A 55,803-nucleotide genomic window follows, 5' to 3' on the forward strand; every position below is an offset into this window, starting at 1 on the left:
CAGCAGGAGGCGGAGAACACGGTCCATCGCCGGGCCCGAGCCCGTGTGGAACACGCCCTGTCCAGGCTGAAGAACTGGAAGATCCTGCGGGACTGTCGGCTCAAGGGCAACGGCGTTCACCAGGCCATGCTCGGCATCGCCCGGCTACACAACCTGGCCCTCACCCGATAACTCACGCCCCATACGGGACAACCTCTAGTCGGCGAGCAAGGTGAACGGGCCATATCGCGAATTCGCACGAAGGCGCTGCGAGCAGAGCCAGATGGAGCACTCAGCAGTAGACGCGAGACCCCATCCACCAAATCGGGCGTTTCTGACGGTAGATGCGGCTTTCGAGCCCGAACATGCGCCTGGACGACCGGGGTCGCCACCCCCGGGCTGACAGAGTCATAGAAGGCCCCTGACCAGGCGCTTTGCCGCCTGGCGGAATGGGCTCGTCTGCCGTCTAGACCAGTCTCTTTCTGTGTGTTTCTGAGTGTTCCCGGGTGCTGTTGGCCATGCGTTGGCCACGCGGCCAACCGCGGAGGTCTTTGGGCCTTCGCCCTCAGGGATGGATCCTCGTTGACGGGTCTGCCCGCGTGAGCGGAGCAGCGCTACGGCATATGGAAGGGGTCCGGCTCTTTGGAGTCGGGCCCCTTATTCGTTCCCGGTGAGAGAGCTGACTGGTGGGTTCCGCCGTGTGCAGGCAGCCGCCGCGAAGCCGGCGAGCGGCGGATCGAAGCGTGGCCCGTCGTAAGCCAGGCCGCCGATGTCGGATGTGCACGAGAGGACCGGACCCCTGGCCGCAGACGTAAGGAAAGCTGCACGGCCGCAGTGCCGGTCGGGGCCGGTCGTGATCTCGGCGACGACACCATCACGACGGCGAATACTGAGAGTCATCGCGGCGCTCTCTCCATGGCGTCCCTCAACGCGGGCCGGATGCGGACCGACCCTCCTGCCAGGAGGCTGGCCATACGAGCGTCTGCGGAGCGGACTGCCAGCACCGCGAACCGTAACGTCATCGCGCCCGGCTGTCCGTCGCCAGGTCACCTCGGTGAACCGGTCGGTACCGGTCGACGCGGCGAGGACCGAGACGGCTCGCGGTGGGGTGCGGCAGTGGGGCAGCGTCGGGGGACCGAGCCCGCCACGAGCGGGCTGGTGCGGCCAGGCGTTCTCCGGGTGATACGCGCAGATGCCTGAAGCGAGCGTCACCAGCGCAGCATCGAGGCGCATGGTGCGGAGCAAAGCAACCAAAAGCGATCTCGTAGCACATGTGAGGGTGGAACGCACTGCAAGGCGACGGTCAGTTACGGTCCCTCGCCAATCGCCCCGAGCCCGACGAGCCTGGCAGGCAGTACTCAGGGGGCGATGGGAAGAATCGAGGTACTGCCATGGATATCGCGCTCACCGGAGGGTCCAGTTTTCTGGGTCTTCGGCTGGCTGCGGAGTTCCTGAAAAGGGGCCACCGACTGACGCTCCTCGCGACCGACGATCCCGCGACGGTCAGGGCACGCCTGCTGCGGCGTCTGAAGCTGCTCGGATATCCGGTGGAGACCGTCGCGGAGGACGGGGCCGACCTGGACGCGACGTACGTCGATCCGGAGGCGCCTCACCTGGGCCTCGGCCGCATCGGCTGGGAGGCTCTCGCCGAGCGCTTCGACGTGCTGTGGCATTGCCCGGCGGGCCTGGACATTTCGGGGGCCCCTGACTTTGCCGGGGGAGTTCCCGCCAAGGGCGCCAGGGCGCTGCTTCCGCTCGCCGCCCGCGGAAGCCGAACGACGGCCTTTCACCAGGTGAGTACGGTACTCGCGCACGGCGCGCAGGAGCCCGGCACGGTGCGCGAGCACTGTGATGTCCTCAAGCAGGGAGCCCCTCGCAACCCCTACGAGAAGGCGTACGCCGACGCCGACCAGTACGTCGACATCGTCGCCGCGCAGTACTCGGTACCGGCCGTCGTGCACCGCACCGGAATCCTGATCACGGACCTGGCCCCCCACCCGGAACTTCCCCAGCACTCCTTGGCCCAGGCGGCCGCCATTGCCGGACGGCTCTTCGCGACCGCCGAACAGGGCTACCACCTCACCCTGGCCCTGCCCGGCGACCCTGAGGGGAGCCTCAACCTGCTGCCGGTCGTCAGCGCCGCACAGGCCATGGCCGACATCGGCGAGTGCGCCCAGGAGCCGGGAGCCCGTCTGGTGCACGTAGTCAACGGACGCAACACGCCGGTGTCGCGGGCGCTGAACGCCTTCGAGCAGCTCTTTCCCGTACGGCTCAAGCTGCGTCCTCCCGGGGCCGCCTACTTCCCGTTCGAGGTCAGAGGGCTGCCCGGTGGCCTGAACGGAGTCCTGCCGTACCTGCGCCAGCACCATTCGTACGAGACCAACGCCCTGCGCGATTTCGGTGTGCCCGTCACGTCGCCCGCCGTGACGCTGAACTACCTCGTTCGCGGGTTGAGGGGTGCGGGCACGGAAGCTGCGCGGTTCCCCGAGGCACCACGTGCCCGAGCAACCGCCGCTCCTCTGACTCTGGCCCCCTGAACTCGTGCGACTCGTCCTCGAATCCTGGAGGTCTCATGGCCACGCACGCCGTACGCGGCACCGTCCGAAGACGCGAGGGAATGCGCAAGACGTTCAAGAAGGTGTACGCGAGCGCGGTTCTCGCCCGCTCATTTCCCTCCGGCAGAACGCACATCCCACCGTGCGAGCGGAGGTACGGGAAGGAGAGCGGCGTGCCGGTGCCGCTCGCCCTGCTCGGCGACTCGCTCTCGCTGTCGGTGGGTACTACAGCGGTCAGCAGGCCGTTGGCGCCACCTTGCCGGGCAACTGGCGGCCGAGGCAGACGTTTCCGTGGAACTGACGGTGGTGGCACGGTTCGGCGCGACGCCCTATCAATGTCACGGAGCGTGAGCCGGAGTTGCGACGTCCTGGCGGCTGTCGGGCCCTGGCCAACCGACCCGCCGGCTCTGACCCGAGCTGCGCCTCTGACGTGCTTCGGACGGGTTGGCCAGAAGTGTGTGGGAAATGGATACGAGGCAGGGTGTGGAGCATGACATCAAATAGCTTGAGTACTAGCGAAGTTGGCCCTCACGTGTGGGAACAGCAGGTGTCTCTCTCGGACCTCGATTGGCACGGCCATGTGAACAACGCGCGGATGATCGCCTGGATTCAGGACTCCTGGAACGATCTGCTTTCGCCGGGCGAGGGTGTGGCGCCGTCCTTCGCCGCGGTCAGCCACGAGGCCCGCTATTCCGTGCCCTTGCCCTACTGCGCGTCGGTAGGGATCCACACCGTGGTGACCGAGATCCGCCGTTCCAGGGTCACCGGAACCGCCAAGATCACAGACGGTGGCGTGGTTCATGCGCAGATCACCACGTCCTGGGTCGCATTCGACGTCGAAGCGCGATGTGCCCGTGCCGTCACCGAGGCCGAGCGGGAGAATCTCGGCCGCCACTACGTTCCCGCCGAGGAAGCGGAAGCAACCTGATCACGGTGGAATTGCCCTTGAGCGGCCCCCGTGCCGCTCGGGCAGGGCCCGGGGCTAGGGATGCAACGGAGAACGCCGACCCGCTGCCTCCGGGCGATACGGCTGCGGGTCGGCCGCACTGCCGCTCGTGGAGCCCCGCGGAGCCCGGTGGGGCGATCGTTTGAGGCGCGGAACGGTGTGTTCTCGCAGACGCTCCAGTTCCTGCTCCGACAGCGCACGCGGTTTGAGGGAATGGGCATCGCGCGCCCCGAATACGGTGTGGACGCCGAACAGCGCCTTGCCCCTGGCCCTCGCCCGGCTCTGCATGCTGAAGACGACATCGCCGATCTCGTCCACCCACACCTCGATGGGCAGCGGCTCGTGCCGGTACTTCACCTCGCGGTAGAGAATCACCTCATGCCGGAGGGCGATGACCCCGTGCGGGAAGAGCGGCCCGGAAGGGTGCGGCTCGTTGTGGGGGATGCCGAGGAGGGCCAACATGGCCTCGCGCGCCAGGGAGAGTTGGGCGATGTCGTCGACAACACCCCTATCTCCTTGGTCAGTTGCTCGGATGGATACTCGGCGGACGAAGATCCGTTGTGGCATGTATGGGGACTCGATTCTCGTCTGTTGACGGGCGCGCATCGGTGATGACGCTCCCGTTGGGTACGGGGGTCTGCGGTGCGGGCCGGGCGCCGCAGGAGGGGGAGGTAACGGTGTGCGGGGCTAGCACGATGCGCTCGGCACCATCGAGCCGAGCAATACGTTCGGACTGCGCGGATCGGCCTTGACCGGCGACATGTGGGCCGCGGCGACCACTTCTGTGTCCTTCTTGTTCAGGGATGTCGTCGCACTGCCGGGCGGCAGGACCGCTGCCGCGAGCCCCACGAGTATCGCGACGAGTGGCATTGCCTTCTTGGTCATGTTCATCAACTCCAAGTCCTGGTAGCTGCGTTGGACCGCATGGTGGGCGGCACCAGTTCCTCGAGCACCCGGGCAACGCCATGTTCGGCGTTGCTCGTGGTCCGCCAGGGGGTGGCTTCCAGGACCGACCCGTGAGCGTTGGCCATCGCGTATCCGCGGGCGGCCCAGCCGAGCATGGCCAGGTCATGGGTGCCGTCACCGAACGCCACCACGCGATCTCGTTCGATCCCCCAGGCTTCGCAGAGCCGGATCAGCGTCGTGGCTCTGGTGACGCCACGAGCAGTCATCTCGATGAGACGAGGAGCATTCGAGCGGGTGGTGGATACCAGTTCCCCGGCCACCCGTTGTGCCTCGGCGAGCAGGTCGTCGGCGTGGATGCGCGGGTGTCTGGCCAAGAGCTTGGCTACGGGAAGCGCGGCAAGGGCGGATACGTCCGCCAGCGGTCGAGCGATCCGCTCGGGGGGCCGGTCGCCGAGCTCATAGGCGGTCTCGTAGATCATGCCCGAGGCGCACTCCGCGGCGAACCCGATGCCGGGCAGCACGGCGCTGAGCCGATCGATGGTCTGTCGCAGGCTGTTGTGCGGAATGAGGCGGTCCTGGACGATGCTCCGGTTCGCCACGTCGTAGACGAAGGCACCGGCGGAGCAGATGGCGTACCCGTCATGAGCCATGGGCACGGCTGTCCGGAGCATCCAGTCCGGGGACCGGCCGGTGACGAGTACGAGGGGAATGCCCTGCTCACGGGCTCGGTCGATCGCCCGGAAGGTCCGGTCCGACACTGCTCCGTCCGGGCCGACGAGGGTGCCGTCGATGGCGGTGGCGATGAGTTCCGGAAGGAAAGACATGCTGCCTGCTTCCTTGGTTCCTGGGGGAGTCCGGAGAGGATCAGGGGCAGCACTCACTGCCCCTCGGAAGGGCTCGGTGGCTCCTGTCGCCAAGTCCGGCGGGCGGGTACGAGTCCCGTGAGGAGTTCGGGCTCTCTCGGCTTCCGCTGCTCAGAGGTGCCGTGCCATGCTCCGCAACAGGGTGGAGATGATGTCGTCGGGCTTGCCGCCCCACCGGCAGATGAGCTCCACGTGCTCGGTGACCGGGAGGTGCGCGCCGTGTGCCCGGGCCAGTTCGCCGAGCGCCTGACTGCTGCGTACGCCCTCGGCGGTTTGGCGCAGAACTGCTTGGGCCTCCTTCACGGAACCGCTGCGGGCCAGCACCTCACCGAAGTAGCGGTTGCAGGAGAGCGGCGAGGAGCAGGTCGCGATCAGGTCGCCCATGCCCGCGGGGCCGAGGAAGGTGGTGGGCTCCGCGCCCAGGCAGCGGCCGAGGAGATGCATCTCCGTCAGCCCTGCGCTCAGGATTATCGCCTTGCTGTTGTCGCCTAGCCCCATGCCGGTGACGACCCCCAGTGCCAGCGCGATGACACTCTTCATGGCGCCGCCGAGTTCGCAGCCCACTACGTCCGTGCTCAGTTGAGGCTGAAGATACGGAGTGGTGACTCCGGCGCAGACAGCGGCTGCTCGTTCCGGGTACAGACCGGCCACTGTGGTGGTGGCGGGCTGCTCGGCGGCGAGTTCGACGGCGTGGTTGGGGCCTGAGATGACCACGACGCGGTCCTCGGAAACCTTGAGCTCGTCCGTCACGACTTCGCTCATGCGTGCCTTCGTGGGGACTTCAAGTCCCTTGATCAGACTGACGATGGTCACGTCCGCCGGAATGTGCCGCCCCCAGGCAAGGAGGTTGTCCCGCAAAGCGTAGCTGGGCACCGCCAGCACGACACCGTCCGCGCTCGCGAGGACCTCGGCGGCGTCGACGTCGGCCGTGACGGTGGGGGGCAGTGATGTCGTGGGCAAGTAGGCCGTATTGCGGTGTCGTTCGCGGATGTCCAGGGCGACGTCCTCGCGGCGCGCCCACATCGTGACGGAATTCCCCGCGTCAGCAAGCACTTTGGCGAAGGCGGTGCCGAAAGTGCCTGACCCCATGACGGCTACGCGCTGGGTAGTCATGAGACTTCGACCTCCTGAGAGCCGGTCAGGATCCTTCGAATCTGCTGAAGATTCTTCACATCAGATGGGAGACGGAATCCCGAGATGCCTAGTTCGAGCATTCCCGCAAACCACGATCCTATGAGTCATCATCAACAATCCGTGTAACCGGTCACATGGAGTGGTGGCAGGTTGACTTCGGCTCTGCCCTGGGTTGCAATCACGCCGGTGTGCTCGTTCGTGTGCTCTGGCGGGGTAAGGGTTGCGGATACCGGGCTGTTGCCTTCGTGAATTGGGCAGTATTCCCTGAAATTACTTCCGAGTCATGCCAAGGTCATGAGCGAGGCGTGGGCTCTCAAGGTTGCATAGCGTGCACTAGCCCCCTCTTCCGGGGGATACCGGCGGGCGTATCTCAGGTGCGCAAGGTATGGCTCGGCAGGGTGCTATAAGCCTCGCGGTAGTAGGCCGTGAAGCGGCCGGGTTTGGCGAAGCCCCAGCGCGCGGCGATCGCGGCGACGGTGCACCCCTGCGACGCGTCGGCGGCCTGAAGTTCGCGATGGGCGCGCTCCAGGCGCAGACGCCGCAGGTACATCCCTGGGCTGACGTCGAAGTGCCGGGAGAAGGCGAGTTGTAGTGCGCGCGGACTGACGCCGGCCGCCGCTGCGATCTGAGACACCGTCACGGGATGCTGTGCCTGCTCCTCCATGTAGGCGACAGCTCGTCGTAGCACGGCGGGCGCAACCCTTCCGTCGCGTCTCCGGTTCGGGTGGGCGAGGCCGGAGTGGGCGAACGTCGACAGGAGTTTGACCGCGAGCATGCGGGCGGTCTCTGCCTTGACCAGCGGTTGGCCGAACGTGGTCGCTGACTGTCGGCTCTCCGCGTCGAGGAAGGCCATGAACGCGTTCCAGGAGCGCGCCGCGTGCGGGTCGCGCGGCGTCATGGAGTCGAATCGGAGGTCCTCGGGTTCGATTCCGAAGATCTCCGAAGCGGTGCGGGCCGCCAGATCGTAGGGAATGTTGATCACCGCGGAATGAAGGCCCTGCCACTCGACTCTGGCCGCCGCGGCGGGCGGGAAGAGCGCGAGCTGCCCGTCGGCCAGCCGAGTCTCGTGCCGTCCGCTGGCGATGCCGACCTGGCCGTCCCGTACGGCGACCACGGCAAGGGAGTTCATCGGTTCGGTGTGGCAGACCGTGTGCAAGTTGTGGTGGAGGGTGTCCAGCCGAAAGACGCCGAAGTCAGCCGTACGCAGGATGAACTGCAGCCGCTCCGCGTCACGGGGCACGGAGACGTCATGCCGCACGTAGGCGCGCTCCAGCTGCTCGTGAGCCTCGTCGACGCTATGTGTCGCGAAGCGGGACACAGGAACCGGGGCGGGCTGATCGAGCACATTTTCCTCCTGGGCGAAACGAACCGGAGCCAACCCCTGCAGATTTCCCCGGAATCCCGACCAGAACGACATGTAAGCGTCAGGTACGTGCGCTCCCCGGCTCCCGTTCCCCGTCGGCGGGGACACCGGGACGACCCGACGACCTCACCGACGCGCTTCGAGCAGAGGGGACCGCGTGGTGGGCAGCACTCCACGGGGCGGTGAGCGAAGGGCGCCATCGAACTGACTCAGGGAGGAGCGGGCGCTCGGCTCCGCACGTACGGGCAGGGGGACGTGCGGGTCCGGGCCAACCTCACCACTGGACGAGCCAGGAAGGCCCATGCATACGTGGTCTTCGCGCCCGGAGTTGGGGACGCAGGCCGGGCGCCGAGCCGTCAGGTTCGACACTTCTTGCCTCTCACCGTATAGCGATTACACGCCAGATTTCCTGAAACAGTTGGAGATACCCAAAAGGCGCATGAATGAGTGCGTGCCATGGGCAGAGGGGACCACCTAGATCGATGAATGCCCGTGCCGGCCGCGGTGCACGGCGTGTGTCGCCGCGGCTGTCCCAGGGGGATGACCCTCCGCAACGAGGTGCACACCTGGGCGGCGCCCGCGTCGGCCATGTCGGAAGGCGGCAGAGGCGCACACCCGAGTGGAGTAGGGAGATGGGCCACTGCTGAGGGTGCCAAGTAAGGGTGAAGGTATGCCTTCACATCAGATGGCCCCCAAGGCCCACTCCCTAGCTCGGCTGATCTCGGATCTCTGCTCTGAAGTCGATTCGCTGCCAGCGCCGGACCGTCTGCCCATCCTGGAAGTGCTCTGTACGGCCGTCCGTCGAGATCTGGAGCCCGCAGTGCTGCATGCTGCGTCAGGAACGGCTGAAGAGAGTCATTTCAATCCTTCCGAAAGCGACTGCGGAAGGGTCCTTCGTGCCGCGTTGGGGCTGCGCTGAGGAACGGGAATGAGACTTCACGGCCTCTTGTGTCGGTTGACCCCTCGCTACTCCGACCTCGATCTCTTCGGGCACGTAAACAACATTCGACTGCTCGAACTCGTACAGGACGCCCTCTTTTCCCTCGCCTGGCCAGACGAAGTGGACGGCCTGTTCTCCGATGGGTTCTTCATCGCCCGTCACGAAATCGACTACCACGCACGCATGAAGCGGGGATTCCAGCCCGTACCCGTCGAGGTGTGGGTCGAGGCGGTGGGGAACAGCTCCTTCACCGTACGGTGTGCCTGTCGCCAGGAGGGGCAACGCGTTTTCACCACACGTTCCGTAGTCGTGGCCCGCGCCCGACGCGAGGAACGAGCGCGCCCACTCACCCCACGCGAGCGCGCATACCTCACCAACCACATGTGCCCGTCCCTCGGGTAAGAGGCGCCGTCGACGGCCGTTCAACACTTTCACGCTGCCACGTCCGGGATTCCCGTTCGGTAGAGCGCTGCTCGGGGATCCGCATGGAAACAGGACCCCTCGACTGCGGAAGGTGGCATGGGACGTGCCAGGAGAGAACCCGGCAGGGAAGCAGCTCGGGCGGAGCGCTGCCTCATGACCGCCTCCGCCGCCACACGAGATGGCAGGACAACGACCGGTTCCCTCAACCCCTGCGGGCGGCTGGAGCGGGCCCTCGCAGTCGCGCGTGAGCGCGATCGTGCCGCGGTGATCGGCTATCTGCCCGTGGGCTATCCGAGCGTGCCCGGCTCCCTCGCGGCGATGCGCGCCATGGCGGAGGCGGGAGCGGACGTCGTGGAGGTGGGCCTGCCCACGCAAGAGGCCTTGCTGGACGGTCCCGTGATCCGCGACGCACTCACTCGGGCGCTGAGCGGAGGAGCTGGGCCGGAGCAGCGAGCGTCGGCGGGACGGTGCCGCGGCTCAGCTGACGCCGATGCCTTCGAACGAGGAGTCGGCTCCCGCGACCGAGGGAACCCTGCGGGACGTCGAGATCTTCACCGTGCTCGCCAAAGTGCTTCCCGAGAACGGGATCGTGGTCAACGAGGCGGCACAACAGCTGCCCGCCTACTGGCAGTTCGCGGCCGTCTCGTGGCCCGGGAGCTTCTACTTCACGGGCGCGGGCGGTCTCGGCTTCGGCCTCGCGGGCGGCGTCGGCATCCAACTCGCCAGGCCCGAGCGGCCGGTGGTCGCGGTGATCGGCGACGGTTCCATTCAGTACACGCTGCAGGCGCTGTGGACCGCCGCGCGGTACCGGGTTCCGCTGACGGTCGTCGTCCTGGACAACAGTGAGTATGGGATTCTCAAGAACTGGGGCCGCACCCTGGGCGCCGGGTCCGTGCCGGGCCTGGATCTCCCCGGCATCGACATCATGGGCCTGGCCACCGCCTACGGCGTCACCGCCTGCCGGAACAGAGGGATTTCAACACGTTCAACAGGCCAAGGGACGGATCGGTGTCTCCCTGGCCGCTGGACTGATCGATATAGGCGAAGACGGAGCCAACCTGACGGACTCTCGTGAACCGCCACCTGGCCCGATGTGCGAAGAAGGCGCACCGCGGTCGACAGGACGGGCGGAGAGCACCGCAAGAGCAAGAGGGAGAGAGGGCTGACGAACATGGACATCGCACTCGCTGGGGGCTCCAGCTTCCTCGGGCCTCGGCTCGCCGCGGAGTTCCTGGCAAGAACACATCGGCTCACGCTGCTCGCCACCTGCGACCCCGCAGTGGCACGCAGGCGCCTGCTCGACCGGCTCGCGCTCCTCGGCTATCCGAGGGAATCGGTTCTGGAGATGAGCCGGTGCCTGACCGCGGTGTTCGTCGACCCGCAGGCGCCACACCTCGGGGTCGGCCGCGAAACGCACCACCGGCTCGCGGAGCGCTTCGACGCGTTGTGGCACTGCCCGGCGAGCCCGGAGAGGCACCGCGGATGCGACTTCGCGGGCGGAGTCCCCGCGCTGGGGGCCCGCGCGCTGCTGCCGCTCGCAGCCCTGGGGGAACGCCCGACCGTGTTTCACCAGGTGAGTACCGTCCTCGCGCACGGGGCGCAGCCGCCGGGTACGGTCACGGAAACGGGCTCCGCACTGGATCCGGGGACCTGCCGCAACCCGCACGAGCGGGCGCACGCCGACGCCGATCGGTACGTGCACAGCTACGCGGCCGACACGAGTACCCGGGCGGTCGTGCACCGTACCGGTCTCCTGGTCACCGACATGGCCGACCACCCCGAGCTCCCGCGGCACGGACTCGCTCAGCTCGCCGCGGTGGCCGGGCAGCTGCTCGCGACGGAACGAGGCAGGGAACGCCTCGCCCTCACCCTCGCGGTGCCCGGCGATCCCGAGGCGCGATTGAACCTCCTGCCCGTGGCGGCGGCCGCGCGCACCATGGCGGAAGTGACCGAGCGAGCGCATCCCCAAGGGCCCCGGCTGCTGCACGTGGTGCACCCCAGGGATACGCCGATCACCCGCGTAGTCGACGCTTTCGAGCATCTCTTCCCCCTGCGGGTCTCGCTCAGGCCGCCCGGGAGCGCACACCTCCCCATAGACGTGCGCGGCCTTCCGCAGGGCCTCGACGCGGTCCTGCCGTACCTGAGGCAGCGGCTCTCCTTCGACACCGGCGTCCTCGACTCGCTCGGAGTGAGCGTGCGGGCTCCCCGGGTCACCACCGACTACCTGGTGCGTGGCATGAAGGGGGCAGCCACGACATCGGTGGCGCCCGATGGCGGACCGCACGTCGGTGTGCTCCCCGTTTCTGTGTGACCGGGACGCGGCCTCGTCCGTACGAGGGAGACGCCACCTCAACTCTCTGCAAGTACCACGGGACATCTGTCTCTCCAGTCCGATGTCCCTCCAGTCCGAGGAGGCACACATGAACAAGGCTTCGGCCCCAGGGGCCGATTCGGCACTGCTCTCGGGAGCCCGCAGGCTCTTGACCCGTTGTTACGCGGCTTGTCTGGCGGGCGCGCCGTACCGCACCGCGAGGCTGCCGGAGTTCACGGCCGACGGCCGGTACGGCGAAGGAGGGAGAACAGCGCTCAGCCTGATGCTGCTCGGCGACTCGGCCAGCCTTGGCTGTGGAGCTGACCGCCCTGACCAGGTCCCCGCCGCGATGCTGGCCTCGGCTCTCGCCGACGAGCTCGCCCGACCCGTCGACGTACGGGTCGAGGCGGTGCGTGGAGGCACGGCCACGTCGATGCAGAGTCAGGCGGAAGCGGCGGTCTGGGCCGAGCCGGACGTCGTCGTGGTCATGACCGGAGGGGACGACATCCTGCACCCCGTCCGCCTCCGCCGCCGGGCGAGGCAGCTCGCCTGCCAGATCCGGTTGATGCGCACAGAGAACTGTGCGGTCGTGGTGGCGCCCCGCCCCGACGTGGGATGGGGGGACGGGCTACGACGCCCGGTGCGCTCCCTGGTGCGCCGACGGGCCCGACGCCTGGCCCGACTGCAGACCACGGTCGCGCTCGCCGAAGGCGCCCGGGTCACGTCCCTCGCGGAACCGCTGTGCCGAGAGGACCCCGTAGGCACGCACGCTGCCGATGGGCTCCACCCCTCGCCCGCTGCCTATGCAAGGGCCGTGGACCGCCTGCTGCCCGCTGTGCTGGCCGCGGCCGGAGGCGCGGCACCGGAGAGGGGGCACCCGGGGCCGGGCGAGTTCGACTTCCCGGCCGCCGCCACCGCCGCGTACGCGAACACCCCCGACGCCCATTTCGCCTCGCTGGGAGGCGATCGGGTCGCGCTGCGGCTCCACCGAGCGATGAGGACATCCCATGACTCGATCTGAACGCGCGACGTTCCGCACCACCCGCGCGACACCAGGCGTCGCGATCACCGGCCTGGGCGCGCTCACACCGATCGGACGCGGTGTTTCCACGACGTGGGCCGCCGCGCTGCGCGGCGTCAGCGGGGTCGGCGAGCTCCCGGAGGACTGGGCCGATGAACTGCCGGTGCACATCGCCGCTCGCGTACCCGCAGACTTCGGGGAGGCGCTTTCCCGCCCGGAACATCGACACCTCGACCGCAGTGGCCAGTTGGCGCTGATCGCCGGTCGAGAAGCCTGGGCGGATGCCGGATACCAGGGCGCGGCCGGCGGCGACTGCGCACTCGACCCACGCCGTGTCGCTACCGTCTTCGGCTGCGGCATGGGCGGCCTCGGCACCACACTCGACCAATTCGAGGCCCTTGGCGCGAAGGGCGCGCGCTCCGTCAACCCCTACTCCGTGACCATGCTGATGCCCAATGCCCCGGCCGCGGTCCTGGGCATCGAGACGGGCGCGAGGGCCGGCGTGCACGCGGTGGTCAGCGCTTGCGCGTCCGGTGCCGAGTCGGTGTCCCGCGCCGCCGAACTCATCCGTCTCGGGCACGCCGACGTCGTCCTCGCGGGAGGCAGCGAAGCGATCGTCAGGCCCCTGGCCATCGCTGGATTCGCCGCCATGCGCGCCCTGTCGACCAGGAACGGTGAACCGGAGCGGGCCTCCCGGCCCTTCGACAGGGACCGGGACGGATTCGTGATGGGGGAGGGAGCGGCGGCTCTCGTCCTTGAATCCACCGAGCACGCCCGTGCCCGAGGGGCCCGCGTCTACTGCGAGCTCGCCGGCTCCGCGACCACGGCCGACAGCCACCACATCGCACAACCGCACCCGGACGGCGGCGAGTTGTCCCAGGCGATCGACCTGTCACTGGAACGGTCCGGCCTCGCTCCGGCGGACGTGGTGCACATCAACGCCCATGCCACCTCGACGCCGACGGGCGACCTCGCCGAATCCCGGGCCCTCAGAAGGGGGTTGGGGTCGGCGCTCGACGGCGCCGCGGTCTCCGCCACCAAGTCGATGACCGGGCACCTGATCGCGGCAGCGGGCGCCGTGGAAGCGGCGTTCGCCGCCCTCGCGCTGCACCACAGGACGGCTCCGCCGAGCATCAACCTCGACAACCAGGACCCGGCCATCGAGTTGGACGTGGTCCGGGACGAGCCGCGCCCCCTGCCCGATGGGCCCATCGCCGCGTTGAGCACCTCACTCGGATTCGGCGGGCACAACGTCGCGCTGGCATTCCGTTCGGTGTGACGCGTCAGCACCTCCGAAGGGTTCTGCCCTTACCTCTCACCCTCCAAGGAGGAAGTCCGCATGTCGATCGATCTGCTTGTCGAGCTCGAACCCGTCGTCGAGGAGAACCTCAACCGGCATCTGAGCATCGCCAAGGAATGGATGCCCCACCGATACGTGCCCTGGGGACGCGGCCAGGACTTCGCCGAGACCGAGGAGGCGGAGCTCGAAGCCTGGGATCCGGACAAGTCACCGCTCTCCGCCGAGGTGCGGGCCGCGCTCGAAGTCAATCTGCTCACCGAGGACAACCTGCCGAGCTACCACCACGAAATCGCCACGCGCTTCGGACGCGAAGGCCCGTGGGGCACCTGGGTGCATCGCTGGACGGCGGAGGAAGGCCGCCACGCGACCGCCATCCGGGACTATCTGGTCGTCACCCGCAGCGTGGACCCGGACGAGCTGGAACGCCGGCGCATCGCCGTCATGGAAGCGGGTTACGACGGCGGCGACCGCACCATTCACGAAACGATCGCCTACGTCGCCCTGCAGGAACTCGCGACGCGGGTCGCCCACCGCAACACCGGACGACGAACCGGCGACCCGGTCGCCGACCGGCTCCTGTCCAGGGTCGCGGCCGACGAGAACCTGCACATGGTGTTCTACCGCTCGCTGGTGGACGCGGCGCTCGCCATCGATCCGTCTGCCATGGTCCGGGCGATCTGTCGGGAAGTCATGGCCTTCGAGATGCCCGGAGCCCAGATCCCGGGCTTCCGGCGCAAGGCCATCGCCATCGCCCGCGCCGACATCTACAACCTCGGCGTGCACGGGAACGACATCCTCGGGCCGTTGCTACGGCATTGGCGGATCTTCGATCTGCCCGGACTCGACGCTTCAGCGGAAGCCCTGCGCAGCGAACTCGCCGTGTTTACCGCGCAGTTGCAAGTCGATGCGGAACGCCAGGCCGAGCGCTTCGCGAAGGCGGCCCATCGATGAGCGGGCAGCACGGCGACCTCGGTCGTCGCCTCAAGAAGACCTTGCTCCGGTACTACTCCCGGGCCGTACTCGCCACCCCGGTCCGTCTCGACCGCGCGGAGATCCCTCCATGTTCGGGGCGCTACGGCTCGGGGGCCGGTGAACCCCTGCGGCTGGCTCTCCTAGGTGACTCGCTGGCCCTCTCCGTTGGCGCGGGGCATTCCTCGCGGGCCGTGGGCGAGGTGCTGGCCGCCGAGCTCGCGGCCACGGCCCACCGCCCCGTCGACCTCAAGGTGCTCGCCCGCTTCGGTACCACCGCGACCTTCCTCGGACGACAGGTCGAGCGCCTCGGCCGACTCGACGGCGCCCCCGGCACCGCCGTGGTGATCGTGGGCGGCAACGACGTGCTGGCGCCCGTGCGGATCGCTGCCTCGGCCAAGCGGCTGGCGGAGCACCTCGGCAGGCTGCGGGACATGGGCTGGTCCGTCGTGCTGGCCAGCTGCCCCCAGATCCGCCACCAGCCGTCGCTGCGCCGTTGGGTCCGTCGCCTCGCCGGGCGCCGCAGCCGCCGTCTCGCGATGCTCCAGACCCGTGAGGCGTTGCGGGCCGGAGCACGGGTGGTGTCCCTCTACGACAGCCGACTCCTCCTGCGAAGCACGGACACGCTGCTCGCCGGGGACGCCTTCCACCCGTCGGCAGAGGGATACGCCGTTCACCTGGAGCGCATGCTGCCGGCGCTGTTGGCGGCGTCCGACGTCAGCACTGACCACGGCGGGCGCGAGATGCTTCTCGACGAGGCTCTGCAGGCCGCGGTCATGGTGCCGGGACTGCACTGCGCACCGGGTACAGGGCAGGGGCTGGCGGTGGTGGGCCTCGGCCATCACCCCCTGTCCGAGGCGATGAGCTGGTCCAAGGAGTGAAGGAGTCGTACCGTGCCGCCTGCCCGAGACGTGCTCGCCGTCCTGTCGGCCGGGGGACGACGAATACCGACGTCCTCGATCGACGCGCTCCTGAGCCCCCCTGCTCCTCGGAGCAGGAACAGCGCCTCACTGGGGAGATGTTCCGAGTGCTGAGCGGTGACATTCGGCTGCTGTGTCGCTCGGTGAGGTCAGCTGCTATCCGGGTGGCCTCGGGGGTTCGTTCAGCAGGGCCCGCACGGCGGGCTGCGAACGGTAGGGGAGGAAAGCGCGCCGCATCGACTGTCGAAGCGCTGCGCTCGGAGATCGACGAGACCTGGGAGCGCCGTGACGAACTGCCGCGCCACAGCACAGAGGTACGCGCCCGGCTGGATGCCGCCCTCGACTTGATGGAAAGCGGTCTGGAGCGCTTGGCGTGTGTGAGTCAGGGCGAACGTCTTCGTCGACGAGGACAGCCCGGTGGACACCTGGGGGCGTTCCGCGGCACGTTGACGGTGCTCCACCATCGCGCATTTCGCATCTACACCAGCGGCCAGCTCGCCGCCTTCACGGGTACGTGGATGATCCGCATCGGCCAGGACTGGCTGGTCCTCCGGCTGACAGGGTCATCGACAGCCGTCGGGGTCACCATCGCTCTGCAGTTCATGCCACTGCTGCTGTTCGGCCTGCCGGGCGGAGTGCTCGCCGACCGTTTCCCCGAACGGCTGCTGCTCCTCACCACCCAGGCGTCCTCCGGCCTGGCCGGGCTGACCCTGGCAGTGCTGGCATTCACCGAGACGATCACCGCCTGGCACATCTACGCGACGGCTCCGCTGGTCGGCTTGGCCGCGGCCGTCGACAACCCGACCCGGCAGTCCTACGTAGGGGAACTGGTCGATGCCCGCGACATGCGCAACGCCGTGGCACTGAGCATCGCCGTCTTCCAGCTCTCCCGCGTCCTGGGGCCTGCCGCGGCCGGCGCCCTGCTCACCACGGCTGACTCCGGCTGGGCCTTCCTCGCGGGCGCGTTGGCGCTGCTGGGCCCGATGAGGAGCCTCACCGCACTCAGGCCCTGCGACCCTCCACAGTCCGTGCGGACCGAACGTTCCACGGGCCGGTTGAAGGAAGCCCTTCGCTACCTATCGAGCCAGCCACAACTGGCCACCGTTGTCGCTCTCTCGGCTCTCACCGGCACGTTCGGCTACACCTACCCCGTCTGGCTGACCGCCTCGCCGACCGTACCTTCCCCGCAGGTGTCGGCCTGTACGCCCTGTTCAACACGATCATGGCCCTGGGCGCTGACCGGAGCCCTCCTCCCCGGCCGTCGCGGTCCCATCGGTATGAGGGAACTGATCAGTTACGGCTTGGTGCTGGGCCTCTTGGAAGCAGCAGCAGCGGCGGCGGCACCCACTGTCTCGACCTTCACCGCGCTGATCATTCTCGTCGGGGTGTTCAGCATGGTCTTCAGCACCCGCACCAACGCCCACATCCAACTCGCCACCCCGCCGCACCTCCGCGGCCGGGTCCTGGGCCTGTACGTCGCGGGGTTCGTCGGCGGAACGTCGGTGGGCAGCCCGGTCATCGGCCGGATCGCCGACCTCTACGGCTCCCGGGCGGGTCTGCTGGCCAGCGGCAGCATCTGCGTCCTCACGATCAGTGCAACCGCGCTCACCGGGGTGCCTTCGCCGGACCGGAGGGCGCGGTGTGAGACGTCTGCGCGGAGGAAGCAGGGGCCTGCCACGGCCCGGGCGAGGAGTCCGCCGGGAGTGTGGGCGGGACGGGTGTGAGGGCTCGCAGCCGCGTGCCGAGGTGCTCGGCGATGCTGAGCATCAGGTCGGCCGTGGAGTCGCTGTCCATCTGGGGGTCGTAGAAGGGCATGGCGGATTACCTCTCGGATGGTGGGCGATTGAGTGTCGGAGGGGGGCGGGGAGGCGGCGGGTGGACGGCAACGCCTCGGGAAGGCGGTCGGCGACAGCACCCCGTGAAAGGAGTCAGGGCAGTTTGACGACTTGGGCGGCATAGGTGACGCCCGCTCCGAAGCCGACGAGGAGCGCCAGGGCGCCGGACAGACGCGGCTGTTCGGCCAGCAGCGCGTCGACGGCCATCGGGACGGAGGCCGCCGAGGTGTTGCCGGACGAGACGACGTCGTGGGCGACCACGACGTGCGAGGGCAGGCCGAGCGCGCCGACGAGGGCCGTGGTCATGCGGTCGTTGGCCTGGTGCGGGACGAACGCACCGAGCTCGTGCGCTTGTACGCCGGCCTTGTCCAACGCCTCACGCGCGGCGCTCGGCACCTGCTCGGTGACCCAGCGATACAGCTCAGGTCCGCGCATCGCCAGGTAGGCGGGCGGCCCGTCGGGAGCCACCCTGACCGGCGCCATGGGGGAGCGGCGCAGAAGGTGTCCCTCACGGCCGTGGGTGCCCCAGGCGACCGGGCCGATCTCGGGCTCGGGGGAGGCACAGACGAGTCCCGCGCCCGCGCCGTCGGCGAAGATGACGCTGGTCGTGCGGTCGTGCGGGTCGACGACGTCGGACATGCGCTCGGCGGCGACGACCAGGACACGCCGGAAGGCGTGGGTGGCGACCAGGCATCGGGCCAGTTCTAGGCCCACGCAGAAGCCGGCACAGGCGGCGGATACGTCGAAGGCGCCCTGGACGCCGCCGAGTTCCTTGCCGATGCCGCGGGCCAGTGACTGGTCGCTGTCGAGGTGACTCATGGATGCGGCCACGACGCAGTCGGGTGCTTCGGCTCCGTGGCGCGTGAACCCGGCTCTGTCCAGGGCGACTTCAGCTGCCCGTGCGCCCATGAACTCGAGCGATTCACGCGGTTGTGCGATCCGTCGTGCGGCGATGCCGGTGCGTCGGCGGATCCAGGTGTCCGAGGTGTCCAGGCCGTGTTCCCGGGCGAGCTCGTCATTGCCGAGCCGGGCGCGTGGGCGGTAGGCGGCGACCGAGAGGAGCCGGGCCGATGTTGTATCGCGTACGGGGGGATTCAGCATGGAGAAACTCCTGGTCCCTGGTGCTTAACGGACGTCTTTTTGTATTCTCTCCTCGCCTTGTCGGCCGGTGGTGATGCCTGGTCCGAGCCCGCTGCCGCATAGCCGAATATGCCTGACCAAATTGCTGGCAGGGGTCTCACATCATGCAGTTCCCGGGAATTTCAGAAGGATTCCTCGGCGCGCTATTCCACACTCGTACATCTTCGGTATGCGCTGCACGCGCCGTTGTGTGCGCCGGTGGCGCCGGGGCGACTGGCGTTCTTAGGGCAGAGGCGCAGGTAGGTTAATCCTATTGGTGGGGTGAATTGCATTGAGCGTCTCTGGGGATCCTTCGCCCTCCTTCACTCGTAAGTGCAACGTGATCCCGGAGGGGTTGACTTCCTGAGGCGGGAGGGCGTCTGGTGGTAATTGCCTTCGTTAAGTAGCGGGCTTCCCTCTGGCGAATCGTCGAGAGGTCACCTATGAATGGCGACTGGGATGTGGATGCGTTCTCTCTGGCATGCAGGAAAAACTCTCCGCCGTAATCAGCCGCGCCTGATCCTCCTTTGCGCGTCCCTGTGTGCCGTGGTCTGTCTGCCGCTGGCCCAGGGGGTGGAGCGCGACATGCGCAGCGGCGGCACCGCCGCACCGGACGTGGAAGCGACGCGCGCGGACGCGGAGTTGACGGACCGGTTCGACGCCGGGGTCCCCAACCTCGTGCTCCTCGCCCGGGTGCGTCCGATGCCCGACCCGCCCCGGCGCAGTGCGGTCGACTCCCCGGCCGTCCGCGCCGCGGGACAACGCCTGACCGACCGCCTGGCCGCACTTCCCGGCGTGCTCTCCGTCCGCTCCTACTGGGACCGTGCCACCCGCCCCGACCCCACGTTGCGCGCCCACGACGGCACTACCGCCCTGGTGACAGCCAAACTCTCCGGCGAGGAGAGCGAATGGAGGCACGCCGCGGCACGTATCGTCCCCCAACTCGACGGCGAACAGGGGCCGTTCGAAGTGTCGGCCACCGGCCCCGCGCAAGTCGGCGTAGAAATCGACCGGCACAGCAAAGAGGACCTCCTGCACGCCGAACTGCTTGCCGCCCTCCCCATGCTGCTGGTGCTGCTCGCCGTCCTGGGCAGCGTCGCCGCCGCCCTGTTGCCGGCCTTCCTCGCCGTGCTCTCGGTGCTCGTCACCTTCGCGGGACTGCGCGTTCTGTCCCTGCTCACCCCCGTGTCCGTCTACGCCGTCAACATGGCGACAGCGCTGACCCTCGCCCTTTCCGTCGACTACAGCCTCTTCGTCCTCAGCCGCTACCGCGAGGAGGTGCGGTCGGGCCGTGACCGCCAGGCCGCAGTCCAAACCGCCGTGTCCACGGCCGGCCGCACCGTGCTGTACTCCGCCGCGACCTTGTCCGTGTCCCTGTCCGCACTGCTGCTCTTCCCCCAGTACTTCTTGCGCTCCTTCGCCTACGCCGGAATCTGCGTCACGGTCGTCTCCGCGGCAGGAGCTGTCCTCGTACTGCCCGCGCTCCTTGCCGTACTCGGCGAGCGCGTGGACACCTGGCCGGTGCGCACGCCCGGGCTGACCCGCCGCGCGACGGCCCGCACCGCACGTCCCCCGAAGGAACACTTCTGGCCCCGGCTGGCCCGGGCAGTGGCCAGGCGGCCGGGCCCCGTCGCCCTCGCCGTCACCGCACTCCTGCTCGTGCTCGCCGCACCCTTCGCCCACGCCCGATTCGGACTGCTCGACGACCGGTCCCTGCCGCCGGGGGCCGCCGCGCACCGGGCCGCCGACCAGGTGCGCGAGCAGTTCCCCGCGCAGGCACCGGTGACCGTGGTCCTGCCCCGCCTCGGACGAACCACCGCGAAAGAGCTGGCGACCTATGCCGGCCGCGTCGAGGACCTGCCCCAAGTGCGCGGGGTCGGGGTCAGCCGGGCCGCCGGTGGCGCCTGGCTCACGGTCCGGTCCGACACCGAGCCCTACTCCGGCGCGGGCGCCGACCTGGTGCGGCAGGTACGCGCGGTGCCCGCGCCGGTCCCCCACCTCGTCGGAGGCCCCGCGGCCCTGTTCGTCGACACCAGTGACGACCTTGCGACCCGCCTGCCCTGGGCACTCGCCATGATCGCCTCCGCGACCCTGCTCGTCCTGTTCCTGTTCACCGGCTCCGTACTGCTGCCTCTCAAGGGCCTCGTCCTCAACCTGCTCAGCCTCACCGCCAGCTTCGGCGCCATGGTGTATGTCTTCCAGGAGGGCCATCTGCGCTGGCTGGTGGGCGACTTCACGGTGACCGGCTACCTGGACACCGCCATCCCGGTGCTCGTGTTCTGCATCGGATTCGGCCTGTCCATGGACTACGAAGTGTTCCTGCTGTCACGAGTGCGCGAGCAGTACCTGGGCTGCCGCGACACCACGGCCGCCGTGGCCGACGGGTTGCAGGTGTGCGGCCGGCTCATCACCTCGGCCGCCGCCGTCCTCGTGGTCGTCTTCGTGGCCTTCGCGACCTCCCAAGTCGCCCTGGTCAAGTTGTTCGGCATCGGCCTCGCACTGGCCGTGGCCCTCGACGCCACCGTCGTACGCGGATTGCTCGTACCCGCGGTGATGGTGCTGGCCGGTCGCGCCAACTGGTGGGCGCCCGCACCGCTGCGCCGCCTGCACCGCCGTGTCGGCCTGCATGACGAATCCACCGGCCCCCGCACCGCATCCCGCGCCGACGGCCCGGCGAACCCGCGGCTGCCACCGCCACGCGACCGCCAGGCCCACCAGAAGTCACTGCCGCACCACCTCAACCGAAAGGGGCAAGACCGCTCATGACCGTCGTACTGACCGGAGCGACCGGATACCTCGGCTCCCACGCACTGGCCCGCCTGCTCACGAGGGGCCACGAGGTCATCGTGCTCGTCCGCGGGCGCGAACACCGCACTCCCATGCGGCTGCTCGGGGCCCTGCGCGCCACCGGCATCCCCCTGCCCGACGAACCGCTCGCCCAGGTCACCATCGTCCGCGCCGACCTCGACGAACCCCGACTCGGCCTGGGCGAGGAGCAGTACCGGCACATCGCCCACCGCATGCACACCCTGTGGCACCTGGCAGGGTGCATCACCCTCACCGGCGACCCCGACCTGCTGCACCGCACCAACGTGGACGGCACACGCGGCCTTCTCGATCTCGCGGCAGCCGCTCCGCACTGCCGACACGTCGTACACACAGGGACCGCGTTCGTCGCCGGCGGCCGCCTCCACGGCACCGTCTACGAGCGGGACCTCGACAGCAGCTGGAGCTTCCTCAACGCCTACGAACGCACGAAGTTCGATGCCGAACGCCTGGTCCGTACCTGGTCGTTGACACACGACGTACCGGTGAGCATCCTGCGCCCCAGCATCGTCGTCGGGGACAGGCCCCTGCCCGCCGCGGCGCCCCGCCACCCACACGCGGTGATCGAAGCCAAGGCCGGGCTGCTCGACAGGCTGGCCCAGCTGCCCGACACCGCGAGTTCCGTCCGGCACGTGCGCGTGGCCTGCCGGCCCGGTGCCCTGCTCAACCTCGTACCAGTGGAATTCGCGATGGACGCCATGGCGCGCATCGCCCTGCGGGAACCCACCGAAAGCCTCCAAGTGCACCATGTCGTACACCCCGACGACACACGTGTCACCGACATCCTCGGCGCCCTCTCCATGGCCACCCCTCGGCTGCGCCTGCACCCCGTCTCCACGCTGCCCCGGAAGACACCCCTGGAGACCCAGGTGCACGCCGGACTCGACGGCTACGCCGCCTACTTCGACCTGCACCGTCGCTACGACCAGAGCACCTTCGACCACGCCGTCGGCGCCGACCTGCTGCGCCCCGCCCCCCTCGACCCCGCCTACCTCACGGCGACCTTCACCAGCCTGCGCAGGGACAAGCAGCCGGTCTCCGGAGGCGCGACCCGATGAAGGACGACGCCCGTCACACGAACACCGCTGGAGCCGTCGACGACCGCCGTGCCTGCGTACGACTGGTCGCCGGACGCCCAGGGGCACCCCCGGACCTGGGAGATCTGTGCGCACTCGCACTCCGCTGCCCGCCTTTCCTGCACACTGCGGCAGGCCCACTGGCGATGCCTCCGCAACTGCGCCTGACCGACCAGGTCAGGTATGTCCACGTCGACCACCCCGGCGGACTCGCTGCCGCACTCGACCTCCTCACCCATGAGGAAGTCCCCGCATCCCAATGGGAGTTGACGGCGCTTGAGGGCTACCGAGCCGACGAACACACCTTGGCCCTGCGCACCACTCCGAATGTCTATGCCGACGAGGGACTGCTGCCACTGCTCGTGTTCGCCTGAACGGGCGTCGAGAGGTCAGACGCGGAGAAGGTCGGCCGAGACCGTCCAGAGGCGCTTGGCGGTGGCGGGATCCAGGGCCCATTCCTTGACACCGTGCGGGTGTTGCGCGAGGTCGGCGTCGTTCGTCACGGTGTAGGCCTCCTGTGAATCGTCGAGGTAGTGGCCTCCGGAGTGCGCGAACTCGGGGGCGACGGCCGCGACGATGCTGGTGGCGGCCCCCTGCTCGACCGTCTTATAGGTGAAGACTCCTGCGGCCTCGGCCGCGTCGAGCGACTTCTTCTGTTCTGTTGTGAAGTTCCGCTGCAGTCCCGTCGCGATACCGCCAGGGTTCACCGCATTGGCGATGATGCCGTCGGACGCCCAGCGGCGAGTCGCCTCGACGGCGAAGAGGGAGTTCGCCGTCTTCGACTGGGCGTAGGCAATCTGCGGGTCGTAGCTGCGACGCTCGAAGTGGAGGTCGTCGAAGTCGATGCCGGAACGCATGTGCGCCGTCGAACTGACCGAGACGATCCGTGCTCCGTCGCGGTCGGCCGCTCCCAGGGCCAGGGCGTCATGAAGGCCGGTGGCGAGGGTGAAGTGGCCAAGATGGTTCGTCGCGAATTGCAGCTCCCAGCCCTCACGTGTTCGTTCGAGGCCACCAGTGACAACGCCCGCGTTGTTGATCAGCAGGTGAAGCGGGCCGCCCCACGCGTCAACGAATCGCGTGACGGTGGTCCTGTCGGCGAGGTCGAGCCGGACGACTCGGGGCCGTATCCCTCCGGTCGACTTCGCGATCGTCTCAGCGACGGCGTCACCCGCAGTCGTGTTCCGGACAGCGAGCGTCACCTCCGCCCCGGCGCCGGTCAACGCGCGAGCCGTCTCGATCCCGATTCCGGAGGAAGCTCCCGTCACGATCGCGCGGACGCCGGTGAGGTCGACGCCCCGCACTACCTCGCCCGCGGTGCTGGAGGCGGTGAAGGGAGTGGAGATGGGTTCGCGAGCAGCCATAGCGGTGACTGTACGTACTAGACTTGATTTGTATAGTGCGGTCCTCGCTCGTATGCTCGGTCCATGAGCAGTCCCGATGTCGGCCACCGGCCGTCGACAGTCGCCGATACCGACCGTCGGACCATGGTTCTGGACTCCGCCATGGTCACGTTCGCGCGCTTCGGTTACCGGAAGACCTCGATGGAGGAGGTGGCGCGGGCGGCGCACATCTCCCGGCCCGGGCTCTACTTCCTCTTCTCCTCGAAGGAGACTCTGTTCCGTGCCGCGGTCGCCCAGGCCCTGGAGCGGGACATCACAGCGGTCGAACACGTCCTGGCCGACACCGGCCGCCCCCTTCCAGCGCGTCTCGTCGAAGCGTTCGACCAGTGGGCGGGCCGCTACATCGGCCCGCTGGCGCGCGATGTCGCGGTGGTCATCGAGGACAACCCCGACCTCCTCGGAGAGATCGCCGAGACCGCGCCGCGACGTTTCGAGGAATTGATCACAGAAGCGATCGCCGTCGAGTCGGGACGAGAGGCTGCCCCCCTTGTCGCACAGACGATGATCAGCGCATCGGTCGGCCTCAAGCATCAGGCCGCATCACGCGAGTTCTACCTCGAACGACTGGAGGTCGCCATCGACCTCCTGGTGCGCTGAAGACGCTTACCGAAGCCGCGGAGAGGGCCGGCCGAACAGCCAGGTCCGCCCGCCCGGCCAGGACTGGCACCGAATCCCCGCGGCCTGACGAGGCTCCGGCACCCAGAACGTACGCCAGCCCGGCACGCTTCCATCCCTGTTCGATCCGCATCAACACGTCGACCCAACAGGGAAGACCGGCTTCCCTGTCAAGTTCTGCGTGTTGAGCTGAGAGGGCAGGCTCAGCGTGTGCGGTGCCGGTGACTGCCGTTGATCTGTCCGCGCTGGAAGTGGGGCCGGTCGCGCCGATTCGTGGCGTCATGCTGGCCCACTTCTACCTGGGTCCAGGGGGACAGCCTTGCGTCGTCCAGCGCCCACGCCGTCGTGGAACGGGCATGAACGTTCAGGCCGACCGAAGTACGCTCGCAGAACACCCCGCGTCTCCACGGTAGTTGGCACTACTCGCCACCGTGCACACCCAGGAGAAGCTCGCGTCAACTTCCCCCCCAGAGCATCACCATCCGGCACAGCAGTTGGCCGCACCGAACAGCTCACCATGGCCGACGCTTCATACGGTCTACACCGAGCCTCGAGAACCCAGGGCACACCAGGCCCGTGACCTGCCGCCGACGGCACGCGATCATGCTGGTTCTCTTGCTGGATCTACAGCGTGCCGTCACCCTGTTTGGATGGAGTGGCGACGACAACCAGTTGGTGATCCTGAGCTTGCCCGCAGAATGCGTAAGGTGTTTCGGGGAATGCGTCCAGGCTGGGTGACTTTTGGATACCCTGACGACTCCCGCATGCGCGAATTCATCACAAACCCTAGAAGCGACCCGGTACTGTTTGCCAAACGGTACGGGTGGAGGGTAGCTCAAAATGGTCTCATGGATGTAGCGCGAGCGAACATAGGTGATTATTCCTTAAAGCCATTTCACGTGGGATTGACGACCAGTCAGGGGGACTTTGAGCTCATCACGAAGAGAATGGCACTCGTATCAAAGCTGCTCGTCCTTTCGCACGGACAAGATGCCCCTTACTGTGAGGTTCGCGTAACGGGCGACAGATACGACGGAGACATTGGCCCGCTTGATCTGGACGCCGAGCCCACTGGAATTCGGACTCATGTCGGAATTCACTGTCCAGATCTTGAAGCACTGGGAAAATGGCTACTTCGGGCTGAACGCTTGATGCGAGAAGGTCTCCTGTTCTACCTCCCGTATTACTCCCAAATTAGGAGCGATCCGTATCACGAAAACGCTAACCCCATGCCAGAGCCCTCTCCACTGGATGGGGTCAGCTACACGCTACGCCGAGGCAGTCTAATCGATCCGGATGAATCTAATCCCGATACGACGCAACTGATCCGCCTAATTCTAGATATAGATATCCCCTTCATTGAGGGTGTTTCGCTTGACGACTTCTCCAAGATTACAGTCGGCGAGTTCGACTCGTACAGACGGTTCCAGAACTTCCTGCAGAGACGGCTCCTGGATGTCGATGAAGCGCTGAATGCGATTCAGACGGAAAGGCAACTACTGAAGGTTCGCCTAGAGATAGAAGACGGAATTCGCGCAGTGGCTGCGGAAATCAAGAATGCTCGAAAGAGGCGTGCAATGGCAGCTGCAGGCGCCGTTGCATCGTCTGTTTCAGCCATGCTCATTGCCGTGAATGATGGAGTGATTGACCAGGTGCTTCCGCTGCTGGGGCTAACGAACGCTGGAACGTTCTGGGGTGCCATAGTCGCCGCTACCGAAAACAATAAGCGCACCGTTCAGGGTGGCCACTGGTATTATGTTTGGGTTTTGGCCAGGCAGAGTCGCACGCTTTAATTCTCCGACAACGCGGCAAGGGGCCACACCGGGTCCTCGAACCGTCCGTTGATCTCCGCATGCATCGCCCGGACGTAGCGGTCGAGAATGACGGGCGTACCGGGCGTCGGCTCCGGCAGCAGATAGATGTCGACTTCGGCGGCGGTGGTCACGACTCCAGCGCTCCGCTCAGCAGGTGATCGACGAGCTGGCGGTCGGCGGCATCGAGCCGTTGCCGCGCCTGTTCCCATACGCCGTCTCCCAGCCGCGCCTTCACGTCCTGCAACCGGGCGAAGGCAGAGCCCCAGTCGCGCTCCCATAGCGGCGCGGGCAGCACGGAGCGCAGGCCCTCCAGCGCGTCGTGGAGGTAGGTGAGCCGTGCATGGTGCCCGGGGTGGATGCGGGCGTTGGTACAGCCCAGACACATCAAGAAGGAGGCGGCGCATGCCCCGTCCGGCCCGGGATAGGGGCCGTGCTCGAAGTCGCGGCAGTCGGCCACCACCGTGGAGTGGTCACCGGCCTGCGGTGCGTCGTGGAACGCGGCGCCCACCATCACCTCGGCCCGGCGGGCCGCCCTGTCGCGCCCGCGGAGATCACCTCACCCGCGTCGGCCTGCACGCGCGGGTCGGGCAGCACGTAGTGGCGGTCGTGGGTGGACTGGCTGTTCTGTCCCGGCTCGCGCCGCAGCAGCGCGTTCACGGTGCGCCGACCCCGGCGAAACGGCGAGCCGGAAAACCTCTGCCGCCGCGCCCACTCGTTCGCGGCCTTATGGTGCACCCCGAAGCGGAACAGGCCCACCGGCAGGAGATGTTCGCTGCTGCGGATCGGTGCGCCACCCTGCTCCCACCGCCACACCAGCAACAGGTCCGTGCCCGGAGCCAGATCCTCGACCACGGCGCGGGCAAACCGGGTGGCCTCAAGCGCCTGTGTGATCAGCCGCCCCGCGGAGTTCGCACCGCTGTCGGTGACGTTCCGGGTTTCGAAGACGCGACCACCACCGCGACGGTGCTTCTCCAGAGGAATGCGATACGTGGGCTGCCCGTCGAGGCCGGGGTCGGGCGTGGCCCGCGGCACCTCAAGATGGTGGATCACCGACAGGTTCCAGCCTAACTCACACATCAGCAGCACGCCCAGCGCCACCGCTTCCATCCGCGACAGGAACAGCCGCTGCCAGGTGACGGCTGGGCTGGCGCCGCCCAGCACCCGACGAAACCGGTGAAGCGGATTCCTCGCCCCTGACGCGGTCACCCGGCGGGGGAGGTCCCCGGTGCAAGCGAGGGAGTCCAGCGCCTCGCCGAGGATCCCCTCGCAGCTGTCCGGAGCGAAGTCCCCCGCTTTCCAACGCTCCAGGTGACGGGCGTTGTCGTTGATCCTTAGCAGAGCGGAACGAAACAGCGACGGGCCGCCATGCGGATCGCGTCGAACTCGGCTTCGCTGTAGGACTGGACTCCGCTGGCTGGCCGACGCAGCCGTACGGCCAGTTCCTCGGCCACGCTTCCGTGCGCCAGCCGCGGATCCTGCCGCAGCAGGCTGTTGACCCGAGTGACCGCGTTGTACCCCTGGCGGCCGCCAGCCTGGCTCAGGCGCCACCGCTTGATCAAGGCAGCGCTCAACTCGTCCACATCCCCGACAGGCCGCTCCTGTGCGCCGAGGAATCCCGCGAACTTCTTCAGCATGCTCCATGTCAGTCGCGATGAAGCGTGGGTCGTCCAGTGATGCGGCGTGCACCGGGCCGCGAACAGCACCGCCAGCGAGCGCTGCATCCCCGTGGCGACGGGCAGTAGAGCGAAGTCGTACGCAGCCACCCGACCCGCCCGGTCCACATGGCGCACCACCAGCCCGTCGGCCCCCATCGCCTCCGGACGGCTGTGTCCGGCCGGCGGCAGCACCGCGGCCCGGCCCCGCCCGCTCACCACGCACCGCCCGCGCCGGGCACCAGCTGTGCCTCCAGGTCCTGGATCCCTTCCGATTCCCGCGCCACCCGGGCGAACACGTCGTCCAACTGCGGCATCGGCGCCCGCTCAACCTCGTCGCCGGCAGTGGCCAGCTTGTCGAAGACGGCTCGCAGTTTCGGCTCGCTGTTGGGCAGCTGCTTGTCGAAGACCTTCTTGCCGGCGGGGGTGAGGCCGTGCCCGTGATGGGCACTCTTGCCGACGTCCAGGCCGAGGAAGACGCCCACGTCGTCGATGTCGTACAACCCATCCTCCCGAACGGGGTTCGTGCGGTGCTGGCCGGGGCGTTGGCGTCGTATGCGCGCATCCACGTTATGCAGACCTGCCGCCCGCAAGCGGCCGGGCATTGCGCCCGGCCAGGCGGTAGTCAGACCTCTCATCAGCGTCTCCAACGGCGCCTCTCGGGCCCGGTGACACCACCCCCCAGGTCATCCGTTCGGCAGGGGGGAACAGTCATGCCGGGCCCGGAGGCCAGCGGCCCTCTTGCAGGACCGCGGAAAACATAACGGGGGGGGCACTGGCCGTCGAGCGCAGCCCGTGCCTGCTGATCGAGCTGGTCCGCAAGCGCCGCAGCATCAGGCCCGAGCTCGCGCAACAGTTCGGCCACCTCGTCGCTATCGAGCATGACCGTACTTTTGTTCGCCACGAACATCTGCAACTGCATTTGGCGTTGCCGTTGCTCGCCTCGTTGCGCAGCGGCACGTGCATCAGCCTGGGCGAGGAGTTGGAATGTGAGCCCGTCCGCGAGCGGGATAGTGCCCTTGTCGCCGTACTGGCGCAGCGCGGAGACAACGACAGTACTCAGCTTCAAGTTGTCCCTGTTGGCTCGCTCCTTGGCAGCCTTCCACACGTCATCAGGGACTCGGACGTTGCGTTTCGGAGGCCGGTGTAGTGGCGCTGCCGGGCTACGGCTCCGGTGTCGTTGCTCATGAGGCTCCAGGAGGGACGCGGTGACGCCGCGGCCCTTGTCGAGCGGGTAGGTCAGGTGGCGTTGACCTTGGGGCGCCGCCTGGGTGCGCGCTTGTGGTGGCGCCGGTTGGTGGTCGCTCCGGACGCCAGGGGCTACCTGGCAGATTTGGGCGACAAGGTGTCGACGGCACCCGAGAGTGAGGCACCAGCCCACCAGAATCGCTTTGCCCAGGGACATGACGGCGACGAGCACACCTGCCAGTTGCCAGAGGTTGAGCGTGATGTTCATCGCAGCACCCGCACCAAAGTAGCTTCCGTCCTTGCCGAGGTGTGACGGTTTTCGGACACGGGACGCCAAGCCAGGCCCACTAGTGACGGTAGGTGGCGCGGCTCGCGAGCACCCGGCTGTATCACGGAGGCGTTTCAGCACCCGGCTTTCGCGGCGCAGTCAGGGCTTGTGACGGCTGAAGGCTGTATTGCCCACGCTCTTCTCACCCGGTGGGATTCAGCGACCGGCCCTTTCAGCGAGGACTCAACCGATTCTCCATGGAGGCTCACATGAAGCCTGCCGAAATCCCCACGCACCCGATCGCGAAAATCTTCACTAGCATTTTGATCATTCTTCTCCTGGGCGGTCTCGCTGCGATCTTCTTCTCGGTAAAAATATGCGAGGAGCAGGTCACGAGCAGGGGTGCCGTGGTGAACGTCTGCCGCCACGTCTCAAGCACCGATCCACCGGTCATGGGGATTGTACTGGCCGCCGTCGCCCTCCTCGCGGGTGTCTTCTTCTCGGAGGTATCTGTTTTCGGGATCACTTTCAAGAAGCAGATAGAGCGGATACAGGAAGAGACCAGGGAAGCGAAGGAGCAAGCTGAGGAGAGCGGGCGTTCGACGGAGGAAATCCGAGAAGCACTGCACGTGACGGAGTCGGACCTGTACGAGAGTGTGCAGCGCCTCCGCTCTGGGAACGCAGAAACCGAACCGGCGGCCAGCGACGTCCTGGACCTGATGGCTCAGGAGTACAACGAGATTCGACTTGCCATGCCGAGCGGCGACGAGCGCACCAAGGCGATGACAGACATCGTCCGCCGTATGAAGGCAGAGACAAGAGAACGCGCCGATTTCGATCCCGTACCTTTCCTGGAATCGACGGACCGAGGCCTCAGGCTTGTCGGCTTCGCCGCAATGTGCGTGCATTCCCACACGGATTTGATTCCCCGCCTCGTGGAGATCGCCATTCTCGAGGACAAACCGTTCGGGCAACTCTGGGCACTCAACGCACTGGAAAAGCAGCTGACCTACTCGCCGTTCGCCCTCGACACCACGTCCGCAGAACGCCTGCAGAACTTCTTGACGACCCTCCCTTACAGGTCCGACCGGGCGATACGCATCCGCCACATACTGCAACTATTCGCAAAACACCTCGACATTCGGCCAGCAGAGTAGACAGCTCAGGTGCTAGCGAACCGTTGCTCGCTGCAGGATGCCGTACCCCGCCCCTCTTCGGCCAAGGAACCGCTTGGCACTCAAGTGGGGTGGGAGGGAGGGAAACGCCGTTGGGGAAATCTGTTGCTGATGGTCTCATAGGGGACAGTCTCGGTATAGACGGCGAGGTGCTCGAACGATCCGAAGAAGCCACCACCCTCTTGGGCTGCTCGGTTGGCGCGTTCAGCAAGGACGTAGGGATGGATCGCTCGCCATACGTTCTTGAGCCCGGTGTAGTGGATGGCGACGGCCGTGTCTTCGTCTATGACGCCGCTGAGGACCAAGGCACCGAGATCTTGGTAGTAGCTGCCGGCGAGGAAGACATGGTCGCGAGCAGGCGAGGGAAGCCTCGTGACACCCAGGGCGCGATCGGCCTCGGCGCCGTCGAGACCACAGCGGGCACCACCAATATCAAGAGGACCGCGGCCCGGTGGCCGCGGCGATCACTCGTGCCGTGGCCACCGAGGACAACACGGGGTTCCCGCCCGCGACGGTTCACACCGCGCCGAGGATCCTTGTCGGCGGAGTGTCCTTCAGGACGAATCCGAGGGCTCCGGCGCGCAGTGCCCCGAGCACCAGGTCGTCGGAGTCGAAGGTGGTGAGCATGAGCACCCGGGGTGGCACCGGCCGGGCGAGGAGTTGCCGCGCCGCGCTGAGGCCGTCACGGCCGGGCATCCGGATGTCCATCAGCACGACGTCCGGCCGCTGCTCGTCCACCATGGTGAGCGCCGCGTCCCCGTCGGCCGCCTCCGCGACGACGGTCAGGTCCGGTTCGCCGTCGATGACGAGTCGTAGGGCCAGCCGCACCAGTTGTTCGTCGTCGACGATGGCGACACGTACCGGCTCCTGCTGGCCATCCACTCAGCTTCCCTCTTTGTGATCGTGGTCGGGGGAGCGTTTGGATGTTCGGGCGTCGGCCACCAGGCCCGGGATGCGGTCGAAGGAGCGATGTCCACCGCTCTCAAGCCCGCCCCACCCTGCTCGAAGAAGAGGTGAGGCGGCGACGCCCCAGGTCCCGGAGCAGCGTCCTCCACCAGGAGTTCCTCACCCAGGTTGAGGCCGCGACTATCCAAGACAGGCGCGAGCGCCCCGCCTCTCGCACCGGCAGTACCTCCGCAGTGGTGCTCAACCAACGATCGGGGTTTCGGTGGTGTAGAGGAAGCGGGTCAGGGAGCGGTCGAGGAAGTTCTCCTCGTCCGCGGCGACGGTCGTGGTGAAGGTGCCGGAGGTGAACCAGCGTGCGGCATCGGCGATGTCGTCGAACCAGACCTCGACGACGCCGTCGTAGTAGGTGCTGTGAATACCGAGGATCTCGTCGTCGGTGGGCAGGAGCAGGACATGGCGCCGGACGGGTACCGATCCCTCTGTCACGCTCGCGATCAGCGGCAGGTGCTTGTGCGTCCAGTACTCCAGGGAACTGTTCGTGGGTGAGGTCCGCGCGCCGAGTCAGGAAGATGCTGATCTTGATCACGAGACTCCTCGTGGCAGGTGGGTTCTCCTCGGTAACTCGCTTGCTACCCAAGCGACTTGAGCGGTAGCCGGGGCGACGAAACGGATCTGTCACCTGCCCAGCCTCGGCTCCTCGGCGCCGCTCTCGCTGTGGACCTTGTCCCGGGCCAACTCCCGCTCGGCTGCGGGCATCTGCTGAGGAGAGGCTGAAGCGGCAAATCCAACCGAAGTGGATGCTGCCCCGCTGCTAGGCGACTGTCTATAGGAAGCCTCGGTCACGTCTGACGCACTCCAAAAAGTGAACAGCCTGACCAGGTGGTCTCAACTCTGCGGCTGATCAGCCACCAGCTGGCCATGCCCCCTGAGATTCGGCCACGGCATCTAAAATCCCACACGGCTTCTGTAAGGTCCCGCGGCTCATGACATGAGGCGCTAGTGCTGTGACCGCATAGGTTAACCGGGTTGCTCGTTGTGCTGGTTGTCGTTGAAGCGGTGGATCGCGTCCCGGACGGTGCCCTCGTCCGCCTGCACCAGCCGCGCGATCACCGGGACCCTGCTGCCGTCGGCCGATGCCAGCAGCATCATCACCCGCCGAAACGGCACCGAGCTCGTACTGCCCCGCCGAACGATCTGCTGAAGCTTGTGCCCCTCCTGCTCCGTCAGCCTCCGGACCCTGACCGCTGGTGCCATCCCGCCTCCCCTGCGGGTTGGAAGCGGCATCGCTTCCGATCGGGCTTGCATGCCTCAACTCTCAGTGGGCGGGCGGCCGTCCCCGCCTGCTGAGCAGTGACGACGAGGGCTCGCCGCATGCCAGCGAACTGAGGAGCCATCACGTTCAGCGCCAACCCGGCGGAATATTGCGAAGCTGCTGCTGCAGTTCCCACTCGGCCGGTCGGGCCTTGGGCTCGAACCAGGTGGATCCCGCATCGAGCCAATGGCCACGAACCCGGCGGGCCTGAGCCACGATGCCGTCGCTGACACCGGACTCAGTACCGCAGCACTCACAGATGACGAACAGCGCCAAGCCATGCTCGTCGAAGCGCACCTCGCCGACATCCAGCCCGCAGACCCGGCACACAGTCTCAAGCCCACTCTCCATAGACGAAGCCTACGGACACCACCAATTGAGACGTCGTCTAGAGGGCGTCTGAAAAGCCTGTCAGCGGGCTGATCTTGAGAGGCGGCGCACGAGGAGCATGGCCATGGTGAGGTAGATGGCGTTCTCCGAGCAGACGCGCAGGTATTCGTAGTCCTTCGACAGGCGGCGGCACCGTCCCAGCCAGGCGAACGTCCGCTCTACCACCCAACGCCGAGGGGCCACCGCGAAGAAGGGCACTGCTGGAGGCGGTGCATCCCCCCGGGCCCGGGTCGAGCGGAATTTTCCGTCGCGGCGCTGCACGACCTGCACGGTGATGCCGGTGGCTTCCCGGGCCCAGGCATGGAAGTCGGCGCCGCGGTAGCCCTGGTCTGCCCACACGTGCCGAAGGCGCGGGAAGGCGTCGGCAGCCTGGGAGAACAACACCATGGCGCCGTCGCGGTCGCCGACGCTCGCCGGGCTCACACAGGCCACCAGGACGGTGCCGCGGGTATCGACAAGCAGGTGCCGCTTGATGCCGCTGGCCTTCTTGCCGCCGTCGTACCCGTGCAAGCCACCGCGCTCACTGGCCCGGACGCTCTGACTGTCCACGATGGCCGCGCTGGGAGTGGGATCGCGGCCAAGCTGCATACGCTCGCGCTCGCGCAGCGCTGTCAACATCCGTTCCCACACGGCCTCTTGCTGCCAACGCCGCCCATAGTGATAGACGGTCTGCCACGGCGGCAGGTCATGCGGCAGCAGTCTCCAGGCACAGCCGGCCCGCAGCCAGTACGCCAACGCGTTGAGGATCTCCCGCCGCGTGTGCTTCACCGGTCGTCCACCGGGCTTGGCCGCCGGAACCAGCGGACGGAGGATCTCCCACTCCGGATCAGACAGATCCGTCGAGTAACGGGAACGCAGCCCGCACACCCCAGCCCCCGAAAGTGCGTCACCACCCCGCTACCAGGCAACTTGCCCGCTGACAGGCTTTTCAGACGCCCTCTAGGGGCTACGGCACAAACGAGTTCAGCCAGCAGATGGAGTACGGCGGTTCCGCCCTGCTCGTCATGGACCGCGTGGCGCTGGTCCATCACGCCTGATGCAGGGCACGTTCGATGGCGTGGCGGGCCCGGCCCGCGGCGGCGCGGTCGTGCTGGAGCTGCATGGCGGCGTTGAGCGCGAGACCGGCGGCGACGATCTCGAACAGCGCCTGGTCGGTGTCGAATCCGGCGGGCAGTTCACCGTTCTGCACCGCCGAGTCCAGATCCGCGCGCAGCTGTTCCCGCCAGCGCGACCACACCTCGGCCACCGCGTCGCGGACCCGGCCGGGGCGCCCGTCGTACTCGCTGAGCGCCGCGGTCATCAGGCAGCCACCGGGCAGCAGTGGCGTTTCCAGGTAGCCGACGGAGTTCACGCACACCGCGCGCAGCCGCCGCAGGCCCGGCGGCTCGGCGAGGGCGGGCTCGACCACCCGGTGCCAGAAGTCCACGAACGCCTTGTCCAGAGTGGAGATCTGCAGCGTCTCCTTGGTGCCGAAGTGCTTGTGCACCCCGGACTTGCTCATCTCCAGCTCCTCGGCGAGCCGGCCGATGGTGATGCCGTCGAGCCCTTCCTCGGAGGCGATCTCGGCGGCGCGGCCGAGGATCCGGCCCCGGGTGGCCCGCGCTTCGGCCGCTGAACGTCGTGGTGACATGCGACAAGGATAGCGTACGGGCGTTCGCTATTGCTTTAGGGAACGACCGTACGCTAACTTTCGCGGCAGCCACGGTACACACGGCGACCACGGCAACTACAGATGACGACGGCGGAGGAGCGCGGGATGCGAGTGCGACGACTGGGCTGGGCCGGACTGGAGACGGAGGCGGCCGGCGAGCGGCTGGTGATCGACTACGTACGGGACCTCTCACCGCTGTTCACGAACTGGCGGCCCGGCGAGGGCCTCGCGGAGCCGGACGGACGAGCCGCCGCCGCACTCGTCACCCACCTGCACCGGGACCACACCGACGCGACCGCGCTCGCGGGCGTGCTGGCGCCGGGGGCGCCGGTGCTGCGCCCTGCGCCCGGCCACGGCGACAAAGTGGACAGGGCGACGACACTGCAGGCCGAAGACGAACTGGCCCGACACCGGCTGGCCACCGAGACCGTGGATGCCTGGTCCACCCGCGACCTCGGGCCGTTCCGCGTCACCGCGGTCCCCGCCGTCGACGGACTCGGCGACCCCCAGCTGAACTGGGTGGTGGAGGCCGAAGGACGGCGGGTCTTCCATGGCGGCGACACGATGTTCCACGGCTACTGGTGGCTCGTCGCGCGCCGGTTCAGCCCGTTCGACGCGGTGTTCCTGCCCGCCAACGGCGCGGTGGTCGACGCGCCGCACCTGCGGCCGCCGAGCCCGGTGGCCGCCGCGATGGACCCGCGGCAGGCCGCCGCGGCCGCGGAGATCCTCGGCGCCCGGTACGCGGTGCCGATGCACTACGAGGCGGAGCAGCCCGACAAGATCGCGGGCTACGTCGAGGTCTCCGACCCGGAGGGCGAATTCCGTACGCACGCCGGGCCACGCGCACGGGTACTGGCCGTGGGCGAGTGGCTTGACCTGGCCACGTGACCGTGGGTGGCCCGGCTGGAACGGGTGACCAGGCGCCCAATGCTGTCCCGCGAGCGCACTACGCGGAAGATCCAGTCCGACCGGACGCGGCACCACATCGAGTACGCGGATGACCGCGTCGTGCGCCTGATTCTGGTCGACGCTCCGGCCACGGTGGAGACGGACAGCGAGGGGCGCCGGATCGTCACCGCCAAGGGCAAGCGGTACGTGGTCGGGACCATCCGTCAGGACGGCGTCCGGCCCTACGTCCACTACTGGTCCGAGCGGAACGGCAAAACCTTCGGCGCCACCCGGTCCACCACTGGCGACGCGAAGCCCGGCACCGTCGGCCGTGCCATCTGGAGTGCGGTGACCGCCGGATGACCATCGCCGAACGCCTCATCACACGCCTGCGGGAGGCCGGCCTCGACCTGCCGGAGGGCTCACAGCTCGTACGCGTCTATCCCAGTCGCGCCATGCGCAACGACGGGGCCTGGACCTGGTCGGCCGTGGGGCCCGACGGCCGGGAACAGGCCTGTCGGCGCTGTGACGGAACTACGGCCACCTCATGCCGCATCTGCCGCAAGCCGTACTGCCAAACCTGCCTCACTGACCACCACCACGAGGGCCACGGAACACCCGCAGAGGACCGATGACCCCAAGCCCGGCCGAGCCGTCCACCACCACGGTGGACGGCTTCGCCGCGTCAGCCCGCCCACCACGGCGGGCTGCCCTGCTCGGTGAGCGCGGCTATAGGCTGCCGCTGTTCCAGCTGGCGGAGGAAGTGCCCTACGACATCACCCGGATCCTCAAGGAGCGCTGAGGACCCGGGGATCAGGCCTGCGGCGGCTCCGCGCCGGGCAGGTGGCCGGCGAAGTCCCACCACTGCTGGATGGTCCACACGGCGACGCTGCTACTTAGCCTCCGACTCGCTACAGACTGGTGTGCGGTCGGCGCCGAAAGGAGATGAGCGGACGGGCTGCAGCCGGCGGTGGTCCTGGGCGATCCTGCGGGGTGTGATTGCCAACCTGATACGCCGTCGCCGGGTGCGGCGCGGCCTGCGCCTGTGGCCGGTCGGCATCGTTCTGTTCCTGGCCTTCGCCACCGCGCTGGCAGTCGCCGCCGGAGTGTTCCTCGCCGGATGGGACCTGCTCGGCGCTCACGGACTGGAGAGGCAGCGGCGTATCGACGCCGCCACGCTGTTCGATCTGGTGAAGCTCGCCTTCGGGGTGGTGGCAGGGGCCGGTGCGCTGGTTGCCCTGGTGGTGGCCTACCGCCGTCAGCGGGTGGATGAGGACGGTGCACTGCGCGAGGCGACCCGGTTGCACACCGAACGTTTTACCACCGCCGTCTCCCAACTCGGCGACGACTCCGCTGCGGTGCGCCTGGGCGGGGTGCACGCGCTGGCCGGGCTCGCCGACGACGCCCCCACCGACCTCCTGCGCCAGACGTGTATCGACGTGCTGTGCGCCTATCTGCGGCTGCCCTACACCGCCGAGGCCGACCTACCGCCGGACGACACCGCCGCCCGGCACAACTACCTGGCACTGCGCGAGGTGCGGCACACCATCATCCGCCTCATCCGAGACCGCACCATGGTCGACCCCGAGGAGTCGCCCCTCTCCTGGCAGGGCCACGACTTCGACTTCACCGGTGTCGTCTTCGACGGCGGCGATCTCTCCGGAGCGGTATTTAGCAGCGACAGCGCGGTCTCCTTCCGCGACGCACGGTTCTCCAGCGGCAAGGTCTCCTTTCGCGGCGCCCTCTTCGCCGGTGGCAAGGTCAACTTCACCGGTGCGTTCTTCTCCGGCGGCGAGGTCAACTTCAGCGGCACGACCTTCTCCGGCGGCTCGGTCGCCTTCATCAGGGCGACGTTCTCCGGCAGTGTGGTCGCATTCGGCGCCGCGACGTTCTCTGGCGGGTCGGTCCTCTTCGGCGCCGCACGGTTCACCGGTGGCAAGGTCTTCTTCAAAGAAGCGCGGTTCACCGGCGGTGACGTTGTCTTCACCCTCGCGCAGTTCCCCGGCGGCACGGTCCACTTCGAAGGCGCGCGATTCTCCGGCAGCACGGTCGCTTTCAACGGCACGCGTTTCACCGGCGGCACGATGTACTTCCACCGCGCCCGGTTCACCGCTGGCGCGGTTCCCTTCGCCGGCGCGGAGTTCTCCGGCGGCACGGTCAGCTTCAATGGCGCGCAGTTCTTGGGCGGCAGGGTCGATTTCACGCGGTCCACCGGCGCCGCGACGCCACTGTACCTTCCCAGACGGCCGCTGCCGCCGTGCCTGATCGTGCCGGATGCATGGCTCCCACCAACATCCTGAGCTTGATCTTTAAGGCCGCAATGATCTTCATGAGCCTTAAGGATCAACCTCAATGGCCGTCAACACACACGTTGAGCAGGGGGGTTGCGTTCAGTTGCGCTACTCCTATCGGCTCTGCGCACTCGCTGCAGTAGCCGTAGGTGTTGTTCCGAAGCTCCGCGAGCCGCTGCTCGATGGCACTCAGTAGGTTCCTCAGACGGGCCAGTTCCCTTTGCTGGACCTGGGCTTCCGACGCGTCGTCGCCTGTCTGTTCGCGCAGTCGGTCGGCTTCGGCAGGGAGGGCTGCCTTCCATCTGCCCTACCTGACCGACAGCGAGGCGGCCCGGCTGCTGGCCACCCTGCGCGCCTGGCTGCCTGTGGGCAGCGTCGTCAGCGTCACGCACACCTGCACGGACCACGACCCCGACGGCGCCGCCCGCCTGACCGAGATCTACGCGAAGGCAGGCATCCCATTCCACCCGCGCCCCCGCGCCCAGGTGCTGGAGCTGCTGGACGGTTGGGGCCTCTACTTCCCTAAGCCTCTCTCCGCGTACGCCTTCGAGGCGTACGCCTACTGCTAGGCGGCCTCGTGACACCGCTGCCCGTGCCCTGCCCGCCCTGCCTCCGCGCGCTCCTGGAGGGCCGGGCCGATCGCGTGCACGAAGAGTGCGAGCTGACCACGGTCCTCACCCTGGACGGCGCGCGGCTCACCATCGGGCCCGAGGCGAACTGCCCGTGCCGGTGCCCGTTGCCCGGGGAGAGCGCCGCGCTCCAGGCCGCGCGGGCCGAAGCCCGGCAGAGGACCTCTTAGCACCGCGGGAGCCCTGATCAACTCACGCCACTACGCCAGCAGGGACGTCTCGATCAGCCCCAGTTGCTGTCCATCGACGTCGAAGCGATCTCCTGCGGCCCTACGGCCATCGCCTCGGTGCCGGGATAGTCAGTCGCAGCCGTCTCAGTCGCAGGCGGCGTACCCCAGGTGGGGTCAGCGTGCGCTGCCGAGGCACCCCCCAGCGCAAGGACCGCCGCAGCAGCCACCGAGCAGGTTGCGATGCCGAAAGCGCGCAACTTCTTCATGATCTCTCCGTCCAGTAGATCTTCGCGACTACGTCACGTCCAACTTTGCTGTGTGGAGAGGCCGTTCGCCAGGGATGATGGGGAACGAGCCGAGATCGTGGGCCGGCCGTAATGGCTGTGCACCTAGTCGCACCCCCAGACCCCGGGCGGCGGTCTCCGCAGGGCTCGGTCATCCTGGCAGCCCTGGTCTTGTGCTCCCGTGGTGCCGGTGCATCCCGCGGTACTGGTGCCCGCGGTGGAGGCGGGACCGGCCGCATCGGAGGGAGCTCCACGCGGCCGGTACTGCCCACTGCCGGGTTCCTTCGGACCTGCCCGGGGAACCTCCCGGGTCTCGGTTTCGGTCGTGGTTTCCTCGGTGGAGACCGCGGCTCGCGGGCCGGGGACATCTGCGCCGGGGCCCGGATTTTCCGCGGAAAATTCCGGCGCCTCCGCTGTACCGCGCGGTACGGCCGCCCTTGGCCTGTGCCGCGCGTCGAGCGGACTGCTCGCCGCGTTCCCCGATGGGCAACGCACCCGCATCGGCGTCGCCGCCGTTGGCGAGTGTGCCCGCGACATCCCTGCGCAGCGCCGCGCGCCGGTGCGTCCGTGCGCGGATTGCGGTGCTGCAACCAGGTCTGCGGCCGGATTTGGGGTGGCTCTGCAGGCCGGTTAGCCGTGACCGGCCAGGGTCCACACCAGCCCGGAAGCGCCGGCCACACCGATCACCACGAACAGGCAGGTGATCAGGAACCAGCCGGCGACGGGCACGTGATCGCCGATCACGACGTCCTCGGGCTTGTCCGGACGGTAGCGCACCACCACTGGCCGCCCCGCCTGCCAGGGGCGGTGCGAACGGTCCATCGTCAGGTGGGTCACGTCGCGGCCCTCACGCGTGGTGAAGCGCACCTCGGGCGCGTAGAGCTGGTCGCCCTGCGCCCTGCCCGTCTCGCGCGAGCCGGCGATGAATCCGTGCACGACGACGCCCTCGTGGCCCAGCCGCAGCCGGTCGCGCACGAGCAGCACGCCCGTGAGTGCCCCCAGGCCGCCCCCCCCCAGTAACGCGATCACCTCGCCGGCAATCTCACCCGCAGTCACGGGGCCATCTTCCCCGCGTCCGGGGCTGGACGGTAGATCCCTGCTTCCTCGGTGGCGGCGACCGAGCAGTGGGCCATAACGGCGCCGTGCGCACGACGATGACAGACGGGCTCGGCGCTCGTGGAGGCCACCCGGGCAGGGTGGCGATGCGTGTCAGATGGCGCCGTCATCGCCACCACCGCCCCTGCGCAGTGGGAGGGCCGGCCGGTGCGTGTTCTGGACCTCACTCCGTGAGGCGGACCCGATCACTCCCGAAGCGTTCCACCTCCTGGGACCGGGGCGGACGCGGTCTGTTCTGCCGAGCCGTTGCGTGATCACCTGGGGTGTGTCAGGTGGATGAAGGGGGCGGTGATGGCGAAGCCGGAGAAGAAGCAGGGCGTACGGATTCCCGACGTCGCGGATGCGCTCGGTGATCGGTACGGGCCGGAGGCCATCGACGTCAAGCCGCAGCCGCCCTACGCCAAACCGTTGTTCTGCGGCGGCTGCGGCATCCCGGTGTACGCCAGTTCCGGCAACGCCGACAACCCGGAGTCCCGCAGCTCGCACTACTCCAAGAAGCCGGGGACCGAACACACCCAGATGTGCCGGTTCGATCTGGACCGGCGTGGCACGGAGTTGGTCCAGGGCTCCCAGGGAACCGTGGTGCGCCGCAATGGACAGTGGCGGCTGCTGTGCCCGGACGTTGCCCGCTCGGCGTCGCCGAGAACACCGAGCGGCCCGTCGGTGGCACGGCCCGGCAGGAAGAGCGGCGGCGGGAAGCGGCCCACGAGCCGAACGGCTGGGCCGGCGATCGCCTCGGCCCGCCGCATCGTCCAGCTCCTGGAGGACTTCCACCAGGACCCCGACGTCCTCGCCGACTTTCGCGCGGTAGCGCCCGGCGGCCAGCACAGCATCGCCTGGGAGGAGTTCTGCCACGGCCGCGCCCGTGCCGCCACGCTCGCCCAGGCCCTCGTCGACGGAACCGCGCGCAGCATCCCGCACGCGGTATGGGGCCCGGCCGCGACCGCCAGCGGCGTCAGCGGGGGCAAGCTCACCTACGTGGTCAAGTACGTCGCAGCCCAGCCCGTCCTCATCCAGGGCAGGCGAGTCCGCCTCCAGGTCGCCTTGCGCAGCGCGAATCCGGACTGGATCGGCGCCCATATGCGCGCCGGGCAGTTCCTCGGCTACGGCCACTGGCAGCTGCTCCCTCAGGACAGGGATTCTGCTCGGGGCTCTCTGCGCCCGCCCGCTGGCGGCACGCGCCGGTTACGGGAAAGTCCTGGCCCTCAGCGGTCTGTGCACGGCTCCGGCTGCGCTGCTGATCCCCTTGCTCGACCGCGGGCCGGGGCTCTGGGCGGCCGGTGCGGGACGGTTGCTCATCACCATCAAGATCGGTACCGACAACGTTCTCGCCATCACCCTCCGGCAACGCCTGACCCCCGCACCGCTCCTCGGCCGCATGAACGCCACCTTCCGCTGCATGCTGAGTGGAGCGCTGGCAGTAGGCGCCGCCCTTGCCGGCCTCATCGGAGAACTCGCCAGCCCGCGCATGGCCCTATGGGCGGGGGCCGTCTGCCTGATGCTTGGCTTCCTGCCGGTTCTCCTCTCCCCGGTACGCACACGGCGTGACCTGCCGGACCAGGTCAAGACCGAGAACCGGGCCGGTGCCGCGACGGTACCCACCGGTCCTGGTGGCCTACCGGGTGCGCGACGGCCTCATCGACCGCGTTGACTTCCTCGCTTGAGGAGCACTGCCCACAGTGGCTCGGGCCTCCGGGACCGCGGATTGAAATTTGAAGACAGGCCACGCCCGCCTGAAAACCGTTGCCCGCCCGCCGTGCGGGAGAGGCGGGACAACGTACGTACCCTGGCGGCCCGGGCCTCGCGGGAGTGTCCAATGATCGGCGGATCCGGTGATCAAGGAGACGCTGATGGGCGACACCACCATCGAGGAGATACCGGCCGCTCCGACTCCTCCGCCGGTTCGAGCCCGAGGACGTTCTCCGGCAGCCACTGCTGCGGGCAGCAGCGCATCCCATCCGAACCGGCAGCCCTGCACCCACCGTCCGAGGTTTTCGCCCTGGACCACGACCTCCCCGGATTCCAGGGGAACCCGGCCGCCGTGGTCGAGGTGTTGCACGAGCCGGAAGCACCGTCGTGCACGGCCGCCCGCGCCTTCTCAGCGTCACCTGACGTGCGGTGGGCTTCGTCCACGGCCATCAGGTCGAACGGGACCACTGTCCGAGAACTTCGGGGTGTCTCAAAGTGTGATGGGATTGCGAATGGGGGCTTTCGCGGGCGTTTCGGTGATCTGCCAGATCTGACAGGTGAACGACGATCCTAGGCTGACCATCATCACGTTGTCACCGATCCGTAGGCGGCCGTTATCGACCATGAATTTGAGTCCCAGGAGCGGATCACATGGGCCTACGTGTCCCACGGTTCTTCCGAGTTCCCAGGACGTGCGGCTCATGGGGAGGCCTAGTGGGTCTGCGAACAGTGCCTTCACCACGGCGTGCTCGAAGAATGGCATAGCTAGGTGGCTGATGTCTGCGGCGCGGAGTCTGGCACTCGTGAGTGCGGCCTCCATCACCGCAGCGGCGGCATCCTGGACTGATGTGGTGGGTACTGCTGCCGTTTTGGTCGCCGTTCGGCGACCGGCGCGTCCATCGTTCTGGCGGTTCAGGAAGTGGGAGGCGGGCGCCGGTTGGGTGAGGTGGCTCGTGCCTTGCAGGGAGGCGAATCCGTCGTGTGCGCTCAGGACGATCGCCGCGGCGCCGTCACCGCCTATCCATCCCGTGCTGTTGCGCCAACGGTCCACCGACAGTGAAGACAGTGAGTGTGCGGCCACGATGAGACTGGTGCCCTCTGACTTCTCAGACGTTGTCCGGGAGGTGGCGAGTGCGATCGCTGCCAGTGCCGAGTTGGACGCGGCGTTTACCCGGCACGCGAGAGCTTCGGGAGCGCGCAGTAGGCGTTGGAGATAGTCGAAGGGAGTCCAGTCGTCTGTACCTGCCACAGCGTAGAGCAGTGTGTGGGGGCGTGCCGGGAGTCCGGCGTGGGAGTAAGCGTCGAGAGCGGCGCGTGCAGCCATCGCGGGAAGTTCCGTGTCGGGGGTGACGCTACTGGAGACGACTCCGCTGCGGTCGCGCTCGGCGTCGTTGAGCAGGCCGCCGGCGACGGCGTCCGCTGTGCTGAGCCGTGCAGGAATCCACTGTCCTACGCCCGCCAGGAGCACCTGGTCTTCTGTCATGATTCCTGCCTCAGGACTGTTGCCAGCCCATCGCGTGGGGTGGGCTGGCGAGGTTCGGCGGCCGTTCGCCGCAGGGTTTCCTCATCACAGCCGAATCCCTGGCGCTCCATCAGCATGCCCCGTTCGGCGTCGCGAACGAAGATGAGGCGACGTTCGTCTGTGTATGCCGAAATCGCCTTGTGGAACTGGCGTATGCCTAGTTCCTTGCCGATGAGCGTGGTCCAGCCGAGATCCGTCAGATTCTCGGTCATGCCAGGGAGATTGAGAACTCCGACGTCCCGCCATGGCGACCAGATGATGCTCATCTCGGCGTCGGTGCCACCGTCGCCGCTCGCCCAGGTCAGGAACTCGTTGGCCGCGATGTAGTCGCTGTCTCCGGGGGTACCGAACATGACGCCCAGTGAGGCGAAGTTGCACCAGATTCCGGGTGGGTGGTCGGACAGGGCTCGTCGGAGGTTGAGGTACCCGCGGACCTTGATGGAGCGAACCTTGCGAAAATCGGTGAGGTCCTTCTCGGGAAGAGCGCGCGGACGGACCACGGTGGCGGCGTTGATGAGCAGGTCGATGCGGCCGTGTTTCGCGATGATCTGCCGCATTGCATTGCTGAGATCTTCAGCGTCCGTGATGTCGCAGGTGGTGTAGTGCACACGGTCCGGGGTGCCTGCTTCACCGATTCGGCGGAGATTGTCTCGGGTGTCGCGCGCGCGGAGCGTTTGATGATGTTCTCGTTTGATTTGACCTACGGTCAGATCCGGTTGCTCGGCGTGGCGCTGCAGGATGAAGGTGCGCCGGTCGGGCACGGATGTGAGGTCTTCCAGGGGTGTAGTCCGTCCCAGAATATGGATTTCGGGGGTGTGCCGGGCGGCGATGTCCGTCAGAATCTCTTTGGTGATGCCGTGGGCTCCTCCGACGGCGACCACCACGGCGTCGGGCCCCAGTGGATTGGTGGAGCGCGTGCGGGTGGGGCGTGCGGGCTGGAGGCCGGGGACCATGCGGGTCTGGCCATGGACGACGAGCCCGCCGGGCGGCGACGCAGACTGTTCGTCGTGCATGATCCGCAGGGCGTCAACGGCGGGCAGATCACCGACGAGAACGCTGACGCAGTGCGTTTCGGGCAGTTCGGTGGCTGCGGAGCGCAGGGTCCCGGAGAAGAGACCGGACAGCGGGTGCGGTGTGCGTCCGTCGACGGCGTTGACGAGCAGCAGGGTGACGCCTTGGGGCGCGGGTGTCGATGTCGCGCAGGCTTGGAGGACTGTGAGGAGCAGATCGTGAAGGTTCTCGATCCGGTCCGGATCGCGCATGTCGTCCGGGCTGATCCGCGCCAGGAAGGTGACCCGGTGTGGGGTGAAGGGCAGTGCGTCGAACTTGGCCCGCATTGTGTCCGGGGTGACGGTGACGGCTCCCGGGAGTCCGATCGGGGCGGGGCAGAACACGACCTGTCCCTCGGCGGCACCGGAGGCCGCAGCCAGTTCGGCATCGTCGGTGACGACGAGGATTCCCTCTGTCGGTTCTTCGAGCGTCGAGGATCCGGGGAGCAGTGGCCGATCGACGAGTTCCAGTCGCATGGCCTCCCCGTCGTCGACCGAGGTGTCAGCCGCTTTCTCCTCCGCTTGCTTCTCCGTGGGGGATATGAGCAGGGCTGGCAGGCCGGGGAGCGAAGGCTTGAGTGCTGCCGGCCGTCGGCGGGACAGACTGTGGAGCAGTGCCACCGCACCGTCGGCTCCCCAGTAGGTGCGGTTTGCCGATTGCAGCGGTTCTGCCTCCTGGGCCGCGGTCGGGCGGGACGAGGCAGTGGCGCGCTCCACACGTGCGAGCCGCGGCAGCGCGTATTCGGCTGCGGTGCCGTCGCGAGTGAGGAGGAATGCCGCTGCGCCTTCGGCGAGCTCGGAGGAGGACTGGTTGACGGTGTTCAGCAGCGCTGACCATTCGGGGAGCGTGTTGGACTGGACGCCGATCACCATCACGGCGTCGCAGATGTGTTGCTCCAGGTAGCGCATGGCGGTGTCGATGGCCTGGATGCTGCTGTCAGCGGCGGCGTGCATGGCGACGTTGGGGCCGCGCAGGTCGAGGTAGTTGGCGACCCGACCGGCAAGGACCGAGGACGTGATGCCGGCGAAGTCGTCCGGCCCCAGAGGCGGTGCGGCCTCCATGACCTCCGCCGTGAGTAGCTCGGTGATCTCGTGTGCGAGGTCTTCATCGGGTAGCCGTCGAAACGCGGCGATGGCTTGGCCCAGATAGAGGCGCAGGTTGATGTCCATGAGGTGTCGGGGCGGGGCGGCCCCCGTCACCACTACTCCCGTGGTGAGGGCAAGGCTCTTACTGGCGTCACCGAGCGGGGCGAGGACCTTGTTGGCGACCTCGACCGCCATGAGCTGGGCTCGGTCCATGTGCCGGGCGACGGTGGGCGGGATCTTGAGCTGGGTAGGGGGGAGCAGAGGGAACGTCGCTCCGAACGAGGCTGCTGGCGGGGGGCCCGAGCCGTCGAGCCAGGCGTCGACCGCCTTGTCGTCACGGCCGGGAAAGAGCGGCGCGTGGGCGACGACGACCACGTGCTCGTCCGAGGGGCGCGGGCCGTTCTGCCCGGTGCGGCTGGGCTGGGTCTCCCGGCGGGCGTGCAGCAGCTCAGGACCGGCGATCACCGCGTGGGCGTTGGAGCCGCCCAGCCCGAACGACGAGATACCTGCGATTCTGACCGTGCCGGTACGGGCGGGCCACGCTGTGTCGGCCGGGGGTATCTTCACGCTCCCCAAGCCCCCTTCCACGGACCGAGGGGTGCGTAGCGCGGGCTGTCCGGGGATCTTTTCGTGACGCAGGGCCAGCAGTACGTGGAGGAGTGAGAGGAGGCCGGCGTTCGACCCCGTGTGCCCGAACGTTCCCTTGTTGGACGTCAGGAGGCAGGTACCGTCCCGCTCCCCGAAGAGGTCACGCAGTACGGTGATCTCCACGTCATCGCCGACCCGTGTTCCTGTGCCATGACCTACCACCCAGTCGACGTCTCCGGGGCGGACTCCTGCCGTGGACCAGGCGCGCTCGATGGCGAGGGTCTGGCCGGAATGCCCCGGGGCGTGGACCGACACGCTGCGGCCGTCCGACGACAGTCCTGTGCCCAGGAGCACGCCGTGAATGCGGTCTCCGTCGGCGCGGGCGCGTGCCAGCGTTTTCAGGACGACCGCCGTGGCCCCGTCCCCGGTGAGGGTGCCGTCGGACGATTCGTCGTAGATCCGCAGTCGCTCGGGGGTGTGCGTCAGTGCTCCGACCTCGCAGAACATGGCGATGTGCGCGGGGTCCATGAGTACGGCAGAGCCGCACACCGCGATGTCATAGCTTCCGCCCCTCAGCATCGCGATTGCTTGGTCCAGCGCGTGGAGACCGCTTGCACACGCGGAATCCACGACGACGAGAGGCGTCTGGGAGGGCAGCAGTCCGGAAATCGCTTGACTCGCGTATGCGGGAGCCAGCGCCCCGCGCTGATCCTCCGGGCGCCGGGGGTAGGTTCCGGACAGGGCGTGCCGTGCGGACTCCAGCAACCAATCTGCGTCCTCGCGGTTCGCTGTCCGACGCGCCAGCAGCCGCAGGTACGCCTTGGCAGTCATCGGACCGTCGAGGTGCGTCGAGGTCGCCTCGCCGCTGAACGCGGTAACGCACACATACCGGTCCTTCTCATGGCGGCGGACACCGTCGAGTGCGCCGAGCAGGCAGTGCCGCAACAGCGCGGAACTGGGGTTCACATCAGGAGGCCAGGTCCCCTCACTGACGGCCTCTCCTATGCGCGGGTCCAGCGACTCGCCGCGGAAGCACCCGACTCGGTCTACGTAGATGCCGCCGCAGCCCTCGAGCGCCGCACTGTCGAAATGCGCCAAGTCGTAGGTGACGGGGGGCGCGAAGACGTTGTCGCCCGAGCAGATGGTTTCCCAGACCTCATCGGTGTCGGTGGAACCGGGGAGCGCGGCGCTGATGCCGACCACGGCGACCGCCTGGTCGTCGTCGTATTCTCCGGCGGGAGTCAGAGACATAGCAGCATTTCTCCACATCATTTCGCGGCGGTCCGGTGCTCCGCCGAGCCGGGGGACAGCATCGGTCAGGCGCGGGCGGCAACCACGAAATCGGCGATTTGACCGATGGTCTGGTGGTCCGCGAGGCGGAGGCGAACGGGGGGCGCGCCGGGGAGCAGGACTTCCTGCATTTTCGCGAGCAGGCGCATCTGCCGAAGTGACTCCACACCCAGTTCGGCCTCGAGCGCAGCGTCCTCCTCCAGCAGTTCCTCGGGATATTCGAGCTCCTGCGCGTAAAGTTCGCGCAGTTGCTTAAGGATGCCCTCCCGATCGTTTGCTGCCCCCTGGTCCGGTTCCGGTGGCTGACTGGCGGGTTCAGCTCCGCCGGATGCTGACGGTGAGTCCTCCTCGGCGCCCGTGGGCCTCTTCGGGGGTGGTGCGGGCTCGGTGCTTACCGCCGCCTGGGCATCGGCAACGGCCGTCGGAGGATCCTGTCGTACCGCCGGCTGCCGTACCTGAGGTCCGCTCGAGGCGTGAACCGGCGCCTCGGCTTCTTTGCTGCGCCCCTTATCGGTGTCTGATTTCGAAGGCTCCAGAGCCAGTCGGACCGCAGCGCCTGTCAGGCTCTCCCGGACGAATTTCGATGCGACCTCGGCCTCTCCGCACTCCACGAAGCCCACCACGCCCCGACAGTGCAGGGTGAGGAGGGCGTCGTGCAGGAGAACCGGAAGCGTGAGCGCGGCTGTGACCAACTCGACCGGATCGTCCCCCGCGCCGAGGAAACGGCGCGCGGTGGGGGAGTAGACGGGGTACCGGGGGGCATGCGTGCGGACCACGGGAGCGGTGGCGAGGAATGCCCGCGCGGCCCCGGCAACCCCTGGGCTGTGCGTGGCATGGGGCACGTCGATACGTGCGTGATTCCAGCCGAGCGACGAGAACAGCCGCTCGATCACTGTCAACGCCTCCTCCGGGCCACTCACCACGGATCGTTGGGGGGCGTTGACGCCGGCCAGGGCGAGATCCGGATGATCGACCGCTGAGATAAGCCCCCGCACAGCGTCCGCGCCGGCTGTGACAGCGGTCATCGACCCCTTCCAACCCTCTGCGGTCAGGCAGGAGCTGCGCAGACATGCCAGTCGTGCGCCGTCCGTCGCACTGATCATTCCGGCCGCCACCATCGACCACAGTTCCCCCACGCTCTGGCCGACGAATGCCTGCGGTTCCACCCCCTGGGACCGCACAGACTTCCAGCCGGCCAGGGAGTAGCCCAACAACGTCAGGTACACCTCCTCCGGCCTCAGGTCCGGCAGGTCGGGACCAGTCCCGAAGAGATACGGAGCGAGCGGACGGCATCCGAAGCCAACCCCGACCATGTCGATATCGTGCAGCGCTCCCGCTACATCGAGCCTGGTCGCGCACGCGGCGAGAGCACCGTGGACGGGCGGCAGCACGGTGCCGGGTATGAGAACCACGGTCTTGTCAGTCATGGCGTAGCCCTTCACGGGTCTGGGTGGGGGCAACTCTGATGATGATCAGGCAGGAGTTTCGGAGCGGAATCCGCTGCGGGGGCGGGCCGGACGTCTCCTACAGGGATATGTGACGGGTCAGATCTCCGACCAGGGTGAAGATGATGTGGCGGCGGACGAAATGCCAGGAATTCTCAACGTATCGGAACGCGTCGACGTATCTGCCCGCCGCGATGGGTTGAAGGGGAAGTCGTGTCGCATCCTGAAAAACCGTGAAGTACGACTTTGCAGTCGCCGTCCGCGTCTCGTCAGAAAATTTAACCACTGAATTAGTTGTCATGTGGTGCGTGCGTGGAGTGCCGTCGGGATATATTTCAATGACGCGGTGGAGGAGTTCCTCGATTTGCCGCACTCCTCTCACTGGGGGTTTGTCGTCGATGGCTATCTCCGCGCTGGCGAGGAGGGCGGCTGCAGCGTCAAATCTGCCCTGGTCGATGAAATCCGCCCACGCAAATATGAGTCCTAGAAGCTCCCTTTCCTCCGCCGCCTGGCATCGCCGGTCAGGCCCCTCAGCAGTCATGCCACGAGGCAATCTCAGAGGAGCTCATCAGCTCCGCCCGGCGCGTCCATAACTCAGCCGAGCGCACTGGGCCTCCTGAAGTCGGGATTCGTCTCGGCAGGTGCCCGCTCTGCTTCTGTGACGCGGATCGGACGTGGGGAAGGCGTGGTCCAGAGGGCGCCGTGCACGGTGACCTCACGGTTGAATTCGACCCAGACGGTGAATTCCAACGGCAGGCGGTTCCAGGCAGCGAAGACATCCGAGTCGCTCTCCAGAGCTCCGCTGGCGCGCCATTCCATTTTCAGGTCGTTGAAGCCCCTGAGTGCCGCGCCTCGAGCCCGAATGAAAGCGGTCGACGTGCCGTCGTCGGATCGGACTAGGATGGATCCGGTGCCGACGAATACGCGCGATGAGATGACCTCGGCGTCATAGGTGAACGCTGCCTCAACGTCCACCCCTCCCAGTTTGCCGGCCGCAAAGAAGGAAAGTTCGACGGAGCCTCTGCCGCGTGGTCCCTCTTTGACGCGGACCGTCGTCACATTTCCTTCCATGTGAAGAAGGGGGTCGGGCTGGGAGTTCGGCATCGGCGGCCTACCTTCTTCCAGGACAAGGCGCACTAACGCTCCACCCAAGATGGTCGCGGACTTAATAGGGTCCGATCAACCCATTTTCCGGCCAACGTGGGCGAGGGCTCGATCACCAGATTCACGCCAGAACTGAGTCGCCTAATATCCCTCCATCACCGCCCGTTCAATTCCGCCCCGGTGGATCACGCTATTGATCAGAAACGCCTGGGGTTCTCGCCCAGGACTAGCGAACATGCGGACCGCCGATAACCGCGGACGATGCATGGCTGCTGGCGTTGGCCCTGCGAAGGACCGGCGGGTCTCGGCGGCGAGTTCGGCCCGGTTCGGGAGTGTTGAATGATCGGGTCTTCCAAGAATTTTGCAGGCGCTGGTCGACCCGCTTGGGGCGCCAGCTGAGCAGCACGCGCTGGCGGAGCAGAGCGTGTCCGGCGCGGCCGTACGTCTGACCCGCGTGATGAGTTTGATTCGCCTCTTCGCTGCGGCTGTTGTGCCAGGACAGAGTGAGGGCGACGTCAACGGCCACGCGGTCGCGTTCAGGCCGGTGGCGAAGAAGTGCAGCTAAGGCAGGCCGGCGGCACGGGTCCGGGTGATCCAACCGGTCAGCTCCCGGGCGTTGCCGCCGACCAACGCCAGCAGGCCGGCAACAGCGCGGCCCCGCTCGGCGAGGATGGTCATCTCGGGGCAGGCGGCGCTCAGCCGGTCGAGGAGGACTTGGCGCGCGGCGCCGAGCTTGACAGGTCGGCACAGGAGCATGCGGGCGAGTCGGCGTGGGGAAGATGTGGCTGCGCCCCGATTCCTCGGCCCGGCGTTAGCGCAGATGTTCGCGGTCGGGATCGACCAAGGTAGGCCGGTACTGGGGGATGCGGAGCATCCGTTCGGGCTTCTCGGCCCGGGCACAGCGCTTGATCGTGTTCAAGGACAGCCGCAGGCGGCGGGCGCACTCGATCAGGCCAGCGCCCTGGTCGAGCAGGTCTGGACCCGGTGCCAGCACTCCTGGGTGCTTGGCCCTTGATAGCGTCCAGGACAGCGGCTCAGCCGAGCAATGGCGTAACGCTCACCATCAAGTGCAGGGCGGCCAGCGCCACCGAGAAAGCCGCCACCACCCGACGCAACGCGGGCGCGCCCCGCTGCAAGCGCTCCGCTAGACCTTGCACTTGCTCGGCGAATGTCGGCTCTGGGCAGTCAGGGTCTCGCAGTACGACCACCGCGCCGACAGGTCGATCACCACCAGGTGGCCGCCCACCGCCTCGTCCGCCGCATGTCGTACGCACCGGGAGCGCACTCAGTCCGAGGACCGCCCGCCCCCGGAGCAGGCGCCGTCGTCGTCTCTGGTCACCGCTGTGACCAGCAGGACCCCTTCGTCAGCCTCCACCCGCGCGACGTGCCCTGGCCAGCAGTGGCAGCACCTTCTCAATCGGCACGTCACACGTCACCAGTCTGCCGCCGTGCAGTTGCTCACGATTTCGGATCGCGAAAAGGATCAACACTCACGGAATTCTTGGAAGAACCGAGGCCGCTGTTAGCGCGCTCCAGGAGGGTGGCGGCTTGGGGATTGCGGCGGTACGGGAACAAGTGGCAGGAGAGTGCTGTGAATTCGGTGTACACAGAGGCGCACTGGAGATGGGGGTAGTGGTCAAGGAAGCCGTGCCAGTGATCGCATGCGGCTTCCAGATAGCCGGTGTTGATGAGATGGGTGGCGGCCCGGGCGTGGGTGAGGGCCAGGGGGCGGTGCTGGTCGTCGGGCCGGGCGCGTATGGCGGCTTCGAACGCTGTTTGGGCATCCTGGTGTTGCTTGAGAAGTGCCAGGGTCTGGCCGCGCTGGTAGTCCAGGGCGGGGCGGGGATAGATGTTGAAGGGCCCGGTCGCGCTGACGGGCTGGTCGTGAGCGGCTTCGGCCGCAGTGAGGGCTTCGAGGGCTTGCCGGGTCTCGTGCCGTTGTGCGTGGGTAAGAGCTGCCTGGGAGAGGAGGTAGGCGTGTAAGTGGCCGGTGCGTTCTGTCCCTGCGACGGTGAGCGCCGCCTGAGCGAGGTGGTGCGCGTCGCGGTGGTGCTGCAGTCTTGTGGCCTGGGAGGACAATGCGCGTAGTGCTATGGCGGCCTGGTGGCGGTGGCTGGCCTGGCGGGCGAACGCATAGGCAAGGCGGTAGTACCGCTGGGCACGGGCGTGGGCACCAATGTCGCTGGCGACGTCGCCCAGAAGGTGGACCAGTTGCCCGGCGGAGGACAGAAGCTGCGGATGCTTGGGGCGGGTGCGCAGCAGCGGTAGGACCTTCTGGTCAAGGTAGAGGGCGAGCAGAGGGTGGGTGTGTCCGCCTCCGTAGCAGCGAGTGAGGCGTTCGAAGGTCTGCGTCATGTCCTCGAGCTGTTCGATCCCGGCTGCGGCCGTTTGTGGTGCCTTGGTGTGAGCAGCGGGTGACTTCCATCCGCAGAGGACCGTGTTCAGGGCGGGAAGGACGAGCGGCGCATAGACGCCGCAGGGTTCTTGGGCCTGGCCAGCGGGGTCTGCCTCGGCCCGGATGAGGGTGGACAGGGCGCGTATGGCGGCAGCCGCCGAAAGGTCGAATCCATGAACCGGCGCGTAGGAGGAGTGCCGGGCCAGACCGGCATCCGCTGCGCTGACATGGCGCTCAAGACGTTGAGACAGGGCCAGAGCGATGAGTGCGGGCGCGGGGTGCCGTGGACGGGTGCCGGAGAGCCAGTGGGCGACCGAGGTGCGGTCGTAGCGCAGCGTCAGGCCTTCGGAGCGGCCAAGCGTGTTGACAGCCCGGGCAAGGTCACCGCCTCTCCAATTGGCTTCGGCGAGCAGAGAGGACAGCTGTCGGTTCGGGCTCATCTGCGGCATGGCTCTCCCAGGCTGTCGTCGCAGCCTTGTCCGCCATCCTCACAACTATGCTGAAGTGAAGCGAGGGCGGCCGCAATTTCACGTGGGCATGCCTTCGCAGCGGGGTCTGGGCTGTCGAGTTCACGTCTACCGAGTGGATACCCGTATCGAGTTACTCCAAGCTGAGTGGATCTATTCGGTGGCGAAATCGGGTTCCGCAGCCGATGTCATCCCAGGATTTCGTGACGCCTTCGTCCGTGTGCGCCTGCGTAGCGCGAGTGCCTCAGGAAGGTCTTCGCCGAATTATCACTGTAGGAAAGATCAGCAGGGAGGTGTCGTCGTTTAATCGATCTTGTTTCTTGTGTGGGGCCGTTTTTACGAGTCTCCGCCGGTGAACCGGCCATTTTGGGCGGCGGAGGACAGCAACAGTAGTGAAGCCGAGGATGATCTGAGGCTGTCGATGCCTCGCTGAAGTGGCCCCACGCATGTACGGGTCTAAGGACGCACCTGTTCGATGAGGGTGACTGCGGAGAGCATCGACAGTCGCCAATTCGCGCCGCTCTGGCCGAATACTTGCAAGTAGTATAGATTTTGCTGAAGCGAAGTGGCATAAGATCTTTTTACGGCGGACGGTGAGCTCAAGAACGCGGCAGGTGCTGCGATCCCAGTGGAGTTGATGCACGGCCTCTCTCATTCACGACGCCGTCGTCGATCGCAACTCGTCGGCACTGTGATGCGTCCGCGTCGGCATAGTCGATGGCGAGATTCATAAGGGCGATCAGAGCGCAGTGATGGCGGGAGGCACTGTGCGCGGCCGGCTAGGACCTCCCCAGAAGGCGGACTACGGCGACCACAGTTCCAGCAGCGTATGGGCGTTCGTGTCCGTACACACTTCCCCGCCACTCCACCGGCGGGGCTTCGCGTACGGCCTGTGAGGTCAACACGTCGATCCGTACCGCCCGCTTGGGCATCCCCTGGGATGAGGGGGCCCGTTGGTGTAAAGGAGGCGCATCATCGTAGATACGGTGACCTTGTCCAGGCTCTCCGCCCCGTCGCCAGCAGCCTGGCGTCTACCTCGCCACTTCCTCGCGCCGGCCGTTGAGACAGTTCAAGAGGAACAGCTCTTCCAAGTCCGCGGTCTCGACCAGGCTCCTGCCCAATGCGGCAGCAGGTCCGTCGGCTCGATGCCACACGTCACCAGCCTGCCTCGGCAGAACTGCTGACCAGATCGAGGCCGAGCAAGCCTTCGACACTCAGCGAAACTCTTGGAAGAGCTGTTCTTCCTGCAGTCCCCTGCTGATCAGACGCGTTCTACTCAGCGATCTTTGTCTGGTAGATCCAGCCGAAGATGGGTAACTCCTGGTCGCCGGCGCATGCGTATTCGCCGGTGGCTTCGTAGTGCTCATAGCCATTGAGGTGACGGACGGCGATCCTTTCCGGGTCGTCGCCGAGGTGAGGGTGGAGTCGTTCGAGGTGACGCGGGCCGCCTCGAAGCAGTATGAACTGCGTGCGATTTGCTGTGTCGGGCATCTGTCTACTCCTGACTGGCTGGGTCGATGCGGTTGAGGAGTGAGGTGGCCAGTGCGGTGGTGGTTGGATAGGCCCACACCACCGTGGTGGGGATCTTCAGGCCCGTGTTGCGGGCGATGCGGTTGCGCAGTTGTAAGGCCATCAGGGTGTCCAGGCCGAGGGCCACCGGTGAGGTGCTGGGTTTGATCCCATCGGCCTCGATACGCAGAAATGAAGCGATGTAGCCCGTGCCCGCCACTTCCGTAGCACCGGCGCCCGCCTGGACCGAGTTGAAGCCTCCAACAGCCGGCGCCCCTGTTGCTCCACTGAGCCTCCAGCCGGCACCGCCATCACACCCCTCTTCCACCCTTTTGTCAGTGACCGGGACGGGGGCGAGCCCACACCGGCCGCTCCCCTTACGGTGACCTCAATTCGGCGCGCTACTCGGCATCTCACAGCGCGATGTATGAACGAGTTGAAAGCTTGTGAGTTCGTGAACGGCGAAGAACTGTCAGCGAACATTGAAGGCATTCCAGGGGAACTCCCGCGGCAACCGGCCTTTTCAACGGGGCAAGCTCGACAGCTCCAACATCAGCAGCCCCTCCCGAGGTTGCTGCGCATTGAAAGGATGGTGAGGGGGTTCCTAGTTTTCGGCTCGAGTGAATTCGGCGCACGCTCCCGCGACGCATCGGCCGCCACGAAAACCGGCCTGTCGGGCACGAAGGAAAGGCACCGCACCTGCGCTTGCGAAGACCGCAGTCGGCAGAGCTCCGCTCCGGACGTCTACGCCGATATGGCCCTCGTTGTCGAAGGAGGCATCCAGATCATCAGCGATCTCGACGCCCTCAGTGAAAGAAGAAATGGCGCGCCAGCTGGCCGCCAAGGAGGCCACAGCAACGGGCGCGCCGCCTCTCTACACCCAGGTCTGCCACGAGGCCCCCGGTACTCGGTGTGAACACCTGCGGTAGGAGTCAGAGCACCGCGGTGAGGCGGTCGGAATCGTCAACGGCCACGCACAAGGAGCGGTCCTCGTGCACGGGAAAGCGAGGCTCACCTCGCTGCCGTCCCCGATGCTCGTATCCGTGCCCGGTGCGAGTCGGGTCAGGTCGGGCTGCCAGGCCACTCCCTGTCGACCGCTGAGCGTGCACCGCGCCGGCAAGGAAGCGGACCGATCAAACGCCAGGGCGGCCCGGAATACAGGACCGCCCTGCTGCGTGTTCACCCGCGCACCGTCAGTCCAGCACTTGCCACGGCTCCCGCGCCGGTGCCATTCCTCCGGGTCGCGCTCCGGGAGGTCGCGGTAGGCGGGCAGCTGGATGTCGATGAGTTGGCCGCGGTCCGGTGTGATCTGGAGGATTTCGCGGCGGAGATGTTCGAGCCGTTCGGGCGGGTGGATCAGCGCCGGTGGGGCGGGGTCTATCTGCGGGGTCCGCTGTTGGAGGGCGGGCGCAAGTCGGTGGAGC

The 55,803-nt window shown here is 67.5% G+C and carries 51 protein-coding genes and 5 pseudogenes (1 of these 56 only partly in view); 26 read left to right on the top strand and 30 right to left on the bottom strand.

All coding sequences use genetic code 11. From position 1 onward, the window contains the following. From ACIO9J_RS20430 to ACIO9J_RS20440, 3 genes are all read left to right on the top strand, one after another. Positions 1–171, top strand: a 171-nt coding sequence (locus tag ACIO9J_RS20430; RefSeq protein ID WP_402003507.1) for a transposase, incomplete at its 5' end; no start/stop codon positions are given. A gap of 1,199 nt (positions 172–1,370) precedes the next feature. Continuing rightward, complete coding sequence (locus ACIO9J_RS20435; protein WP_402001168.1) at positions 1,371–2,516, top strand: SDR family oxidoreductase; 1,146 nt, start codon at positions 1,371–1,373, stop codon at positions 2,514–2,516. A 550-nt stretch (positions 2,517–3,066) separates the two neighbouring features. Beyond that, positions 3,067–3,462, top strand: coding sequence for an acyl-CoA thioesterase (locus ACIO9J_RS20440; protein WP_402001171.1), 396 nt, complete (start codon positions 3,067–3,069; stop codon positions 3,460–3,462). Between the two features lie 54 nt (positions 3,463–3,516). Here ACIO9J_RS20440 and ACIO9J_RS20445 read toward each other — a convergent pair whose 3' ends face one another. The 5 genes from ACIO9J_RS20445 to ACIO9J_RS20465 form a co-directional block, all read right to left on the bottom strand. Further along, positions 3,517–4,047, bottom strand: coding sequence for an acyl-CoA thioesterase (locus tag ACIO9J_RS20445; RefSeq protein WP_402001174.1), 531 nt, complete (start codon positions 4,045–4,047; stop codon positions 3,517–3,519). Positions 4,048–4,167: 120 nt separating this feature from the next. After that, positions 4,168–4,365: a hypothetical protein gene (locus tag ACIO9J_RS20450; protein ID WP_402001177.1), complete on the bottom strand. Its 198-nt coding sequence runs from the start codon at positions 4,363–4,365 to the stop codon at positions 4,168–4,170. A 5-nt stretch (positions 4,366–4,370) separates the two neighbouring features. Continuing rightward, a complete protein-coding gene (locus ACIO9J_RS20455) occupies positions 4,371–5,210 on the bottom strand; it encodes an HAD family hydrolase (RefSeq protein ID WP_402001180.1) in 840 nt (279 codons plus the stop codon). A gap of 150 nt (positions 5,211–5,360) precedes the next feature. After that, positions 5,361–6,362 (bottom strand): NAD(P)H-dependent glycerol-3-phosphate dehydrogenase, encoded by a 1,002-nt coding sequence (locus ACIO9J_RS20460; protein ID WP_402001183.1) that lies wholly within the window; start codon positions 6,360–6,362, stop codon positions 5,361–5,363. A gap of 391 nt (positions 6,363–6,753) precedes the next feature. Continuing rightward, positions 6,754–7,800, bottom strand: a complete 1,047-nt coding sequence (locus tag ACIO9J_RS20465; protein WP_402001186.1) for an AraC family transcriptional regulator — start codon at positions 7,798–7,800, stop codon at positions 6,754–6,756. An 874-nt stretch (positions 7,801–8,674) separates the two neighbouring features. Between ACIO9J_RS20465 and ACIO9J_RS20470 the strand changes: the two genes are divergently transcribed. The 9 genes and pseudogenes from ACIO9J_RS20470 to ACIO9J_RS20510 all read left to right on the top strand — a co-directional run bounded on the left by ACIO9J_RS20470 (position 8,675) and on the right by ACIO9J_RS20510 (position 17,354). Continuing rightward, positions 8,675–9,088, top strand: coding sequence for an acyl-CoA thioesterase (locus ACIO9J_RS20470; protein WP_402001189.1), 414 nt, complete (start codon positions 8,675–8,677; stop codon positions 9,086–9,088). Positions 9,089–9,262: 174 nt separating this feature from the next. Next, positions 9,263–9,547, top strand: a pseudogene (locus tag ACIO9J_RS20475) (tryptophan synthase subunit alpha); the annotation flags it as partial. Positions 9,548–9,599: 52 nt separating this feature from the next. Beyond that, a complete protein-coding gene (locus tag ACIO9J_RS20480) occupies positions 9,600–10,184 on the top strand; it encodes a thiamine pyrophosphate-dependent enzyme (protein ID WP_402001192.1) in 585 nt (194 codons plus the stop codon). 96 nt (positions 10,185–10,280) lie between these two features. Further along, complete coding sequence (locus ACIO9J_RS20485; RefSeq protein ID WP_402001195.1) at positions 10,281–11,420, top strand: SDR family oxidoreductase; 1,140 nt, start codon at positions 10,281–10,283, stop codon at positions 11,418–11,420. A gap of 109 nt (positions 11,421–11,529) precedes the next feature. Continuing rightward, positions 11,530–12,441 carry a GDSL-type esterase/lipase family protein gene (locus ACIO9J_RS20490; RefSeq protein WP_402001198.1) on the top strand — a complete coding sequence of 304 codons (912 nt, stop codon included), beginning with the start codon at positions 11,530–11,532 and terminating at the stop codon, positions 12,439–12,441. Next, positions 12,428–13,720, top strand: a complete 1,293-nt coding sequence (locus ACIO9J_RS20495; protein ID WP_402001201.1) for a beta-ketoacyl-[acyl-carrier-protein] synthase family protein — start codon at positions 12,428–12,430, stop codon at positions 13,718–13,720. The genes ACIO9J_RS20490 and ACIO9J_RS20495 overlap by 14 nt, the downstream gene beginning before the upstream one ends. Positions 13,721–13,780: 60 nt before the next feature. Beyond that, positions 13,781–14,692, top strand: a complete 912-nt coding sequence (locus tag ACIO9J_RS20500) for an acyl-ACP desaturase (RefSeq protein WP_402001203.1) — start codon at positions 13,781–13,783, stop codon at positions 14,690–14,692. Continuing rightward, the gene (locus ACIO9J_RS20505; RefSeq protein WP_402001206.1) at positions 14,689–15,591 is read left to right on the top strand and encodes a GDSL-type esterase/lipase family protein; all 903 of its coding nucleotides are present in this window, start codon (positions 14,689–14,691) and stop codon (positions 15,589–15,591) included. The genes ACIO9J_RS20500 and ACIO9J_RS20505 overlap by 4 nt, the downstream gene beginning before the upstream one ends. A gap of 137 nt (positions 15,592–15,728) precedes the next feature. Further along, positions 15,729–17,354 (top strand): MFS transporter, encoded by a 1,626-nt coding sequence (locus ACIO9J_RS20510; protein ID WP_402001209.1) that lies wholly within the window; start codon positions 15,729–15,731, stop codon positions 17,352–17,354. Between the two features lie 204 nt (positions 17,355–17,558). Here the strand turns inward: ACIO9J_RS20510 and ACIO9J_RS20515 are convergent, their stop codons facing one another. Further along, positions 17,559–18,566: a beta-ketoacyl-ACP synthase 3 gene (locus ACIO9J_RS20515; protein WP_402001212.1), complete on the bottom strand. Its 1,008-nt coding sequence runs from the start codon at positions 18,564–18,566 to the stop codon at positions 17,559–17,561. Positions 18,567–19,169: 603 nt separating this feature from the next. On the opposite strand from ACIO9J_RS20515, the gene ACIO9J_RS20520 reads away from it, so the two are divergent. The 3 genes from ACIO9J_RS20520 (at position 19,170) to ACIO9J_RS20530 (ending at position 22,860) form a co-directional block, all read left to right on the top strand. After that, positions 19,170–21,350, top strand: a complete 2,181-nt coding sequence (locus ACIO9J_RS20520) for an MMPL family transporter (RefSeq protein WP_402001215.1) — start codon at positions 19,170–19,172, stop codon at positions 21,348–21,350. Then, complete coding sequence (locus tag ACIO9J_RS20525) at positions 21,347–22,468, top strand: SDR family oxidoreductase (RefSeq protein WP_402001218.1); 1,122 nt, start codon at positions 21,347–21,349, stop codon at positions 22,466–22,468. The genes ACIO9J_RS20520 and ACIO9J_RS20525 overlap by 4 nt, the downstream gene beginning before the upstream one ends. 164 nt (positions 22,469–22,632) lie before the next feature. Beyond that, positions 22,633–22,860, top strand: a complete 228-nt coding sequence (locus ACIO9J_RS20530) for a hypothetical protein (RefSeq protein WP_402001220.1) — start codon at positions 22,633–22,635, stop codon at positions 22,858–22,860. A 15-nt stretch (positions 22,861–22,875) separates the two neighbouring features. On the opposite strand, the gene ACIO9J_RS20535 is transcribed toward ACIO9J_RS20530, so the two are convergent. Further along, on the bottom strand, positions 22,876–23,847 hold the full coding sequence (locus tag ACIO9J_RS20535; RefSeq protein ID WP_402001223.1) for an SDR family NAD(P)-dependent oxidoreductase: 972 nt from the start codon (positions 23,845–23,847) through the stop codon (positions 22,876–22,878). Positions 23,848–23,910: 63 nt separating this feature from the next. On the opposite strand from ACIO9J_RS20535, the gene ACIO9J_RS20540 reads away from it, so the two are divergent. After that, positions 23,911–24,483, top strand: coding sequence for a TetR/AcrR family transcriptional regulator (locus tag ACIO9J_RS20540; RefSeq protein WP_402001226.1), 573 nt, complete (start codon positions 23,911–23,913; stop codon positions 24,481–24,483). 782 nt (positions 24,484–25,265) lie between these two features. Next, a complete protein-coding gene (locus ACIO9J_RS20545) occupies positions 25,266–26,294 on the top strand; it encodes a hypothetical protein (protein ID WP_402001229.1) in 1,029 nt (342 codons plus the stop codon). On the opposite strand, the gene ACIO9J_RS20550 is transcribed toward ACIO9J_RS20545, so the two are convergent. From ACIO9J_RS20550 to ACIO9J_RS20575, 6 genes and pseudogenes are all read right to left on the bottom strand, one after another. Further along, the gene (locus ACIO9J_RS20550; RefSeq protein ID WP_402001232.1) at positions 26,291–26,446 is read right to left on the bottom strand and encodes a hypothetical protein; all 156 of its coding nucleotides are present in this window, start codon (positions 26,444–26,446) and stop codon (positions 26,291–26,293) included. The two genes, ACIO9J_RS20545 and ACIO9J_RS20550, sit on opposite strands and share 4 nt — an antisense overlap. Further along, positions 26,443–26,826 (bottom strand): hypothetical protein, encoded by a 384-nt coding sequence (locus ACIO9J_RS20555; RefSeq protein WP_402001235.1) that lies wholly within the window; start codon positions 26,824–26,826, stop codon positions 26,443–26,445. Before ACIO9J_RS20555 ends, ACIO9J_RS20550 begins: the two co-directional genes overlap by 4 nt. Then, positions 26,826–27,476, bottom strand: a complete 651-nt coding sequence (locus ACIO9J_RS20560; RefSeq protein ID WP_402001238.1) for a hypothetical protein — start codon at positions 27,474–27,476, stop codon at positions 26,826–26,828. Before ACIO9J_RS20560 ends, ACIO9J_RS20555 begins: the two co-directional genes overlap by 1 nt. A gap of 170 nt (positions 27,477–27,646) precedes the next feature. After that, the gene (locus tag ACIO9J_RS20565) at positions 27,647–28,162 is read right to left on the bottom strand and encodes a hypothetical protein (protein WP_402001241.1); all 516 of its coding nucleotides are present in this window, start codon (positions 28,160–28,162) and stop codon (positions 27,647–27,649) included. 143 nt (positions 28,163–28,305) lie between these two features. Then, positions 28,306–28,470: pseudogene (locus tag ACIO9J_RS20570) on the bottom strand (transposase); the annotation flags it as partial. A gap of 134 nt (positions 28,471–28,604) precedes the next feature. Then, positions 28,605–29,423 carry a hypothetical protein gene (locus ACIO9J_RS20575; protein ID WP_402001244.1) on the bottom strand — a complete coding sequence of 273 codons (819 nt, stop codon included), beginning with the start codon at positions 29,421–29,423 and terminating at the stop codon, positions 28,605–28,607. Between the two features lie 269 nt (positions 29,424–29,692). On the opposite strand from ACIO9J_RS20575, the gene ACIO9J_RS20580 reads away from it, so the two are divergent. Next, complete coding sequence (locus tag ACIO9J_RS20580; protein ID WP_402001247.1) at positions 29,693–30,580, top strand: hypothetical protein; 888 nt, start codon at positions 29,693–29,695, stop codon at positions 30,578–30,580. Between the two features lie 453 nt (positions 30,581–31,033). On the opposite strand, the pseudogene ACIO9J_RS20585 reads toward ACIO9J_RS20580, so the two are convergent. The 6 genes and pseudogenes from ACIO9J_RS20585 to ACIO9J_RS20610 form a co-directional block, all read right to left on the bottom strand. Continuing rightward, positions 31,034–31,480, bottom strand: a pseudogene (locus tag ACIO9J_RS20585) (response regulator transcription factor); the annotation flags it as partial. Between the two features lie 264 nt (positions 31,481–31,744). After that, positions 31,745–32,032: an EthD domain-containing protein gene (locus ACIO9J_RS20590; RefSeq protein ID WP_402003510.1), complete on the bottom strand. Its 288-nt coding sequence runs from the start codon at positions 32,030–32,032 to the stop codon at positions 31,745–31,747. Positions 32,033–32,548: 516 nt separating this feature from the next. Then, positions 32,549–32,758 (bottom strand): annotated as a pseudogene (locus ACIO9J_RS20595) (helix-turn-helix domain-containing protein); the annotation flags it as partial. A 145-nt stretch (positions 32,759–32,903) separates the two neighbouring features. Continuing rightward, the gene (locus ACIO9J_RS20600; protein ID WP_402001250.1) at positions 32,904–33,167 is read right to left on the bottom strand and encodes a hypothetical protein; all 264 of its coding nucleotides are present in this window, start codon (positions 33,165–33,167) and stop codon (positions 32,904–32,906) included. 60 nt (positions 33,168–33,227) lie between these two features. Continuing rightward, positions 33,228–34,073 (bottom strand): IS5 family transposase, encoded by an 846-nt coding sequence (locus tag ACIO9J_RS20605; RefSeq protein ID WP_402001253.1) that lies wholly within the window; start codon positions 34,071–34,073, stop codon positions 33,228–33,230. A 160-nt stretch (positions 34,074–34,233) separates the two neighbouring features. Continuing rightward, entirely contained in the window at positions 34,234–34,836 is a 603-nt protein-coding gene (locus ACIO9J_RS20610) for a TetR/AcrR family transcriptional regulator (RefSeq protein ID WP_402001256.1), read from the bottom strand. A 126-nt stretch (positions 34,837–34,962) separates the two neighbouring features. On the opposite strand from ACIO9J_RS20610, the gene ACIO9J_RS20615 reads away from it, so the two are divergent. The 6 genes from ACIO9J_RS20615 to ACIO9J_RS20640 all read left to right on the top strand — a co-directional run bounded on the left by ACIO9J_RS20615 (position 34,963) and on the right by ACIO9J_RS20640 (position 38,835). Then, complete coding sequence (locus tag ACIO9J_RS20615; RefSeq protein WP_402001259.1) at positions 34,963–35,745, top strand: MBL fold metallo-hydrolase; 783 nt, start codon at positions 34,963–34,965, stop codon at positions 35,743–35,745. Between the two features lie 24 nt (positions 35,746–35,769). Continuing rightward, complete coding sequence (locus tag ACIO9J_RS20620; protein ID WP_402001262.1) at positions 35,770–36,108, top strand: hypothetical protein; 339 nt, start codon at positions 35,770–35,772, stop codon at positions 36,106–36,108. Between the two features lie 268 nt (positions 36,109–36,376). Then, positions 36,377–36,547 carry a hypothetical protein gene (locus tag ACIO9J_RS20625; protein WP_402001264.1) on the top strand — a complete coding sequence of 57 codons (171 nt, stop codon included), beginning with the start codon at positions 36,377–36,379 and terminating at the stop codon, positions 36,545–36,547. Positions 36,548–36,740: 193 nt separating this feature from the next. Beyond that, the gene (locus ACIO9J_RS20630) at positions 36,741–38,045 is read left to right on the top strand and encodes a pentapeptide repeat-containing protein (RefSeq protein ID WP_402001265.1); all 1,305 of its coding nucleotides are present in this window, start codon (positions 36,741–36,743) and stop codon (positions 38,043–38,045) included. Between the two features lie 173 nt (positions 38,046–38,218). Then, complete coding sequence (locus tag ACIO9J_RS20635; protein ID WP_402001268.1) at positions 38,219–38,605, top strand: SAM-dependent methyltransferase; 387 nt, start codon at positions 38,219–38,221, stop codon at positions 38,603–38,605. Between the two features lie 8 nt (positions 38,606–38,613). Then, positions 38,614–38,835: a hypothetical protein gene (locus tag ACIO9J_RS20640; protein ID WP_402001271.1), complete on the top strand. Its 222-nt coding sequence runs from the start codon at positions 38,614–38,616 to the stop codon at positions 38,833–38,835. 53 nt (positions 38,836–38,888) lie between these two features. Here ACIO9J_RS20640 and ACIO9J_RS20645 read toward each other — a convergent pair whose 3' ends face one another. After that, positions 38,889–39,101 (bottom strand): hypothetical protein, encoded by a 213-nt coding sequence (locus tag ACIO9J_RS20645; protein ID WP_402001274.1) that lies wholly within the window; start codon positions 39,099–39,101, stop codon positions 38,889–38,891. 648 nt (positions 39,102–39,749) lie between these two features. After that, a complete protein-coding gene (locus tag ACIO9J_RS20650; protein ID WP_402001276.1) occupies positions 39,750–40,175 on the bottom strand; it encodes a DUF3592 domain-containing protein in 426 nt (141 codons plus the stop codon). A gap of 351 nt (positions 40,176–40,526) precedes the next feature. On the opposite strand from ACIO9J_RS20650, the gene ACIO9J_RS20655 reads away from it, so the two are divergent. Continuing rightward, on the top strand, positions 40,527–41,783 hold the full coding sequence (locus tag ACIO9J_RS20655; protein ID WP_402001279.1) for a hypothetical protein: 1,257 nt from the start codon (positions 40,527–40,529) through the stop codon (positions 41,781–41,783). Positions 41,784–42,414: 631 nt separating this feature from the next. Here the strand turns inward: ACIO9J_RS20655 and ACIO9J_RS20660 are convergent. The 9 genes from ACIO9J_RS20660 to ACIO9J_RS20700 all read right to left on the bottom strand — a co-directional run bounded on the left by ACIO9J_RS20660 (position 42,415) and on the right by ACIO9J_RS20700 (position 54,599). Continuing rightward, positions 42,415–43,407, bottom strand: a complete 993-nt coding sequence (locus tag ACIO9J_RS20660; RefSeq protein ID WP_402001282.1) for a 3-oxoacyl-[acyl-carrier-protein] synthase III C-terminal domain-containing protein — start codon at positions 43,405–43,407, stop codon at positions 42,415–42,417. Further along, positions 43,404–47,420, bottom strand: a complete 4,017-nt coding sequence (locus tag ACIO9J_RS20665; RefSeq protein ID WP_402001285.1) for an SDR family NAD(P)-dependent oxidoreductase — start codon at positions 47,418–47,420, stop codon at positions 43,404–43,406. The genes ACIO9J_RS20660 and ACIO9J_RS20665 overlap by 4 nt, the downstream gene beginning before the upstream one ends. A gap of 65 nt (positions 47,421–47,485) precedes the next feature. Beyond that, positions 47,486–48,886 carry an acyltransferase domain-containing protein gene (locus tag ACIO9J_RS20670; protein ID WP_402001288.1) on the bottom strand — a complete coding sequence of 467 codons (1,401 nt, stop codon included), beginning with the start codon at positions 48,884–48,886 and terminating at the stop codon, positions 47,486–47,488. A 97-nt stretch (positions 48,887–48,983) separates the two neighbouring features. Next, entirely contained in the window at positions 48,984–49,445 is a 462-nt protein-coding gene (locus ACIO9J_RS20675) for a nuclear transport factor 2 family protein (RefSeq protein WP_402001291.1), read from the bottom strand. 53 nt (positions 49,446–49,498) lie between these two features. After that, positions 49,499–50,008, bottom strand: coding sequence for a hypothetical protein (locus ACIO9J_RS20680; protein WP_402001294.1), 510 nt, complete (start codon positions 50,006–50,008; stop codon positions 49,499–49,501). 561 nt (positions 50,009–50,569) lie between these two features. Further along, positions 50,570–50,764, bottom strand: coding sequence for a hypothetical protein (locus ACIO9J_RS20685; RefSeq protein WP_402001297.1), 195 nt, complete (start codon positions 50,762–50,764; stop codon positions 50,570–50,572). Positions 50,765–51,466: 702 nt separating this feature from the next. After that, a complete protein-coding gene (locus ACIO9J_RS20690) occupies positions 51,467–52,852 on the bottom strand; it encodes a tol-pal system YbgF family protein (protein WP_402001299.1) in 1,386 nt (461 codons plus the stop codon). Positions 52,853–54,142: 1,290 nt separating this feature from the next. After that, on the bottom strand, positions 54,143–54,361 hold the full coding sequence (locus ACIO9J_RS20695; RefSeq protein ID WP_402001302.1) for a DUF5988 family protein: 219 nt from the start codon (positions 54,359–54,361) through the stop codon (positions 54,143–54,145). A 4-nt stretch (positions 54,362–54,365) separates the two neighbouring features. Continuing rightward, positions 54,366–54,599, bottom strand: a complete 234-nt coding sequence (locus ACIO9J_RS20700) for an acyl carrier protein (protein ID WP_402001305.1) — start codon at positions 54,597–54,599, stop codon at positions 54,366–54,368. A gap of 1,110 nt (positions 54,600–55,709) precedes the next feature. Between ACIO9J_RS20700 and ACIO9J_RS20705 the strand changes: the two are divergent. Beyond that, a pseudogene (locus tag ACIO9J_RS20705) lies at positions 55,710–55,803 on the top strand (IS701 family transposase); it runs 1,117 nt beyond the window's last position.

The sequence above is a fragment of the Streptomyces sp. NPDC087300 genome (genome assembly GCF_044744425.1).
Taxonomy (GTDB): domain Bacteria; phylum Actinomycetota; class Actinomycetes; order Streptomycetales; family Streptomycetaceae; genus Streptomyces.

Excerpts from the sequence above, each read along its gene's own strand:
- ACIO9J_RS20680 (WP_402001294.1), bottom strand. The coding sequence starts at position 50,008 with ATGCCGAACTCCCAGCCCGACCCCCTTCTTCACATGGAAGGAAATGTG.
- ACIO9J_RS20625 (WP_402001264.1), top strand. The coding sequence starts at position 36,377 with ATGACCCCAAGCCCGGCCGAGCCGTCCACCACCACGGTGGACGGCTTC.
- ACIO9J_RS20530 (WP_402001220.1), top strand. The coding sequence starts at position 22,633 with ATGCCTCCGCAACTGCGCCTGACCGACCAGGTCAGGTATGTCCACGTC.
- ACIO9J_RS20610 (WP_402001256.1), bottom strand. The coding sequence starts at position 34,836 with ATGTCACCACGACGTTCAGCGGCCGAAGCGCGGGCCACCCGGGGCCGG.
- ACIO9J_RS20675 (WP_402001291.1), bottom strand. The coding sequence starts at position 49,445 with ATGACTGCTGAGGGGCCTGACCGGCGATGCCAGGCGGCGGAGGAAAGG.
- ACIO9J_RS20575 (WP_402001244.1), bottom strand. The coding sequence starts at position 29,423 with ATGAACATCACGCTCAACCTCTGGCAACTGGCAGGTGTGCTCGTCGCC.
- ACIO9J_RS20520 (WP_402001215.1), top strand. The coding sequence starts at position 19,170 with ATGCGCAGCGGCGGCACCGCCGCACCGGACGTGGAAGCGACGCGCGCG.
- ACIO9J_RS20665 (WP_402001285.1), bottom strand. The coding sequence starts at position 47,420 with ATGTCTCTGACTCCCGCCGGAGAATACGACGACGACCAGGCGGTCGCC.
- ACIO9J_RS20660 (WP_402001282.1), bottom strand. The coding sequence starts at position 43,407 with ATGACAGAAGACCAGGTGCTCCTGGCGGGCGTAGGACAGTGGATTCCT.
- ACIO9J_RS20485 (WP_402001195.1), top strand. The coding sequence starts at position 10,281 with ATGGACATCGCACTCGCTGGGGGCTCCAGCTTCCTCGGGCCTCGGCTC.
- ACIO9J_RS20645 (WP_402001274.1), bottom strand. The coding sequence starts at position 39,101 with ATGAAGAAGTTGCGCGCTTTCGGCATCGCAACCTGCTCGGTGGCTGCT.
- ACIO9J_RS20515 (WP_402001212.1), bottom strand. The coding sequence starts at position 18,566 with ATGCTGAATCCCCCCGTACGCGATACAACATCGGCCCGGCTCCTCTCG.
- ACIO9J_RS20470 (WP_402001189.1), top strand. The coding sequence starts at position 8,675 with ATGAGACTTCACGGCCTCTTGTGTCGGTTGACCCCTCGCTACTCCGAC.
- ACIO9J_RS20500 (WP_402001203.1), top strand. The coding sequence starts at position 13,781 with ATGTCGATCGATCTGCTTGTCGAGCTCGAACCCGTCGTCGAGGAGAAC.
- ACIO9J_RS20505 (WP_402001206.1), top strand. The coding sequence starts at position 14,689 with ATGAGCGGGCAGCACGGCGACCTCGGTCGTCGCCTCAAGAAGACCTTG.
- ACIO9J_RS20545 (WP_402001229.1), top strand. The coding sequence starts at position 25,266 with ATGCGCGAATTCATCACAAACCCTAGAAGCGACCCGGTACTGTTTGCC.
- ACIO9J_RS20445 (WP_402001174.1), bottom strand. The coding sequence starts at position 4,047 with ATGCCACAACGGATCTTCGTCCGCCGAGTATCCATCCGAGCAACTGAC.
- ACIO9J_RS20465 (WP_402001186.1), bottom strand. The coding sequence starts at position 7,800 with ATGTCGTTCTGGTCGGGATTCCGGGGAAATCTGCAGGGGTTGGCTCCG.
- ACIO9J_RS20580 (WP_402001247.1), top strand. The coding sequence starts at position 29,693 with ATGAAGCCTGCCGAAATCCCCACGCACCCGATCGCGAAAATCTTCACT.
- ACIO9J_RS20535 (WP_402001223.1), bottom strand. The coding sequence starts at position 23,847 with ATGGCTGCTCGCGAACCCATCTCCACTCCCTTCACCGCCTCCAGCACC.
- ACIO9J_RS20435 (WP_402001168.1), top strand. The coding sequence starts at position 1,371 with ATGGATATCGCGCTCACCGGAGGGTCCAGTTTTCTGGGTCTTCGGCTG.
- ACIO9J_RS20685 (WP_402001297.1), bottom strand. The coding sequence starts at position 50,764 with ATGCTCCTGTGCCGACCTGTCAAGCTCGGCGCCGCGCGCCAAGTCCTC.
- ACIO9J_RS20490 (WP_402001198.1), top strand. The coding sequence starts at position 11,530 with ATGAACAAGGCTTCGGCCCCAGGGGCCGATTCGGCACTGCTCTCGGGA.
- ACIO9J_RS20695 (WP_402001302.1), bottom strand. The coding sequence starts at position 54,361 with ATGCCCGACACAGCAAATCGCACGCAGTTCATACTGCTTCGAGGCGGC.
- ACIO9J_RS20495 (WP_402001201.1), top strand. The coding sequence starts at position 12,428 with ATGACTCGATCTGAACGCGCGACGTTCCGCACCACCCGCGCGACACCA.
- ACIO9J_RS20690 (WP_402001299.1), bottom strand. The coding sequence starts at position 52,852 with ATGCCGCAGATGAGCCCGAACCGACAGCTGTCCTCTCTGCTCGCCGAA.
- ACIO9J_RS20555 (WP_402001235.1), bottom strand. The coding sequence starts at position 26,826 with ATGGTGGGCGCCGCGTTCCACGACGCACCGCAGGCCGGTGACCACTCC.
- ACIO9J_RS20655 (WP_402001279.1), top strand. The coding sequence starts at position 40,527 with ATGGCGAAGCCGGAGAAGAAGCAGGGCGTACGGATTCCCGACGTCGCG.
- ACIO9J_RS20455 (WP_402001180.1), bottom strand. The coding sequence starts at position 5,210 with ATGTCTTTCCTTCCGGAACTCATCGCCACCGCCATCGACGGCACCCTC.
- ACIO9J_RS20460 (WP_402001183.1), bottom strand. The coding sequence starts at position 6,362 with ATGACTACCCAGCGCGTAGCCGTCATGGGGTCAGGCACTTTCGGCACC.
- ACIO9J_RS20540 (WP_402001226.1), top strand. The coding sequence starts at position 23,911 with ATGAGCAGTCCCGATGTCGGCCACCGGCCGTCGACAGTCGCCGATACC.
- ACIO9J_RS20635 (WP_402001268.1), top strand. The coding sequence starts at position 38,219 with ATGGCACTCAGTAGGTTCCTCAGACGGGCCAGTTCCCTTTGCTGGACC.
- ACIO9J_RS20670 (WP_402001288.1), bottom strand. The coding sequence starts at position 48,886 with ATGACTGACAAGACCGTGGTTCTCATACCCGGCACCGTGCTGCCGCCC.
- ACIO9J_RS20510 (WP_402001209.1), top strand. The coding sequence starts at position 15,729 with ATGTTCCGAGTGCTGAGCGGTGACATTCGGCTGCTGTGTCGCTCGGTG.
- ACIO9J_RS20450 (WP_402001177.1), bottom strand. The coding sequence starts at position 4,365 with ATGACCAAGAAGGCAATGCCACTCGTCGCGATACTCGTGGGGCTCGCG.
- ACIO9J_RS20600 (WP_402001250.1), bottom strand. The coding sequence starts at position 33,167 with ATGGAGAGTGGGCTTGAGACTGTGTGCCGGGTCTGCGGGCTGGATGTC.
- ACIO9J_RS20525 (WP_402001218.1), top strand. The coding sequence starts at position 21,347 with ATGACCGTCGTACTGACCGGAGCGACCGGATACCTCGGCTCCCACGCA.
- ACIO9J_RS20480 (WP_402001192.1), top strand. The coding sequence starts at position 9,600 with ATGCCTTCGAACGAGGAGTCGGCTCCCGCGACCGAGGGAACCCTGCGG.
- ACIO9J_RS20615 (WP_402001259.1), top strand. The coding sequence starts at position 34,963 with ATGCGAGTGCGACGACTGGGCTGGGCCGGACTGGAGACGGAGGCGGCC.